We start from the raw sequence: 53,866 nt of genomic DNA, 5'->3' as shown, positions 1-53,866 counted from the left end.
AAACAGATGGCGGCGGCGACGGCCGGCAGCCGCCGGGGGTCGACGAGCGGCTCGATCGGGAACTGGCCGAGACCTTTCCCGCCAGCGATCCGCCGTCCGTGATCAACCCGGCGGCGGGAGAGGAGCCGAAGACGCATGGCGGCGAGCCCGGGCGGGACGAGGATCAAGCGCAAGAAACCGAAGAGACGGACGACACGCCGGCCTGACCGCCCTGAGCTTACGGCCGGGCAAAGGCAAAAAAATTCCGCCGGAGACGCGGCTGCGCCTCCGGCGGAATGTCGTTCCGCAGGCAGGGGCGGTCAGCGATACCACCCGCCGGGATCGAACACCCACTGATTGCCGCGGCGCGTCCACTGTGGATTGCGGTGACGCCAGCCGGCGCGCTGGCGCGTCCACTGGCCGGGCGTCCAGACGTAGTTGCGGCGGCGCTGATCCCAGGCCCAGAAGCCGGGAACCCAGACATAGCCCGCGCGCGGCGGGGGCCGGCGTTCCTGGCGCGGCGGCGGCGGCGCACGGCCGGGACGCCCGCCGGGACCGCCCGGAGGCCGCGGCCCAGGGCCCTGCTGCGCCTGCGCCTCACCGATCGCCGCAACACCGGCAAGCGGTGCCGCCACGCCGGCCAGCAAAAGACCGTGGAGAAAATGCCGTCTTGAAACCATGCTGCTCTCCTTTTCGGAACAGGATACTCTGACGATTGGCTCAACCGTTAGCGGAAATCAAGAAGTAACCCTGCAAAGTTGGATGCTAAATATTGCATAACGATGGCACGATTGGGACAAACAAAAGGATGACGATAAATTAATATTATTAACGAATTCACTTCATTTCTTTACATTTTGCCGACAACTCGCCTCCACGCTACGCCCCCCGGGCTCCTGCGGACAGGGGAGACCCGAGACCGGAAACGCGCACCGGGAGGATTGCGGCGATATCGCACGCACCACATAGTTGTCGACATTTCATGTAGATCTGGTTTTCATTGATACCATTGGCGGCGTCCATCGGGCCATGCCAGGGGAAATATTTGCACTTTATTGTCCGTTCATATTATTCGGTGTCGCCAGAATGTCCGTCCCCGGGACTGCCTCCCCACCTTCCGCGATACCGCGCGTGAATGCGGGCGAACCCGGCTCCGTCCCTGCTCATCCCGCCCGGCTGCATGCCGTTTCCGCCGATCGCGCGGCCGCGGTCCGGGTGTGGGCCGGCGCGGCGAGCCTCGCCAATGTCTTCAACCGATTCGAGGCCAGCGCCAGACGGGTTGCCGGGTCGACCAAGGCCTTCGCCTTCGTTCTCGATCCCGCATCCGGCTGGCCTCTCGATATACGCGACGTTGCGCGGGTGACGAGAGAATTCCGCAGCGAGGCAATCGAGGTTCGGCTTCATACGGTGATCGATCGCCTCGATAGCGCCCTCGCCGGCTGCCAGAGAGAGGAGGAGAGGATCGGCGAACACGTCGTCGATGCGCTGCCCGACACGGATGCCCTGCGACTTGCCTGGGAGGCCGACAAGCGCAAAATCCACGCCGCCCTCGGCGCGGCGGCGGGCATCATCCGCACGAACAGGCTTCTGACGGAAAAACTGCCGCAATCGGCATACACCGAGGCGCTGGCGCTGCGGCAAGTCGGGCGAGCGGCGGCCTTCATCGCACACGCCGGCAGCACGGCCGAAGCCTTCGGCGTCCGGCTGAGGCAGGGAGGCGTCCTTTCCGGCGACAGCTCCCCGCCGGAGCGGATCAGTTGCGCCGCAACGTGTCCGGCGTCGGAATGAGATAGGGCGCGACGATACGCACGTTCCGGCGGCTGCCGTCCGGCGCGGCGGCTGTGACCATCGTGCCCTCGCGGCGGGAAAGGGTGGTATCGTCCCTGGCGATGCCCGGCCCGATGCCGGCCGATTCTCCGCCGGCGGTCGGCACAGCCGCGGCGTCGGCGATATCCTCGGCATCCGCGGGCGGCGGGGTCCGCGCGGTCCGCGAGCGGGACCGGGATGCGGACTGCACCGCTGCCGGCCGCGACAGCTCCTCGGCCTTCTCGGCGGTGACGATGATGTCGTCCTCGTGGCTGCCGATCAGCGTCTGCGCGCTCTGCAGCGCCTGCTCCCAGTTCTGCCCCGCGGGCACGCAGGAGGCCTCCGGCACCAGCCGCTTCTGATAGACACGCGCGTTCGGCAGCATGCTGTAGGGCACGCCCGTGGCGCTCTGCGCCCGCTCGATCACGCCGCCCTGGGACATGAAGAACAGCTCGGTGCGCGTCGCCGGGCACTGGGCCTGGCAGACCTGCTGCGCGTGCGACGCGCCCTGGAACCGCGCGCCGAGCGGGAAGAAGTAGCCGTCCGCCAGGCGCACGCACACCGGCTGGGATCCGCCGAGCCCACGCTCCTCGCGGGTGGCGGCAACCTCGGGGATCTGCTCTTCCGGCACCGGCGGCGGCTCGTTGGTCGCCTGCGACCCGCCGAACAGGCGCTCGAAGAACCCGCGCGGACGTTCGGGCTGGTTGGCGCAATAGCGATCGAGCGCGGCCTGCAGCTGCCGCCGCCGCTCCTGGCTGCGGCGGCCGCCTCCCAATCTGTCGGCATAGGCCAGCATCTCGTTGAGGTTGGCCTGCATCTGCTGCATGTGGGCGCGCAGGGGGGCGCATTCGCCGACCGGGCGGAAATTGTCGCTGCGGGTGCAGCCGATCTGGTTGTAGTAGTTGCGCGTGCGCTCGAGCTCGGCGCGCTGGCGCTGGGCGGCGACGGTGTACTCCCGCGCGCGCGGGTCGGCGCCACGCGATATGGCGGCGAGTTCGGCGCGATAGGCGGAGCAGTCGGCCGTCTGGGCGAAACCATCCGTGGCGCTGCCGGCGGCGGCCATGGCGAGAAGGGTCAGGATGCCGAAACGAAGCGGCGCCCGCGATGTCTGCTTGATCGGTTTTATGGCCACGTGTCTGCTCGGCATCCGGTTCTTGCGGCAAGGCGGACTGCGTCGTCCGCATTCCTATGCCTCCATTAGCATCCCGATTGTATCCTCGGCCAGCTTTTCCGTGGCCTGCTCACATGCAAACCGGGGGAACGCGCCGTCGGCGGCGGCCGAAAATCCCGCTCGGGCGGGAGCGCGCGCACCCTCCCGGCACCGGCTGGCGGCGCGTTCACAAGTTGTTGCGCGGCCGGCGCGCGTCACTGGTCGGCCGACAGGGGATCGAGCTCATGGAGGTGGTCGGCGTCGTCGAGGCCGGCCCTTTCCATGAGATGGGCGATGATTCGCTCGAATGCCGCAAGGTCCGCCTCGGGCAGGCCGGCCGTCAGTTGCTGCGAATATTCCAGCGCGGTGGGCACGATCAGCGCATAGGTGCTGGCGCCTTTCTCAGTCAGCGACAGGAACGCCTCGCGCCGGTCGCGCTCGTTGGGGCGGCGGACGAGCAACCCCCTGTCCTCCAGCGTGGCCACGGCGCGGGACACCTTCGTCTTGTGCATCCGGCTGTGCGCGCCGATGTCGCGTGCGGTCATGGGGCCGAACTCGCCGAGGGTGGCGATGAGCCGCCATTCCGGGATGCCGAAGCCGAAGCGCTCCGTATAGATGCGATCGAGCCCGCCGGCCACGACATGCGCCAGGACGTTCAGGCGGAAAGGCAGAAAGCGGCTCAATGCCAGCGGTTCTGCGGGAATGTCCGTCATGCTGCCTGACCTCACTGGGCGAGTGTTGGAGCGGGCCCCGCCCGCGACGTGCAAAGGAGGGCGTTCATTGCAAATGCAATGATTGAAATACCGCGATCGCCGTCTTGCGGCAATCCCGCCCCGGACACATCTGCCTGTGGCGAAATGTTGCTTGCCGAAACCGGCGCACGCCCCATGGCGCCGCATGCTATAAGAGCGCCCGGCGGACGCCCGGCCGCCTGTGGAGAACCCGATGTCCCGATTCCATATCAGCCCCCCTGCCCGTCCAACGGCCCGTCCCTCCGGCTTTCACGTTGCCCTGCGCGTTGCCTCGCGCCTCGCCGGGGCGCTGTCGCTGGCGCTGCTGCTGCACGTCGCCGGGATGGGCGCCACCGCCGCGCGGGCCGACGGTCCGGACCTCATCTTCAAGAAATCGACGGTGTGGAAGATGCTTACCCCGGACCACAAGCTCGCCGTCTACGGCATCGACGACCCGGTGGTGTCCGGCGTCTCCTGCCACTACACCACGCCCGAGAAGGGCGGTCTGCAGGGCATGTTCGGCGTGGCGGAGGAGGTGTCCGACATCTCGCTGTCATGCCACCAGACCGGCCCGGTCTCCTTCACCGAGAAATTCGCCCAGGGCGATGTCGTGTTCAGCGAACGCCGCTCGCTGATCTTCAAACGCATGCAGATCGTCCGCGGCTGTGACGAGAAGCGCAACACGCTGATATACCTTGTCTATTCTGACAAACTGATCGAGGGATCGCCGAAGAACGCCACCTCCGCCGTTCCCGTCACGCCCTGGGGCGGAGCCGATGCGCCGCGCTGCGCCGACTGGCTGAAACGATGAAAAGTCCGGTCCGCCGGGGCATCTGTCTCTTGCCAGCGATGTTTGCAGTTGTTACAAATCGGCGTCGCCGGACAGACGGTCCGGCTGTGAGGAGGATGTGAGCGTGGTCCATTCCCGCTCCAATAGTGCGTTCGGCGGTTGGGCTTCCGGTGTCGCGATCGACGCCGGATCGCTGCCGCGCCCGCCGCACTCCTCGCTGCTTCTCCCCCTTCTTCTCCTTAGCCGCCCCTGAGGGCCGGCCGGGCTTTGCCCTGGCCTTCAGGGGGTCGACTTTCCGATGCGACGCATCGATCCGGCAACATCCGGGCGCGCCGGCGTCCGCCATTCCGCCGACAGGCGACATCCGATCAGATACGGGAGACCCGCTCATGAGCACGGCAGCGAGCAACACCGACACCCACGACCAGACGGGCCACAAGGACCATATCGTCATCTTCGACACAACCCTGCGCGACGGCGAGCAATGCCCCGGCGCCTCGATGACCTTCGAGGAGAAGCTGCAGGTCGCGACCGTCCTCGACGAGATGGGCGTTGACGTCATCGAGGCGGGCTTTCCGATCGCCTCCGACGGCGATTTCGAATCGGTGCGCGAGATCGCCCGCACCGTGAAGCGCTCCGTCGTCTGCGGGCTGGCGCGCGCCAACCCCAACGACATCGACCGCGCCGGCGAGGCGATCAAGCCGGCCGCGCGCGGGCGCATCCACACCTTCATCGGCACCTCGCCGCTGCACCGCCAGTTCCAGTTGCAGCTCGACAAGGAGCAGGTGTTCGAGCGCGCCATCGCCTCGGTGAAGCGCGCCCGCAACTTCACCGACGACGTCGAGTGGTCGCCCATGGACGCCACCCGCACCGAGCACGACTATCTGGTGCGTATCGTCGAGGCCGCCATCGACGCGGGCGCAACCACGATCAACATTCCCGACACCGTCGGCTACGCCACGCCGGAGGAATATTACGAACTCATCCGCCTGCTGATCGAGCGCGTGCCCAATGCCGACAAGGCGGTCTTCTCGACCCATTGCCACGATGACCTGGGGCTCGCGGTGGCGAACTCGCTGGCCGGCGTGCGCGCCGGCGCGCGCCAGATCGAGTGCACCATCAACGGATTGGGCGAGCGCGCCGGCAACGCGGCGCTGGAAGAGGTGGTGATGGCCATCCGCACGCGCGCCGACATCCTGCCCTACGAGACCGGCATCGACGCCACGCACCTGACGCGCGCCTCTAAGCTCATCTCCACGGTGACCTCGTTCCCGGTGCAGTACAACAAGGCCATCGTCGGCCGCAACGCCTTCGCCCATGAGAGCGGCATCCACCAGGACGGTGTGCTGAAGAACGCCCAGACCTACGAGATCATGACGCCGGAATCGGTCGGCGTGAGCAAGAACGCGCTCGTCATGGGCAAGCACTCCGGCCGCCACGCCTTCCGCGAGAAGCTGAAGGAGCTCGGCTTCAGCCTGGGCGAGAACGCGCTGGAGGACGCCTTCAAGCGCTTCAAGGATCTCGCCGACCGCAAGAAGGACGTCTACGACGAGGACATCGAGGCGCTGGTCGGCGACGAGATCCTGACGGCGCAGGACCGCATCAGGCTGGTGTCGCTGTCCATCGTCGCCGGCACGAAGGGCCCGCAGAGCGCGGCGATCACGCTCGACATCGACGGCGTCGAGCGCGAGGCGGAGGGCCAGGGCAACGGGCCGGTGGACGCGGTGTTCAACGTCATCAAGGCGCTGGCGCCGCACGAGGCGACGCTGGAGCTCTATCAGGTGCACGCGGTCACGGGCGGCACGGACGCGCAGGCCGAGGTTTCGGTGCGCCTCAAATCGGCCAGCGGCGAGGTGACGGGCCGCGGCGCCGATCCCGACACGCTGGTGGCCTCCGCCCGCGCCTATCTCTCGGCGCTGAACAGGCTGCAGGCGCGGGTCGCGCGCACGCATGCGTTTGCCACGACGCCGTAAGAGCGGCTGATACAGCATCCCGGTCGCAACCGCGCTACAGGCTGTCGGGGGACGCGAAAAGGTCACGCAGAACGGCCCGCCGCGCCGAGGGTCCGGGAGGCGCGGACGGGCGTGTCGTGTCCTTCGTCAGGCGGGCGAACACCACGGTCCGATCTTCCTTCGTGGCCCATCCCACGAACCAGCCCCACGGGCGCCCCCTGGCGATCGTCCCGTCTGCGTTTCTGGACGGTCCCGAGCCCGTCTTGCCGTATACGTGCCACCCGCCCGGCTGCGGGCCGACATCCACGAGAGCCTGCGTCATCTCATAGGCGCGGGTGCTGACCGGCAATTCCCGCCGGACGACCTTCCGCAGAAACGCCACCTGTTCGAGCGGCGAGATTTCCAGCGACGAACTGAGCCATGCGCGCGTCAGACCGTTGTCCTTGCCGGGATCGCCGGAGACATCCTGATTGCCGTACCGGAACGCGCGCACATAACTGCCGAAGCGGTCGTTGCCGAGCGCTGTGGTGATCTGCTGGGAGTACCAGACCACGGATTCCTTCATCCATTTTGCAGGATCCGTGGTACTCCGCCATGAGGGAATCCAGTCAGGGTAGCCCTGCTTGAAAGGGAAGGCCGGCGTATGGAGGTCTTTCAGAATTCCGGCATCGAATCCCATGAGGCTGATCGGGATCTTGAAAGTCGATGCCGAGGTGGCGCGCGTATCGCAGCGACCCTCCTGTTTCACAACGTCGCCCGTGGCAGGGTCGGCGACGATGGTGCAGACGATCACAGTCTCCGCTTTGGCCGAAGACGGCGGGAGCCCGGCGAAAAGAGCGATGGCAAGAAACGATATCCTGCTGATGGACAAGGTCATTCTCTGGATCTCTCCCTGTGGTGTCTCGTGGCTGTGGAGGTGGAGCCGGATCAGTGCCGTCTATATCCTCCGCCGATCACGGCCGATTGACGGCGCATGACGCCATCCACTTCCATTCACAGGGGTCTCGAACCTCTTCCATTCCCCTCTCCGGCGCTGACACGGCGCGTGCATCATGTCCCCCGCCCCTGCTTGAGCCGCGCCCGCCTTTGGCGTAAAACCCGGAACGGGCTCCCGGGAGTAGACGGCGATGGCGGATGCGCAACTTGGCGAAGAATCGCAAACCAGTGAGGCAGCGCTGGTGACGACGGCTGCGGTGCTGGTGATCGGCGACGAGATCCTCTCGGGCCGCACGCAGGACCGCAACATCGGCTACATCGCCCAGTACCTGACCGGCATCGGCATCGACCTGCGCGAGGCGCGGGTGGTCGCGGATGTCGAGGACGAGATCATCGCCGCCGTGAATGCGCTGCGCGCGCGCTACACCTATGTGTTCACCACCGGCGGCATCGGCCCCACCCACGACGACATCACGGCCGACGCCGTCGCCAGGGCCTTCGGCGTGCCGCTCGACGAGGACCCGCGTGCCATCGCCGCGCTGCTGGAGTACCTGCGGCCGGAGGACCTCAACCCGGCGCGCCGGCGCATGGCGCGCATCCCGCGGGGCGCGAAGCTCGTGAACAACCCTGTATCGAAGGCGCCCGGCTTCTGGATCGGGAACGTGATCGTCATGGCGGGTATTCCTTCGGTGATGCACGCGATGCTCGACAACGTCGCCCCGGAGCTGCGCACGAGCGTGCCGATCGTCTCGCGCACGGTGCGGGCGCTGTGCAAGGAGGGTGACGTCGCGGAGGGGCTCGGCGCGATCGCCCGCGCCTTCCCGGGCGTGGCGATCGGCAGCTACCCCTTCTTCGAGGAAGGGGTGCCGGGCACGAACATCGTGCTTCGCTCGCGCGACGCGCAGGCGCTGGCCGCCGCCCACAACGAGGTGACGCAGCTCGTGGCGAGAACGGAATCGGGCACCGCCCGCGCGTTCTGAGCCTTCGGCTGAAAAGCGGGTATCGTTTCGCGGTTCGTTATGGTAATGGCGTCCACCATTTTTTCGGACGAAGGCATATTGCATATGACGTTGCATTCTCAGAAGGCGTTTCCGGTCTCTTGGGACCAGTTCCACCGCGACGCGCGCGCCCTGGCCTGGCGGCTTCATGAAGCGGGCCCTTTTGACGCGCTGGTATGCATCACGCGCGGCGGGCTCGTGCCGGCGGCGATCATCGCGCGCGAGCTGGAGATCCGCCTGATCGAGAGTGTCTGCATCGCGAGCTATCACGACTATTCGAACCAGGGCGAGCTCAAGCTCATCAAGGACATCGCGCCCTCGCTCCGCGCCAACGGCGGCAAGGGCGTGCTGGTGGTCGACGACCTCGTCGACACGGGCAAGACGCTGGCGCTCGTCCACACGCTGCTGCCGGATGCGCATTACGCCGCTATCTACGCCAAGCCCCAAGGGCGGCCGCTCGTCAACACCTTCATCACGGAGGTGTCGCAGGACACGTGGATCTACTTCCCCTGGGACATGGGCCTGACATTCCAACCGCCGATCCGCGACGGCGCAGCCGGCTGACTGTAGCGCGCCGCCAGCTTTGGCAGTGATTGACGCGATCTTTGGCACGGAATCTTTTGCGCTGGCCGTCAGACCGGCGGCATTTTGATCACGCATCTAACGCTCGTCCCCCGCCCGAGATGATCACCTCGCGCCCCTCTGTCGGCCGCCCGGCGGTGGTGTAGGTCAGGCGTACCGGCTCGATGGCGGCCCAGCCGAATATGCGGCGCACCTCTGGCACGTCGTTGAGCGTCATGATGAAGCGCCCCTGATCTGCGAGGCGATTGGCTCCGAGGAGTGCTCGCATGACGCGGCGGATATTTGTTCGCCTTCACGTCAGGTGCGCACGCGTTGTCGGAAGTCGGCGTCTCCGTTGACGGATCCAAGGTCATGCTGCCGCCCTCGTGTCAGAGGAAACCGTGTCTTTTTGACTTTCTAACGCCCCCCATTTTTTGGTATCGAAGATGCGGGTGGTCTTTTTGGGGTAGCGGTTCGGCCACAGCACTTCGGGCGTCATGCCGATGAAATCGGCGATGATCTGCTCATTGGCGCTGTTGGGGCGGGTCCAGACGTTGCGGAAGCTCGAGGGATTGCGGCCATTGCGGATGGCGAGTTGCTCGAGCGTCATGCCACGCTCGTGGATTTCGCAAAGGATCCTTTTGGGGGTCCAAGCTGCTGCTTTACTCAAGAGATCGCTCCTGACGACAGGCGGATGGTGGTGCATCCGCCTTTTGTTGGTGGATCGGGGACATTTGCCGCCCGCGACAGTGGGCTGCTAGGAAGGAGAATGCGCACGTTTGAGGTCGGTTTGCAAGAAAAATCGTCTCGTTTGTGCGTGATTTGACGATGGTAGATAATCGTCTCGCGACTGTAGGCGACAGGATCGCAGCCTTGCATAAAGGCATGTCTCGCGCTAAGTTCGCGAAATTATTGGGTATTCCAGACACATCTCTCGGAAACTATGAGCGCAACGAGCGCAAGCCGGATATCGAGTTTCTCGCAATTTTGAGGCGAAAAACTAACGTCAATATAAACTGGGTCGTGACCGGAGAGGGGGCGATGTTCGAGGACCCCTCCTCACAAGTGAAGCATCCACTTTCGCTGAGTGAAGATATAATGGAGGACATGGCGAGGATAGTAACTGCTGCATACAGCAACGCAGGACAAAGAATAAGTGCAGAAAAAGTGTCCGCAGAAGCGGCGGGATTGTATAATGAATTGCTCAGTAGAGTTCGCGATATCAATGATATTGCCGAGGTAGAAGTTACGCTGCCTCAGCTACGATATTTTATGAGAAGGCGCCTTGAGGAAGCTGCGGCCGAACCCGGCACCGGTAAACGCGAGGCTTCATGATCGTCAAGACGCGACAATTTTGACATAATTTTACCTTAATCATCGGTGTAACGCCATTTATGTCAAGGGTTGCGCCATGAAACCTCTCATTGCCCTGTGGGCTGTTACGGCAATCTCTTCAGCGGCTTATGCGCGGGCAGATATCCATCTTGCCCGTGTGATCGATATGGGCCTTGGGACCAGCGACGGCACCGTCATCACGGACAAGGATGAGGAGAAGGCGTATCTCGAATCATATCGGCCGCCGCCCGAGCCGCCTCAGTTTCTGCCTCAGATAATCGGCAAGCCGAAAGCCACCGTGGATAGGGTACTCGGCAAGCCTGATGAGCCGTGCGTCGAGAATCTGTATCGTCTCGGCGCAGAAAAGTTCCAAGGTCTGGAATGCCGTTACCACGCTGGGAAGGTAGAGATCGTCTACTTCAACAAAAGGGCCGACTGGATAGCCCTGAACGAGCCCGAAAATTCTGATTTCAATGCACTAACACTTTGGAAAATGAAGGCTCTGTGTGCACTTGATAAGCGGCCTGACCTTCTCTCGGACGACGGCTTCAGATGGTGGCGGCCTTGCGACGGAGTGATTTCGGTGTCGATGTGGCCGGGAGAGCCGGGGCCTGGGGATTACAAGGTGGTCAAGCGCATCGAAATCAAAACCGCCACGCCATGACCGAACGCGATTCCGCGATTTCGCCACTTCCGAGTTCGTTCGGTCTAGGATTTCATCATCCCTCAATAATTATCGTTCTTTTGCAATGGGATATACAAACTCGGAAGTGGCGTTCTGAACTCGGAAGCCATTTCCGAGTTCACGGCCGGAGCGGCGCCCGCGAATTGCAATCCAGAACCGTCCGCATCGCGTCCGATTTCCCTGTCGCCTCGACGAGAAACCATGACGTCTCAAGGATCGTAGCCCATCTGGCGACAACTGGCGCGCCATGGGCGGAAGCGATCGGAAAATGATCGTTCCTGCCATAGACACGGTCGAAAACGGCAGGCCACCGCGCCGCTACTGCCAAAGGCCGAATCCACCGGAAAAGCCAACTACCGACGCCATATCAACCGGTTAGGCCGGATTCTCCCTCATTGTCGGTACTGCCAAATAACAGGGTCCCCTACACTGACGCCCCCTAGGGCGGGACCTGGCCGCGGCGGACAGGCGCGGCCGGTCCGGCTGTCCTGTGCGTAAGGCCGCCGTTTGGCTGCGGCGCATCGGTTTGATATTGACCTGAAGGTGGCAACTCCGTATTTGGTAACGGCTTCCGCCGTATCGGCACGACCACGATCACGGACGGCTCCGGCGCCCCGCCCTTCGGGCGACACGGGATTTTGGTGAACGAGCGCGTAGCTCAGCTGGTAGAGCAACTGACTTTTAATCAGTAGGTCCTGGGTTCGAGCCCCAGCGCGCTCACCAAAAATAATATATAAATCAAATTGCTATGCCCTGCACGAGGTGGCCTGCAAGTCCATTCCGACAAACCGTCAGTGGCTCATTCCGACAAATGGCCTGAATTCGCTCTTCCGGCGTGGCGTTTTTTCGCGCCGGCCGCAACCTTTGTCATCGCACGAATTTCTTCCTCGGTAAGGTTCGATTCGCTCGCTTCGAAGTTGGCCGCGATGATGATGTCCTTCACTGTGTGCCACATATTATTCGACTGCCCGCCTTCCGTGAACCACGGCAGCGGGATTTTCTTATGCGACCCGGCCAATCCCGAACGATCATCGACCCGCCGATACGTTGAGCCTTCAGGGGCATCAAGCCTCGCCATGCGATCGGGGAAATGCGGCAGCTCAGCATCGTTATAGAGTGGTATGGTATCCAGGCTTTCTCGTCTCGCCTGTCTTCCGGTGGACGATCCGGACAGCGTTCGGGCGTTCCTTCGGGCGATATGCGCGACCTTGAACGCGTCGAAAATGTGCTCGCCTCCCCGACCATGAGGACGAGCGACCCCGTCATGCGCCGCATCCGTGTGATCGTCAACGGTATGGGCGACCAGTGATCACGACCCGAAACCCCGCCTCAAGGGCGGGGTCTCACAGATATGACCTGCGCTCGCATGGCTTACTGCTGTGCTGGCTGGGCACTCTGAAGCTTTTCATTGACCTTCTGAAGAAGGACGGGATCCTTCTCTGCGGCCGTCAAGATTGTATTGTACTCATTAACTGATATATTCGGAGAATTCTCAACAGCCTGAACTGCCTTCTGGCCTGCCTCAGCCTGCAGTTGCTGCTGGGCATTCGCATCCGGTGTTGCTTCGATCCTGGCCGAGTAATCCTGCCGGACTTTCTGCACTTCTAGATACGCGACGGCAAAAGCCTCGATTTTCTGATCACTGATGGCTGCGGCCGGGCTACTGCCCTCTGTCTGCGCTTGGATCATCTGCTCCCCTTGAGTTGCTTCCTGCGCGGATGCAGGATTGGTGAAAAATGCCGCGGTCAGAACAACAGCGGTCAGCGATGCAGGGAGGAAATTGCGAGCGATCATCTTCAGCTCCTTCTTAATGCTACAGCGTAAGCGGAAAGCATGTTCGATTCAGCCCGCGACCAACATTTAGGAATGATTCGGCCACAATATGACAATGAGATGTTGTTCCTACGGCAATAACGGGGCGGTCCAGGTGGTCCCTGTGCGCGACGCCCCCCAGCGCGCTCACCAAAACAACATGCCGGTCGCGCTCCCTGGGCGACCGTGGACAAGCGTCGAAGGTTGACCCCGCCGGGTTTCACGCTTCGCGTCCCGGCCCGTCAGTGCCCGCCGAGGACGAGGTGCGAAGGGGGAATATCAGTGCCTGGATGCGCAGGAGCATGGCATGCACGAGGCCGACGGCGTCCGCCCCGTGAAGAGCCCGTTTCTTCAAGCGATCAGGTCATCGTTGCTGGAATAGGCGTTGGCGATGCAGCTGCGACCCCGCTTCACACCGTCAATGCCTCCTTCGGAGAACGGTTCGGGATAGGCCGGGACCGTGCCCGGCGACGGGCAAATCGTCGACGTTCTCACCTGCCAGGGCCTGCGCGCCCTCGCCATGTCTCATACCGGCGATCTCTCGAGCACCGATCACGGCCTCGCCGACGATGGCCGACCGTCGCTTCTCTCGCGGAGAATTGGAAGCAAATTTTATTCTTGAATAGTATTCTGTTTTGTGCAACTTTTTTCAGTGAGCGGGGGGAATACCCGCAGGACAGGAGGAAAGCCGGATGCAGGAAGAAGACGGCGATCACGTTTCGCCCCGCCCCTTCCATCCGGATGACCTCTCCGAACGCAAAGGGTTGGCATCGCCCTGACGGAAGCGACGTGAGAGGCACCTGACGCGCAACAGTCCAATGTCTCGCTCCTATCGTCCATTTCCCGGCGGCGGGGCGCATGTATTATTGGCGTTGAATTAAGAGGCGATGGGGAACGCCGGCCTGCGTGCAGCCCCATCCATGGGAGGATACAAGTGACGAAACCGCTGAAGATTGATGGCGAGACGCGGATCTTCCCCATCCTCGGCCATCCGATCGGACAGGTGAAATCCCCCGCTTCGCTGAGCGCGATCATGGCCGGGCGCGGCTTCAACGGCATGGTCGTGCCGCTCGACATCCTTCCGGAGGATCTCACGGCGTGGCTCGCCCAGGCCTGGGCGATGCGGAACGTGGACGGACTGGTCGTCACGGTGCCGCACAAGGTGGCCTGCCTCGGCTTCTGCGCCCGCGTCTCCGACCGGGCGCGGGCGTCGGGCGCGGTGAACATCATGATCCGTGACGCCGATGGCTGGATCGGCGACGCCACCGACGGGCACGGATGTCTGGACGGGATCGAGGCCGAGGGCTTCGGCGTGGCAGGAAAACCGGCTCTCCTCGTCGGGGCGGGCGGTGCGGGATCGGCCATCGCCTACGAGATTCTGGCGCGCGGGGCTTCGGAACTGGCGCTGCACGACATCGATGCCGGGCGGCGCGACACGCTGATCGCCCGGCTGAACGACGCTTTTCCCGGCAAGGCGCGCGCGGGCAGCGCCGATCCGCGCGGTTTCGCGCTCGTCGTGAACGCCACGCCGCTCGGCATGCGTGAGGGCGACCCCCTGCCCGTTGAGACCGACCTGCTGACCGCCGACCAGTTCGTCGCCGATGTCGTCACGCGCCCCGCCGTGCCGCCGCTGATCGCGGCAGCCCGCGCCAGGGGCTGCGCCACGATGCCGGGATCGGGCATGTTCGACGCTCAGGCCGTGCTGCTCGCGGAGCTGCTCATGGGTGTCAGGCGGATCGCGGCCTGAATCGACACGATGGTACGAATGGGGCGGAAACAATTCTCATCAGCAGAGCAGAACTTGTGCAATCATGAGCCAATCCCCCCGGCCGAGAGGGGGATGGGACCGTGAAGGCATGGGAGCGCAGCGGGCGCCGCACCAGATGGCCTGTCCCCCCATCGCCGGATGCTGCCACGCTTTACGCATAATCATCCAAGGGAGGAAAACCATGATCAGCAAACTCATCGGAACAGCCGCGGTAGCGGTTGCTCTGACGTTCGGCGCGCTGCCGGCCCACGCCGAACTCAAGATCGGCTCCATCGTCGAGCTGTCCGGGCCGGGCGCGGCGGCGGGCACCAACTTCCGCGACGGCGTGAGGATGGGCTTCGAAGAGATCAACGCCCAGGGCGGCATCCTCGACCAGCAGGTCAGGGTCCTGGAATACGACAGCCAGACCGATCCTCAGGTCTCCCGCGCCCTGGTCCAGAAGGCGATCGATGAAGGCGTCTATGCCCTCACCGGCACGGTGTTCTCGTCCTCGACGGTCGTGAACATGCTGATTGCGCAGCAGGAGGGCATCCCGCAGTTCACCGGCTCGGAAGCCCCCTCGATCACCTCGATGGGCAACCCCTACATCTTCCGCACCGCCTTCGGCTCGCAGAAGGGCCTGCCGAAGCTGACCAAATACATGATCGAGAACCTCGGCGTGAAGAAGGTCGGCGTCGCCTGGGCCAATACCGAGTTCGGCAAGGGCGGCTATCAGGCCTTCAAGGACGCCATGAACGCGGCGGACATTCCCATCGTCGTCGACGTTCCCTCCGAGCAGGCGCAGACCGATTTCTCCGCCGACGTGCTGAAGCTCAAGAACTCGGACGCGGACGCGATCTTCGTCTACTACACCGAGGAGGAAAGCGCCCGCTTCCTGCGCGAGGCGCGCAAGCAGGGGCTGGACAAGCCGCTCCTCGGCGAGACGACGCTCATCGGCCACAAGGTGATCGAGCTCGCCGGCGAGGCGGCGGAGGGCGCAAGGGGCCATGTCGGCCTGACGCCCGATGCCGACATCCCGGCCATCAAGGAAATGGTGGATCGCTTCAAGGCGAAATACAAGTACACGCCCGATCACAACGCGATCAAGGGCTACATCGCCGCGTGGACGATCAAGTACGTGACCGAGCTCGTCGGTTCGCCCGACAGCGAGGCCATCGCCGAGAAGCTGCACGGCCTCACGCTGAAGGCGGCCGACTATCCGGGCGTCCTCATGGACGTGAGCTGGGACGACACCGGCGAGATGTCGCGCGAGAGCTTCTTCGTGAAGGTCGAGAACGGCAAACAGACCATCGAAGCGGTCCTGCCGCCGAACTGAACCCCCGACCCGGCCGACAGGGACCGCAGGGCCGGCGCCGCTTGCGTGCCGGTCCGCAGCCCGTCCCCGCCGTACCGATTTCCCCAGCCGCCCGGGACTTCTCCATGGCCGAGCTCATCCAGATTCTCGTATCCGGCCTTGCGGCCGGCTCCATCTACGCCCTCGCCGCTGTCGGCTTCACGCTGCTGTGGCAGGCCTCGCAGACGATCAATTTCGCGCAGGGCGAGTTCGTCATGCTGCCGGCCTTCTTCGTGCTGATCGGCATGACGATGTTCGGCCTGCCGATGTGGACCGCGGTCGTTCTCGCGCTGGCGCTTTCCCTGCTGATCCTCGGCGTTCTCTTCAAGAAGCTGATCGTCGAGCCCATGCTGCCGCACGGCACCCTGCCGCTGGTGATCGCCACCATCGCGCTCGGGCTGCTGATGAAGGAAAGCGTGAAGGAATTCTACGCCGCGACGGCGCAGCCGTTCCCGCCCGTCTTTCCGCAGACCGTCTATCAGATCGCCGGGGCGAGCGTGTCGCTGCAGGACATCTGCAACCTCGCCGTCTCGATGCTGGCGATCGGCGGCCTGCAACTCTTCCTGAACCGCACGCGCACCGGGCGCTGCATGCAGGCCGCCGCCCAGAACCCGGCGGTGGCGGAAATCCTCGGCGTCGACGTGAAGCGCATGGTCTTGTACACGTTCCTGATCAACGCCGCACTCGCGACCATCGCCTCCGTGCTGATCTCGCCCATCTATCTCGCCAAGTTCTCGAACGGCGAGGTGCTGGGCCTCGTCGCCTTCATCGCGGCCATCGTCGGCGGGTTCAACCAGATACGCGGCGCGCTGGTCGGCGGCCTCCTGATCGGTGTGATCGACAACCTGTCGGCCGTCTACATCTCGGCCGAATACCGTGCGGCCATGCCGCTGATCCTGCTGATCGCCATCATCCTGTTGCGTCCCCAGGGCCTGCTGGGCACCTCCGAAGGGAGAGCGGTATGACCCGGATTCAAGCCATCCTCGTCGCGGCCGGCATCGCGCTGCTCGTCGCCGCGCCCATCGGCCAGGGCAACTACATCATCTATACGCTCACCTCCTGGCTGCTGTTCTCCATCGCCGCCATGGGGCTGAACCTGACGCTCGGCTACGCCGGACAGGTGAGCCTCGCCCAGGCAGGCTTCATGGGCATCGGGGCCTACATCACCGCGCTCATGACGCTCGCCGGCATCCACTGGAGCATCGCCGCCCTTCTCGCCATCGCCGCGAGCTTCATCGTCGGCATCGGCATCGGCTATCCGGCGCTGCGCGTGCAGCATCATTTCCTCGCCTTCGTGACGCTGGCGTTCAACACGCTTCTCTTCCTCGTGCTGCGGAACGAGGAGGAGATAACCGGCGGCTCCTTCGGCCTGATCGGCATTCCGCGGCCGTGGTTCTTCGGCATCAGCACCGGCAGGAACCTGCAGTTCTACTATTTCACCCTCGTCTGCTTCCTGGTCGCGGCGGGGATCATGTGGTGGATCCTGCGTTCGCCGTGGGGCCGCGCCTTCAAGGCCCTGCGCGAGAACCCGATCCGCGCCGAAAGCCTCGGCCTGAAGATCCGCCGCCAGACGCTTCTGGCCTTCGCCATCGGCTCCGCCTTCGGCGGGCTGGCCGGCGCATTGCAGGCGCCGCTGGTGCAGTTCATCGAGCCGAGCAGTTTCGCGCTGATCCACTCGCTGAAGCTGCTGCTCATGGTCGTCGTCGGCGGCGCGGGCTTCTTCTTCGGGCCGATGCTCGGGGCGGCGGTGGTGATCCTGCTGCCGGAGGTCCTGCGCTTCACCGAGGGTTACTACCTCATCATCTACGCCCTTCTGGTCATCGTGCTGATGGTCTATTCGCCCAACGGTCTGATCGGCGCCGGCGTGAAGCTCGTCGACAGGTTCCGGCCCCGGCAGGAGGCCCGGCGCGATCTGCAACAGGGGGTCCAGCTATGACGACGCCCGTGCTGTCCGTCCGCAATCTCTCCAAGAACTTCAGCGGCATCCGCGCGGTCAACGGCGTGAGCTTCGAGGTCCGCAAGGGGGAGATCCTCGGCCTGATCGGGCCGAACGGCTCGGGGAAATCGACGCTGTTCAACTGCATCCTCGGCCAGCTTCGGCCGAGCGCCGGCCATGTCGCGATCAACGGCCGGCCGGTCGACGGCGTGCGCCCGGCGGATCTGTCGCTGATGGGCGTCGGCCGCACCTTCCAGCAACTGTCCGTCTTTCCGAAGATGTCGGTGCTCGACAACGTGATCCTCGCCGGGCAGGAACACGTGGGCACGATGCTCTCGCGCCTCTTCGGCCCGTCGGATGCCGGGCTCACCGCCAAGGCGGAGCAGCTCGTGTCGTTCTTTCGCCTCACGCCCTATCGCGACACGCCGGCGGGGTCCCTGTCCTACGGGCAGCAGAAGCTCGTCGACGCGGCGATGGCCTTCATGGCCGGGCCGGACATCGTGCTGCTGGATGAACCGGCGGGCGGCGTGAACCTGACGATGCTCGCGCATCTGAAAGAACGGCTCATCACCTACAACCGCGAGCACGGCACCACCTTCGTGGTGATCGAGCACAACATGGAATTCGTCATGTCGCTGTGCACGCGGATCATCGTGCTGGCGCAGGGCGAGATCATCGCCGAAGGACGGCCGGAGGAAATCCGGTCGAACCAGACGGTGATCGACGCCTATCTGGGAGGCTGACATGCTCGAACTCAAGAACGTCACTGGCGGCTATGGCCGGATCACGATCCTGAACGGCACCTCCTTCGCTATTCCCCGCGCGTCGATCACCACGGTGATCGGCCCGAACGGCGCCGGAAAGTCCACGGTCTTCAAGGCGGTCTTCGGCCTGCTGAACATCCATTCCGGCCAGATCCTGCTCGAGGGCGAGGACGTGACGCGCCGGCGTCCGGCCGAGATGATCGCGCGCGGCGTCACCTACGTGCCGCAGGGGCGCAACGTGGTGCCGCAGCTGTCCGTGCTGCACAACCTCGAACTCGGCGGCATCACGGCAAAGGACCAGTCTCAGGTGAGGGTGCGGATGGAACAGGTCATGGACCAGTTCCCGATGCTGCGGGAGAGAAAGGACCAGAAGGCCATCGAGCTCTCCGGCGGTCAGCAGAAGCAGCTCGAAATCGCCCGCGCCCTGCTCCTCGATCCAAAGCTGATCCTGATCGACGAGCCGTCCATCGGCCTCTCGCCCAACCTCGTGCAGGAGGTGTTCCAGACCCTGATCCGCCTGCGCGACCGGGGCGTGACGGTGCTGATGGTGGAACAGAACGCCAAGGCGGCGCTCGCCATGTCGGACTACGGGCTGGTGCTGGAGCTCGGCCAGACGCGCATGTTCGACAAGGCCGACAAGCTGCTGGAAGACCCGCGCGTCGGCCAGCTCTTCCTCGGCGGCCACATCGAGGACGATGCCGCCTGACCCTCTTGCGCCGGTCGCGCTCAGCGCGAGGCGTCGCCGAAGTCCCCGAAGGCCGTCCAGCCGCCGTCGACGGGCAATACCACGCCGGTGATGGCCGACGCCGCCGGAGAGGCGAGGAACGCGACCGAGGCGGCCACTTCGTCGGCCGCGATCAGGCGGCCGATCGGCGTGCGGCGGCGGATCGTCGGCAGGTCCACCTTGCCCGCCTGCGCGAGCTGCCGCACCAGCGCGGTCTCGACGAAGGCCGGCGCAACGGCATTGACCCGCACGCCGTACGCCGCCCATTCGCAGGCCATGGCCTTGGTCATGGCGACGATGCCGGCCTTCGCCGCGCCATAGGCATTGCGCTTCGGCAGTCCGACGAGCCCCGCGATGGACGACAGGTTGACGATGGCTCCCCGGTGCCGGGCGACCATCGCGCGCCCGACCTCGCGCGACATGATGAAGGTGCCCGCAAGATGCACATCCAGCACCCGGCGAAAGGCCGCGAGGTCCTGTTCCAGCGTCGGCAGGTGGCTGTCGCCGATGCCGGCGTTGTTGACCAGCACCTCGTAGGGCGCGCTCGATGCGACGGCGGCCCCTTGCGCCTCGTCGGTGACGTCGCAGGCGACGCCGCGATGCGCCTCGCCGAGTTCAACCGCCCGCGCCGCCGCCTTGTCTCCGTCGAGATCGGCAATGGTCACCCGGCAGCCCGCCTGCGCGAGCGCCCGGGCGATGGCGAAGCCGATGCCGTCGGCTCCGCCGGTCACGAGCGCCTCACGCATAGCCAGGCCTCGGCACCAGCCCCATCAGCGTCTGCGACAGGCCGCCGTCGACCACGATATCCTGTCCCGTGACATAGGCGGCACGCGGCGAGGCGAGAAACAGCGCCACGTTCGCCATGTCCGCGGGCGTGGCGATCCGGCGCAGCGGCACCATCTGCTCACGCCGGCTGCGCACCTCGGGATCGGCGTAGAACGCCTCCGACATCGGCGTGCGCACGAGACCGGGGCTGACGCAGTTCGAGCGCACACCCCGCGGCCCCCACTCGCCGGCCAGTTGCCGCGACAGCATGACGACCGCCGCCTTCGAGACGGAATAGGCGCCGCTCACCGGCTGCGGCTGGCTGCCGGCGATGCTGGCGATGTGGACGATCGCCCCCCGTCCCCGCGCCAGCATCCCGCGCCCGAATGCCTGCGAGGCGGTCAGATAGCCGGTCAGGTTCACGGCAAGCATGGCGGACCAGTCCGCCTCGGGAACGGCGTCGAGCGCGCCGGGGCGCAGGATCGCGGCATTGTTCACGAGGATGTCGGCGCCCCCTTCCGCCTCGACCCGCTCCGCGGCTGCCGCGACATCGGCGGGCACCGACAGGTCGCAGCGCACCGCGAAAGCCCCGCCCCCGAGTTCCGCCACGAGATCCGCTACACGCGTCTCGTCGCGGTCCACCAGCACCACGCGCGCGCCCGCTTCCGCGAAGGCCCGGCAGAGCACGCGCCCGATGCCGCCGCCCGCGCCGGTAACGACCGCCGTGCTGCCCTCAAGCTGCAACCAGTTCATGCATTTTCTCCCTTCTGGACGTCGGGGGCGATCCCGGCGAGATAGCGGCCGGTGACCCAGCCGAAGGTCATCGCGGGGCCAAGGGTGATGCCGGCGCCGGGGTAGTTGCCGCCCATGACCGAGGCCCGGTCGTTGCCGACCGCGAAAAGACCGGGTATGGCCCGCCCCTCGCGGTCGACCACCTCACCCGGCACGGTGGTCCTGAGCCCGTCGAAGGTGCCGAGGTCGCCCATTTCCAGGCGCACGGCGTAGAAAGGCGCCTGCTCGACCGGCGCGACGGCGGGGTTGGGCTTGTGGTCCGGATCGGCGAGGTAGCGGTTGAACGACGTCTCGCCGCGATGGAACTGCTCGTCCCGGCCCTCCCTGGCCCCCTTGTTGAACGCGCCAACCGTCTCCTGCAGCCCGACAGGGTCGATTGCGCATGCGCGGGCCAGATCGGCGAGCGTCCTGCCCTTCTTCAGATAGCCGGTCCGTAGCCAGGGCCACAACGGCATGGGTGCCGGCTTGGCATGTCCGAGACCGTATCTGCGGATCGTGCGATGATCGCAGATCAGCCACGCCCCCGCCTCGCCCGCCGCGATCATCGCCGCGCCCACGTCGTGATAGCTTTCGCTCTCGTTCGTGAAACGGCGCCCGTCGGAAAGGACAGCGATCATCCCGGGCTTGTAGCGGTCGAGCAGATGCGGGAACACGCCCTTGCCCGGCACGAGGCTGACGGGCATCCACGCGGCCGGCTGGGGATATGCGGCCGTGAAGACGCCGCCCGCTTCCTCGCCCAGACGGATTCCGTCGCCCGTATTGCCCTCGGGCACCGGCGAGTGATGCGCCGCCCCCGCCTTCAGATGGGCGTAGACGTTCGCGCGGCGCGCGAGGTCGTGCGCATAGCCGCCGCAAGCCAGCACCACGCCCCTGCGCGCGCGGATCACCCCTGGTTGACGCCCCCCGGCCTGCGCCCCTGCGACCCTGCCATCCTCGACGAGAAGACGCACGGCGGGCGTGTCGGTGAGGATCGGAATGCCGAGATCGAAACAGGTCTTCGCCAGCCGTGCGACCAGCGCGTTGCCGCTCGTCACCTGCACGCCGCGGCCATAGCGCGCCACCTCGGCCATATGGGCCGCGAGCCGCTTCATCACGTAGACGAAGGAGGCCGGCGATGTCGTGGCGTTGAAGAAATGCCGGATGTCGGCATTCGAGGAATTGAACATCATTCCCATGAAGGTGATGGTCTGGAGCGGCGGCCGCAGGCGCTTCAGTTCCGGCCCGAGCACGCTGGAGTCGAAGGGCGCCGCGAGCACCGAGCGGCCGACGTCCACCCCGCCCGCCACCGTCGGATGATAGTCGGGATAGAGCGTGGGCACGAACCGCACCGCCGTCTCTTGCTCGAACCAGTCGAGCATCCGCGGCCCCGCATCGAGGAAGACATCCACCGCTTCCGGCTGGAACCAGTTGCCGGTCTCCGCCTGCAGATAGCGGCGCGCCGCCTCCCGCGTGTCGTCCGGATTATTGCCTTTCCCGTGCCGGTTGCCGGGAATCCACAGCACACCGCCCGAAAAGGCGGTCGTGCCGCCGAACACCGGTTCCTTCTCGATGACGATCGCCTCGAGGCCGTGCTTCTTCGCCGTGACCGCCGTGGACAACCCGCCCGCGCCCGATCCGATCACCAGCACGTCGCAGGTACGCTCCCGTGCCTTCTCCCCTGCCATACGATCCTCCCGGCCGCATTCTCCCATGATGAGGTGCTAACCCCGAGGTGCCGCCGGACCAATGGACGCAGACGCGCAATTCTTGCACAATTCGGCGGTGATAATTCCGGAGAAGGCCATGAACGGCGCGGCGACGGGCGGCATTCCGCACTACTATCTCTATGGCGATCAGGAGGCGGACGTCGAGCTCGACTTTCTGCACATCGAGCCGATCCGCGACCGGAGCGGCCCGAACGATTGGAGAATCCGTCCCCACGCCCATCCCGATCACATGCAGGTCCTGCTGGTGCGCGACGGCGGCGGAACGATCCGGCTGGAGGAGCGGGCGCTGCCGATCCCCGCGCCCGGCGTTCTCGTCGTCCCGGTGGGGATCGTGCATCAGATCGACTTCACGCCGGGCACCGACGGTTTCGTGGTGACGGCGGCGCTCGGCTGCCTGAAGGCCGCCACGGCGGGCGATCCGCGACTCGCCACAGCAGCCGGCCGGCCCGCGGTTTATTCGCTGGAAGGCACCGGCGTCAGCATTCCGGCCGTCTTCGACACGTTCCATTGGCTGCACCGCGAGTTCATCTGGTCGGCGCCCGGCCGCCGCACGGCCATCATAGCCCAGTTCATGCGCATTCTCGTCGTCGTGCTGCGGCTTTACGTGACCCATGACGACCCGGGCATCGCGGCGCCGGACAGGGACTACGACCTGCTGGTGCGCTACCGGGCCCTGCTCGAAACCCATTTCCGCAGCGAGCGATCGCTCTCCTTCTATGCGAATGCCCTCGCCGTCACGCCGGCACGGCTGAATACCGCCTGCAAGGCGCGCGCGGGCAAGACGGCCTCCGATCTGCTCTACGAGCGCGTCATCATCGAAGCGAAACGCTACCTCGTCTATACCGAAAGCAGCGTGGCTCAGGTGGCGCATCTGACGGGCTTCGACGATCCGGCCTATTTCAACCGCTTCTTCGCCCAGCGGATCGGCATTTCGCCCGGCGCGTTCCGCAAGCAGGCCACGAACCGGGATTAAACGAACCGGGACCGTCGGACAGCGGCGCGGCAGGCCGGCAGGGGCGGATCGTCCAATCTTTCCGACGCCCGGTCCATTTCCACGCCGCTCCGCTTCGTCCAGCTTCCGGAGCGAAGGAGCAAGACGATGATCCACGAGTGGAGGACCTATCGGCTGAAACCCGGCGCAGCCGCGGACTATCTGTCGCTGCTGTACGACCGGGGCCTGCCGCTCGTCACGCAGCACCTGCCGCTGATGGGCTACTGGCTGGCCGAAAGCGGGTCGCTCAACACGATCCATCACTTGTGGAGCTACGCCGACTGGGCCGAGCGCGAAGCCAGTCGCGCGGGTCTCGCACGCGAGGAGGGCTGGACGCAGGGCTTCGTGCCGGCCGCCTTCGCGCTGGTCGAGGAACAGGCCAACCGCTTCCTGCGGCTGACGTCCGGCTCACCCGCGTTCGATGCGGCGCTCGCCCGGCGCCGCAAACGCCACGAAGCGCGGACGCCGGGCGGCGCCCTCTTCGCGGCGGAATGCGCCGCGCTCGTCTCAGGCGCGGCGCCCGAGGGCGCGACGGCCCTGTGGGAACCGCTGTCGGGCTGTCCGCAGGCGCCGTTCGCCCTGCTGCCCCGCCGGGCCGATCCGATCCCCGCCGCACCGATGGCGCACGCCGCCCATACGGTGCTGCGCCCGCTCGCCTTCTCGCCGCTCTGAAGCGCGGTGCCGCTGCATTGTCCCTTTAGTTTGCACATCGTGCACATGATGTTGCGATCATCGCGAAAACTGCAATTGCCGTCGCGGCGCACCTCTGGAATCATCGCTCAGATAGCGGATTGCGGAGTGACACGATGAAGACGTCCATCGCCACCGTCTCGATTTCCGGCACCTTCCGCGACAAGCTCGCGGCCATATCCAGGGCCGGGTTCGACGGAATCGAGATTTTCGAGCAGGACTTCCTGGCATCCGACTACAGCCCCGGCGAAGTCGGGCGCATGGTGCGCGACCATGGCCTTGAAATCACGCTCTTCCAGCCTTTCCGCGATTTCGAGGGCCTGCCCGAGCCGCTGCGCAGCCGCGCCTTCGCCCGGGCCGAGCGCAAGTTCGACCTGATGGCGGAACTCGGCACCGATCTCATCCTCGTCTGCTCGTCCGTCCATCCCGAGGCGATCGGAGGGATCGACCGTGCGGCAGCGGATTTCCGCGCGCTCGGCGACATCGCGGCGGCACGCGGCATCCGCGTCGGCTACGAGGCGCTGTGCTGGGGCCGCCATGTCAACGACCACCGCGACGCGTGGGAGATCGTGCGCCGCGCCGACCACCCCCATGTGGGGCTCATCCTCGACAGCTTCCACACGCTCGGCCGCCGCGTCGACCCCGAGACGATCCGCCGGATCCCGGGCGATCGCATCTTCTTTGTCCAGCTCGCCGATGCGCCCGCCGTCGACATGGACCTGCTCTACTGGTCGCGCCATTTCCGCAACATGCCGGGCGAAGGCGACCTCGACGTGGTGGCCTTCATGCGCGCCGTCGTCGCGAGCGGCTACAGCGGGCCGGTGAGTCTGGAGATCTTCAACGACCAGTTCCGGGCGGGCCTGCCGCGCCTCGTGGCGCGCGACGGGCACCGCAGCCTGATCCAGCTGCTGGACCGCGTGCGCAGGGAGGAGCCGGCGCTGACGGTCGACCTGCCCGACTTTCCCGCCGCCGCGCCCGTCGAACGGGTGGAGTTCGTCGAGTTCGCGACGCTGCGCGAGGACGCCGCCGCGCTGGAGAGGCTGCTGACGGCGACCGGCTTCACGCGCGCGGGCGCCCATGTGTCGAAGGCGGTCGCGCTCTGGCGCCAGGGCAACGTCAACGTACTCGTCAACGGCGAAACCACGGGGTTCTCCCACAACGCCTACGTGGCCCACGGCACGAACGTTTCCGAGATCGGCCTGATGGTGCCGGATGCCGGGGCCGCCTTCGCGCGGGCAAAGGCGCTCCTGGCGGATACGCACGACCAGCCGCATGGCCCGGAAGAACTCTCCATCCCCGGCATCCGCGGCCCCGGCAACAGCGTCATCCGCTTCCTCGACCGCCAGCCGCCGCTCGGCCGGATCTGGGAGGTGGACTTCAACGTCTCTGCCGGCAGCCCGGCGGGCGCGGGACTCGTCGCGGTCGACCACGTCGGCCAGACCATGGCCTATGACGAGATGCTGAGCTGGACCCTGTTCTATACGTCGATCTTCGAGGCCCGCAAGGCGCCGATGATCGACGTGGTGGACCCCGACGGCCTCGTCCGCAGCCAGGCGATCGAATCCGGCGGCCTCAGGATCACGCTCAACGGCGCCGAGGCGCGGCGGACGCTGGCCGGACAGTTCATCGAGGACACATTCGGCTCCTCGGTCCAGCATATCGCCTTCGCGACGGACGACATCTTCGCCACGGCGGAGAAGCTCGCCGCGTCGGGATTTCCGGCGCTGAGAATCGGCGTCAACTACTACGGCGACGTCGAGGCGCGTTTCGGCCTCGATCCCTCGCTGACGGCACGACTGAAAGCCGCCAACATCCTGTACGACGAGGACGCGGGCGGCGCGTTTTTTCAGCTCTACAGCGAGACGCTGCCCGGCGGGCTTTTCTTCGAGATCGTGCAGCGCCGCGGCAATTACCGTGGCTACGGCGCGCCGAACGCGCCCTTCCGCATCGCCGCGCAGAAGCGGACGGCTCGCCCGGCGGGGCTCCCCCAGGTCGGCACCGCGCCCGCGGGGCTGCGGCAGGAGACGTGATGCGCCGGCCGCCGGTCGTCCGCCGGATGACGGTCAGTGGCTGGCCACGAGGATTTCGCCCAGGAACGTCCGCGCGCGTTCGTGCTGGGGGGCTCTGAAGAAGGTTTCGGGATCGTTTTCCTCGAGAATCTGGCCGTCCGCCATGAAGATGACGCGATCGGCCACCTGCCGTGCGAAGCCCATCTCATGCGTGACGCAGATCATGGTCATGCCGTCGCGGGCGAGAGAGACCATCGTGTCGAGAACTTCCTTGACCATTTCCGGATCGAGTGCGGACGTCGGCTCGTCGAACAGCATGGCCTTCGGTTCCATGCACAGGGCGCGGGCAATGGCGACACGCTGCTGCTGGCCACCCGAAAGCTGCGCGGGATATTTTTCCGCCTGATTGCCGATCCTCACACGCTCCAGATACTTGCGCGCCGTCGCCTCGGCCTCCGGGCGGGAGAGTTTGCGCACGCGCATCGGCGCCAGAATGCAGTTTTCCAGAACGGTTTTGTGGGGGAACAGGTTGAACTGCTGGAAAACCATGCCGACTTCGCGACGCACGGCGTCCACGGCCTTCTGGCTGTCGTTGAGGCGATGGCCCGCCACAACGATCTCGCCGCTCTCGATGGCTTCGAGGTGATTGATGCAGCGGATCAGCGTCGACTTGCCCGAACCCGAGGGGCCGCAGAGCACGATCTTCTCGCCCCTGGTGACCTTCAGGTTGATATCCTTGAGCGCGTGAAAAGTGCCGTAGTACTTCTCGACCTGGCGCATCTCGATCATCGGCCCGCCGGCGTCGTCCCGTGCGGCGCCGGCAATCGTGTCGGTCATCTGTGTCATGTCCCCTCCCTTCATTTTGTCGTGCCGGCGGCCATCTGCCGCTCGAGCCGGCGGCCCCAGAGCGACAGCGGCCAGCACATGACGAAATACATCGCCCCGACCACGCCGAAGACGAGCAGCGGTTTGTAGATCTGGTTGGAAACGATGGTGCCGGCCCGGGCGAGCTCGATGAAGCCGACGATCGCGGCCAGCGACGTGCCCTTCAGCAACTGCACCAGGAAGCCGACCGTCGCCGGCAACGACAGCTTGAAGGCCTGCGGCATGATCACGTCGATCATCCGGCTCGTGGCATGCAGGCCGAGCGCATGCGCCGCCTCGCTCTGCCCGGGCGGGACGGCCTGGATCGCGCCCCGCCAGATCTCGCCGAGGAACGCCGAGGCGTGCGCGGTCAGCGCGATGGACACAGCCCCCCAGGCGGGCAGATTGAAGCCGAGCAGGGGCAGGCCGAAATAGGCAACGAACAACTGCATGAGCAGCGGCGTTCCCTGAAACAGCCCGATCCAGCAGATCGCAGGGATCCGAAGCCAGGGAGACTGCGATATCCGCATCAGGGCGATGATCATGCCGAAGGCGATACCGCCGGCAAATCCGATGGCCGTGAGAAACAGCGTCCAGAGAAGCCCCTGCAGGAGATAGGTGAATTCCTGAATACCCATGGCGCCCTCCTCAACGTTGCGGATAGCTGAAGGCCCAGCGGCCGATGGCCGCGAGGAGCCACATCATCGCGAGCGAGATAAGCAGGTAGATGCCGGTGAGCGTGAAGTAGACCTCGAAGCTCCGGAACGTGTCCGCCTCGATCCTCTGGCCGACCGAGGTGAGCTCATAGGCCGAAATCGACGTACATATCGCCGTCGTCAGGGTCAGCAGAATGAACTGGCTGGTGAGGGAGGGATAGATCGCGCGCAGCGCCGGGGTGAGCACGATCAGCCGAAAGACCTCGTGCTTGTGCAGGCCGAGGGCGAGGCCCGCCTCGGTCTGCCCCTTCGGAACGCTTTCGACACCGCCGCGGATGATCTCGATGGCATAGGCGCCGCCGTTGATGCCGAGCGCGATGATCGCCGTCATCGTCGGATTGAGGCGGATGCCAGCCAGCGGCAACGCGAAGAAGATGAAGAAAACCTGGACCAGGAAGGGCGTGTTGCGCACGACTTCGACGAATGCGGCGACGAGAAACGCGGGTATCCGCAGCTGCGTCCTGATGATGACGACACCCAGAACGCCGATGATCATGGCGATGACCATCCCGGACAAAGCCAGGAATAACGTGCCGAGAGTGCCGAACATCAGGGCTTCCCAGGCATCGGTCACGACGCTGAAGTCAAGTGTCATTGCGTCCCCCCTCATCCTTCATTGCGCCTGTCGATGCCGCTTGGAGCGGGAGGCGGCGCGGGACAGGCGTCTTGCGCGGGCGGGTCGAGGATAGCCGCCCCGCCTGCCGGCGAAAGATCCGGGCACCGTTCAACCGCTCCGGCGGACTGTCGGCAAGGCGCATCGGGAAGGACGGGGAGAGCATCCCGGTCACGCCGCAACCCCGCTTTCGTCGAGCATCTCCGCCACGGTGACGGTCCGGTCCTCGCGTGCCGCGCGGTCCACCGCAAGGGTCGCGGCAAGCGTCAACAGGCCGTCGCGCGCCGTGACCAGCGGCTTTTCCTCGCGCCGGATGAGCGCCACGAAATGGTCGAGCTGGCTGAGATAGGTCGGCGGGCCCCCGGCGCCGCGGTACTCGCGCACGAGCGGGTGCTGCCAATGCGCATTCTCGTGCGCATGACGCCAGAGATGCATGTCGGAAACGGAGAGGGCGGCCCGGCGTCCGGCAAGGAACAGATACGAGCCGGGCTGCGCGGGATGATAGAGCGCCTCCCCGGATGTATATTCCCACGCCCAGGGGCTGACGGCGTTATCCGAGATGAGGAACGTGCCGAGGACACCGTTCACGAAGCGGACGGAAACGCTCGCGGTGTCTTCGACCTCGAATCCCCGTCGCCCATTGGAGGTGAAGGCGCGGATACTGTGTATTTCCCCCACCAGATGGCGCAGGACATCGATATCGTGGATGAGGTTGATGAGAATGACCCCTCCCCCGCGCTGCCTGCGCCATTCCACGTCGAAGTAATCGTCCGGCTTGTCGAAGAGCGTCATGCCGTTGACGGCGACGAGCTCGCCGAGTTCGCCGGCCTCGATCGCACGCCGGGCGGCGCGGATATCGGGGCTGTGGCGCCGCTGATGGCCGACGAGGACCGGCACGTCGTGCCGCTCGGCGGCGTCGACGATCAGGCCGGCAGCGGCAAGGCTTTCCGCTATCGGCTTTTCGACCAGGCAGGCAATGCCGCGCTCGATGCAGGCCAGCGCAGCCGGAGCGTGAAGCCGGTTCGGCAGGGCGATGATCGCGCCGTCCGGGCGCATCTCCTCCAGGACCGACACGTAGTCGGTGCGATGCGGCACGGAGAGCCGCTCCGCCAGGGCGGCGGCCTCGGGCGAGGGATCGCATATCGCGGCGATCGAAACGTCCCGGCGGGACGCTATGAGGCCGGCGTGCTCGCGGCCGATCAGGCCGGCGCCAAGCAGGACGATTCTGGTCACTTCGTCATCTCCACCATCGCCCGCAAGGCCAGCCGGTAGCCGAACGCGCCGAAACCGGCCATGACCGCCGTCGCCGTCCTGGAGACCAGGGACTTGTGATAGATCTCTTCCCGCTGATGGACGTTCGAGATGTGGAGCTCGATCTTCGGACCGTTGAAGGTCTTGAGCGCATCCAGAATGGCGATCGAGGTGAAGGTATGGGCCGCGGGGTTGATGATGATGCCGGCGGCCGTGTCCCGGGCGGCGTGGATGGACTCGATGATCTCGCCCTCGAAGTTCGACTGGCGGAAGTCGATGGCGACGCCGAGCTCCGCGGCATCGGCCTCGCACCAGCCACGGATCTCGTCGAGGGTGGTACGGCCATAGATATCGGGCTCGCGCTGGCCGAGCAGGTTGAGGTTCGGCCCGTTGAGTATGAAGATCGTTCGCATTTCGGTTCCCGACAGATGGTGGAAAGGGCGCGACCACGCGAACGCGGCCGCGCCTCGACATGTCTTGCCTCGGGACCAGAAGTCTCGCGACTATGAGGCCCTGCCGCGGTCACTCGACGGTGAAGGGCACGCCTTCGACGGCCTCCGGAAAGTCCGGCAGCGGCTGCGCAAGCCACTTCTGGCTGATCGCCTCAAGCCGGCCATCGGCATGGATCTTGTCGATGAACGTGTTGAGCCAGGCGTTGATTTCCGCGTCGCCGAGCTTGGTGGTGATGCCCTGCCATTGCTCGTTGAACACGAGCTTCTGCTCGAAATCGTTGCCGGGCGCGGCCTTGTCGAGATTGATCTTGTAGGTCGTGTTGCCGCCGATGGCGTCGACCTGGCCCGAGACGAGCGCCTGCATGGTGGAGCTGTCGTCGTCGAAGCGGCGAATGTTCGGAATGTCGCCGAGCAGCGTGGTGATCGCCTTGTCCTGAGCCGCGCCGCGCGGCACGCCGATGCGCAGGTTGCGGGCGTCCTCGATCGTCTCGATCTTGTTCTTCTCGCTCGAGAGCAGAATGATCTTCAGCCCGGAATAGGGCTTGGAGAACTGCACCGCCTTGGCGCGGTCGGGGTACATGCCCATGACGGCCATCTGCAGGTCGACCTTGCCCGTCAGCAGGTTCGGAATGCGGGCGGCGACCGCATTGGGCACGAACTCCACCTTCACTCCGAGTTCTTCGCCGATCAGCCTCGCCACGTCGACGTCGTAGCCGATGTTCTGGCCACTGGCGTCGATCGACCCCCATGGCGCCTGCTCACCCATGACGCCGACGCGGACGACACCCGCTTCCTTGATTCTTTCGAGTGCCTGCGCGCCCGCACCGGAAGCGGCGCCTGCAACTCCCAGACTCGCCGCAATGGCCAAGACGGCAACCCGAACCGAAAACTTACCCATTCTTGATCCTCCTCCATGAAGTGAATTTCGACTGTTTGTACAGTAGTTTTATTTGATATGGCGATATTTATTCATAATATATATTATTATATCGCCAGATAATACGGCATTACCAAGGTCAATAGTCATGCCGCATGTTGATACTTCTCGTCCGGCTCGCATGATGACCATGAACAGCCGACGGAAAGACCGACATTCAGTTCGCCTGGGCGCGGTAGTGCGCGACGGTCAGCCTGATGCCGTCGCGAAGCCCTGTCCGGGGCAAGGGGCCGAGCAGGCCCTCATAGGGCGTTTCGCCGATCTCGGCGGCCATGGGAACGGGAGGCCCGCTGAAATCGATCCTTGCACCGGGGATTTCCGCCCGGATGGCATCGATGATCTCGGGAACATCCGCGGTCCCGCCGCCGAGCGAGAAGGCATGCGCCCCTTCGAACGGCCGTATCGCGGCGGCCGCGAAGACGGCGGCGGCATCGCCCACGAAAACAAGATCCTGCGGACCGGAATAGCCGATCGTGTAGGGCCTTCCGGCGACGGCTTCCCGGCAGGCGATGGTCGGCCCGGCCGTCAGGCCGATCGCACGCCCCGGTCCATAGACGATGGTCGGGCGCAGGCCGACGCTGGCGACGCCCTCGTCGAGCCAGTAGGCCCGGGCACAACCCTCGCAGGCGAGCTTGTAAGCGCCGTAAAGCGTGACCGGATCCGGCCTCGTTCCGTCGTCCGGCCCGAACACGGCGGCACTGCTGGCATACACGACGCGGGGGATTCCGTTGGCCTTCGCAGCCTCGAACACATTGAGCGTGCCGATCAGGTTCACCTTCGCGCCGAGGATCGGATCGGCCTTGCAGGCCGGCGTCAGCAGCGCCGCCAGATGGACGATGGCATCGCAGCCGCGCGCCGCCTCCGCCACCGCGGCGGTATCCGTGACATCGCCCCGGACCCAGTCCGCGCCCTCCGCCTGCTCGCCCGCGATCTCCCGCACGACGCGCCGGTCGTCGGCAAGGTCGAAGATGCGCACCCGATGCCCGTCCTTCGACAGCGACCGCAGGATCCAGCCGCCGAGGAAGCCACCGCCGCCGGTGATCAGTATCCGTTTCATGCATGCACCCGCATATCTTCTGACGTCAGGCTGAAGGCCGTTTCATAGATGAGGCCGGCCGGCGAACCCAGCACGCCGCAGGCAATGCCGAGACGCTCGATTGCCGGCAAGGCGGCTTCAAGGCCGGCGCGGGAGGAGCCTTCGACGAGGAGAACGGCGTCGAACCCCTTTTCGGACATCGCCTGACGCAGTTCCGTCTCGCGCGTGCGAACGCCCGAAACCTCGCTGCGGGCAACGCCGAGATGCACGCAGGCCACGCCCGGCAGAGCCAGGACCTCATCGACGAGCCCCTGGGCCTTGTCGCGCAACGCCGCTTCCGCGTCCGCCGCCGTGAAATCGAAACGGATGGTCGCCATGCTGCCGCCGTCTCCGTTGCCGGCGGTCACGATCCTTTCGCAGGCGACACGCAGGAAGTTCTGAAAGCTCGGCGCCACGGCCGCCGTCCAGGGCGTCGGATTGTTCAGGCGCTCGATATAGCCCGCGGAGCGGAACACCTCCACATCGTCGGCGGCATAGATCGTGCCGAACACGTAGCGGCCGGCTTCCGGCGCATGCAGGCGCTTGCCGGTCCTGAAACCCGGAATGGACAGGCGCTCGAGCATATGCTCGCGCGTATGCCACTCGATATATTCGCCGTGCTTGCCTTCGGCGATGTCATGCCAGATGGCAAGAAATGCCGATCCCTTCAGTCCCATCTCGCTCTCCTCCCGAGCCTTCGTTTTTGTGCAGTCGCATTCCCGGCGGCTTGACAACTGAATCGTTTCCGCTCCATATGGGCTACTAGAATGTTAGTATGTTTGTTTGTCAAGCGGGTAGTTTTGCTGCCCCTTGCCAAGGCCGGGGAGACATCATGCAGGCAGCGGAAACGTCGCGGGTCGCAATCGTTACGGGGGGAGCCGGCGGACTGGGACTGCCGATCGCCGCACGTCTCGCGGCCGAAGGGCACAGGATTGCCATCTGGGACATCGACGGCGAACGCGCCGGTGCGGCCGCCGCGAAACTGCCCGGGGCCAGGGGCTATGTCGTCGACGTCACCGATGCCGCGGCTGTTGCCGGGGCGACCTCGCAGGTCGTAGAGGATCTCGGCGCGCTCGGCATCCTCGTCACCTGCGCCGGCCACAACGGCCCCCTGAAGGAATTCGCCGACTATCCACACGACGGCTGGCGATTCGTCATGTCCCTGAACCTCGACGCGGTGTTCTATTGCTGCCAGGCTGCGGTGCGGGAGATGCTCAAGACCGGATATGGCCGCATTGTCAACATGGCCTCGATCGCCGGCAAGGAAGGCAACCCGAACGCGGTCGCCTATTCTGCGGCGAAGGCCGGCGTGATCGGCCTGACGAAATCGATCGGCAAGGAACTGGCGGCGACGCAGATCCGGGTGAACTGCGTCACGCCCGCCGCGATCGACACCGACATGCTCGATCAGCTCACGCCCGAATTCAAGGCCTACGTGACCTCCAGGATTCCGGTCGGCCGCCTGGGCCGGGCGCAGGAAGTGGCCTCCCTCGTCGCCTGGCTGGCATCGCAGGAGTGCTCGTTCTCGACGGGCGCGGTCTTCGATGTCTCCGGCGGCCGCGCGACCTATTGAGGTTTCCCATGCACGACCGCCATCTGCTGTCTCTCGCCTATCTGACCGTCCAGGGCTGCCCGCCGGTCGACCACGTCAAATGCGCCGCCGCGGCCGGATACGACGCGGCGGGCCTGCGCCTGATCGCCCCTCACGGGCTAGACCTCGCTCACCCCATTGTCGGCAACGGGCCGCTGATACGGGAAATCCGGACCGCGGCAGCCGATCTCGGCATATCGTTTCTCGACGGCGAAGTCTTCACGCTGCGGCCGGAAACCGATGTCGAGGCGTGGCGGCCCGTCATCGAAACCGCAGCGGAATTTGGCATGCCGCTCATGCAGATCACCTGCGAGGACCCCGAACCGTCCCGCGCCGCCGACAATCTCGGCCGCATCGCCGATGTCGCGGCGGAGCACGATATCGGGATGGCGATCGAATTCATGCGCTGGCGCTCCACCGCGACGATCGAGGACGCCTTCCGGCTGGCCCGGGCTTCCGGACGCCGCAATGTCGGCATTCTGCTCGATGCGCTGCACCTCTCGCGCTCGGGCGGCGGCCCGGCTGCGGTCGCGGCGCTGCCGCAGGGCGCCATCCTTTATCTGCAACTTTGCGATGCGCCGGCCTTGCAGCCCGCCGACGACGATGCCCGCATCGCCGAGGCGCGCGGCGCGCGGATGATGCCCGGCGAGGGCGGGCTCTGGTTGAAGGAGCTGATGACGACGCTGCCCCGGGATATCGCCATCAGTGTCGAAACGCCTCACAAGGGGGATTCGTCGCTGAGCTTTCCGGAGAAGGCACTGAGCGGCCTAGCCGCGACCCACGCTTTCCTCGAGTCGATACCGGCATGAGGGAGACTTTGAAGACCGGAACGATTCGAATAAGTTGAGTTTCACGGCGCCCGTGTGGAATCATCCATCATCGGAACGCATCGAACGACAGGGACAAGTTGCGAAGTGGATTCGAGACCACGAGGTTCATTGACGGCGCGCGTGACCGAGCGTCTGCGCGAGGCCATCCTTGACGGAGAGTTTGAACTTGGCGACGCTCTGTCGGAAGACAAACTCGCGACGATTCTGGGCGTCAGCAGAAGTCCGGTGCGGGAAGCGTTCACGGCCCTGGCGCAGGAAGGTTTGATCGATATACGGCCCCAGCGCGGCAGTTTCGTCTTTCTGCCGACGAAGGAGGATACCGACAACCTGTGCGAATTCCGCAAGATGATCGAGTGCGAAGCGATGCGTCTCGCCATGCAGAGGAAGCGTGACGAGACGTTGGCCGGAATGAAGAGCGCGGCCACGGAAATGGACAAGGCGATGCGCGCCGACGATCACCTCGGGGCTGCCCGCGCGGACACGAAATTCCACAGCACCGCCATCGAGAACAGCGGCAATCCCTATCTCATCAATGCCTACCGCCTCGCCGCCGGCAAGGTGGCGACCCTCCGGTCGCACAGATCGACGCTGCCGACACGCCAGACGGCGAGCCGGGAGCATTTCGAGATCATCGAACACCTGGATGCGGGCGATATGCCGGGCGCGCTGGACGCGCTCGGCGCGCATATTCTGAAGATGGCCGAACGCTACGGCATCGAAGCCACCCGCGCGACCGAACCCCGGAACGGCAGGGCGACGCGCAGACCCTCCTTCGACCATCTCGGGCCGCTGCCCGACTGATGCGGCGCTGGCGCATTTCTCCTTTTCGTCGAAACGGACAAATGCTCTATCTCTTTGTTTCTACGCAATTCTGGATGCAAAATCGGTTCCCACTTTTGCTGGAATTGCTTTAGAACGGCAGCCCGACATAGTTCTCGGCCAGCGCGGTGGAAGCCGCTTGCGAGTGGACGAGATAGTCGAGATCGGCTTCCTGCATCTTCTGGTCGAACGGCCCCTCATCGGGGAAGCGATGCAGGAGCATGGTCATGGACCACGAAAAGCGCTCCGCCTTCCACACGCGCGCCAGCGCCCGCGCGGAATAGGCGTCGATGCCGGCGGACGAGTGCTCGGCGTAGACCTCTCGCAGGCCCTCATGGAGGTAGTGGACGTCGCTTGCCGCGAGATTGAGGCCCTTTGCTCCGGTCGGCGGCACGATATGCGCCGCGTCGCCCACCAGGAACAGGCGGCCGAAACGCATCGGCTCGGCGACGAAGGACCGCAGCGGCGCTATGGACTTCTCGAAGGTTTCGCCCGTCACCAGGGCTTCCGCGTGGCGCGCCGGCAGGCGGCGGCGCAGTTCGTCGAAGAAGCGATCGTCGCTCCAGTCCTCGATCTTCTCGTCGAGCGCGCATTGAATGTAATAGCGGCTGCGCGTCCGCGAGCGCATCGAGCAGAGCGCGAAGCCGCGCTCGTGCCTGGCGTAGACCAGTTCGCGATCGACCGGCGGCCGGTCGATCAGCACGCCGAGCCAGCCGAAGGGATAGACCTTCTCGAACGTGCGGATCGCGCTCGCCGGCACGGACTGGCGGCTGACGCCGTGATGACCGTCGCAACCGGCGATGTAGTCGCAGTCGATACGACGCGTGACGCCGTTCTTCTGGAAGGTCACATAGGGACTGTCGGTATCGAAGTCGTGGAGGGCGACGCCGGCTGCCTCGTAGAACCCGTCCGCGTCGCTTTTCCGGCGCTCGTCGAGCAGGTCCTGGGTCAGTTCCGTCTGGCCGTAGACCACGACGTGCTTGCCACCGGTGAGCTTCGTCAGATCGATGCGGTGGTCCTCGCCGCCGAACCCCAGCGAAATGCCTTCATGCGGCAGGCCCTCCCGGTGCAGGCGCTCCGCCGCGCCGGCCGCTTCCGCCACGCGCACGGTGCCTTCTTCCAGCACGCCGGCGCGCACGCGGCCCAGGATGTAGTCCGGGCTGACCCGATCCAGAATGACGTTGTCGATGCCGGCCCTGGTCAGGAGCTGACCGAGCAGCAGGCCCGAGGGACCCGAACCGACAATGACGACCTGCGTGCGCATCATGCCTCCCCGAAGCATTTGATATTGGCTTCATTCTGGAGAGAACAGGCCGTCTTTCAATGGATGATCCGCGCGTAAAATTGCATTCGTCACGCTTGGATGCGTGACGATTGGGCACGTGACGCATGGGCACGTGACGCATGGGCACGTGACGCATGGGCACGTGACGCATGGGCTCGTGACGCATGGGCTCGTGACACCGGGGCGGGGACGCCCTGGGCGGGCATGACTCAGGCCCGGCCGGCCGCACGCAGAATCGCGCGCGTTGCGGCGTTGGCCATCGCCGCCCGGCCGGGCGCGTCGATCTTCTGCGCCAGCGCGCGATGCGGCACCTCCACGCTGATCGTCACCCCTTCCGGAATGGCGCGGACGAGGCCGACGAGGTCGATGCCGCCCTCGCCCGGAAACAGCCTCTCGCCGCGCGCAACGCGGATCAGCGCCTCGTCGCCCGGGTCGTAAGGCACCGGCCCGTCGCAGAGCTGGACGTAGTTCACCCGCCCGCGCGGCAGCGCGGCGATCTGGTCGAGCGTCGTGGTCGAGCGGTCGACGTGCAGGGCGTCGACCAGCACACCGCCGTTCGGACGCGCCGCCGCCTCGACGATGCGAAGCGCCGCCGTCAGGTCCGCAACCGCTGTCCAGGGCATGAACTCCAGATCCGCCGTCAGACGGTGCGCTGCCGCCAGGTCGCAGAACCGGGCGAAGTTTTCCGTCAGCCGGTCCGCTTCCGGGTCATCGCCGGCCACGAGCACATGACGGGCGCCGAGAGCCTCGCAACGGTCGCAAAAGTGCCTGAACAGGTCCCAGTCATTCTGCGGTTTCAGGCGGATGATCTCCACCTCCCCGACGGCAATTCCCGTGTCGGCGAGCGCTGCGCGCACCTCGGCGAGGTCGCGCGCGCCCGTCAGCAGCGGATAGTCCGGTTCCCCGCCGGCGGGAAGGATGCGCAGGCCGACCAGCCCATAGCCGGTGGCAGCGGCGATGCGCACCGCCTCCACCGGACTGACGTCGAAGGTGGTGAGAAAGGCGAGCGAGAGCGGATGCATGGTCATTTCAGCGGCGAGAAGGGCAGCGGCAGGGCGATCTGGCTCGTCATGTCCGGGGTCAGCCAGTCAGGTCCGCCTTTCGGCGGCCAGACGCCGTCGGCAACCGATTTGGCGCGTGCCTCGGCGCGCGCGGCAAGGCTTTCATAGGGCCAGATGTGGGTCAGGCGTGGTTGGCCGTCGAGGCCGTAGAGGGCCACGATCAGCTTCGAATACGCCTCGCGCTTCGGCACGGCCTCGGCCCATCTTTCGATGATCGGAGCCAGGCCGTTGACCTTGGCCCGGTAGGTGCGGAACTCATAGACGGATCCGTAATTGCCCGGCTGGACGGGCGGCAGGAAGTCGAAGGCGCGGTAGCTTTCGAGCGACAGCGCCGTCAGATGCTCCGCAGCGCCGAAGGGGTTGTCGCTGCGCAGGGTGCGTTCTCGCTCCTCCAGCAGTTGCCCGATGTCGTCGAAGGCGCGCAGCACGAAGACGCGGTTCAGCGTGCCGATGTCCGTGCCCCAGGCGCCGACGAGGCGCCCCTGCCCGGCCCCGACCCATGCCTCGATCCCCGTGGCGGCCTTCCCCGCACCGCCGATCACCGTGTCGAGTGTTGCAAGTTCATAAAGACTCATGTCGTTTCCTCCTGCTGTCTGAGCGCGATATCGATCCCCGAGACGGGCTGGCCGGCGAGAACGCGGCCGGCGATGTATCCGAAGGTCATGCCGGGGCCGAGCGTGATGCCGCCCGACGGATAGTTGCCCCCCATGATCGACGCCATGTCGTTGCCGACGGCGAAGAGACCCGCCACCGGGCGGCCCGCGCCGTCGAGCACGCGGGCAGCCTCGTCCGTACGCAGCCCGGCGAACGTGCCGAGCGAGCCGGGCACGATCTTCACCGCATAGAAGGGTGCCTGCGTCAACGGCGCGAGTGAGGGGTTCGGCCGGTGGTCCGCGTCGCCCTGCACGCGATTATAGGCCGACTGCCCGCGATGAAAGACAGGATCCTCGCCCCGCGCCGCATGGCGGTTGAAATCGGTGACGGTGTCAGCGAGCGCAGGCGCGGGGATGCCGCAGGCGCGGGCCAGATCGGCGAGCGTGCGCCCGCACCGCAGATAGCCCGACCGCACCGCGGGGCCGGTGGGGAAGGGAAAGGGCTTCGCCCAGCCAAGCCCCCAGCGCCGCTGCGCGGCGTGGTCCGCGATGAGCCAGGCGGTGGGCTGATGGCCGGCGGGTGTTGCGGCGATCAGCGCCTGCATGAAATCGTGGTAGCTGTCCGCCTCGTTGACGAAACGCCGGCCGGCGGGCGTGACGGCGATGATGCCCGGCTTCGCACGCTCCACGAGGTGCGGGAAACGCGCCACCGTACCATCCGGCCGCGGCACCAGCGAGACGGGCGCCATGGCGACGGCGGATGTGAGATCGCCGGCGACCGCGCCGCCCGCCGTCTCGGCCAGCCGCATGCCATCGCCGGTGTTGCCCTCCGGCGCGGCGGAATAGTGGCCCTCTCCCCCGCCCGCCTGCGGCGCGAGCGCCGAAAGGCGCTCCGCATCGTGCGGAAAGCCCCCGGTCGCGAGCACGACGCCGCGCCCAGCCCGCACGACGGTTTCGCCGCCCGCTGTCCCCAGGCGCGCCCCGCTCACGCAGCTTCCCTCGCAGAGCAGTTCCCGTGCCGGGGCGCTGTCGATCAGCGTGACGCCGAGATCGAGAGCCGAGCGCATCAGGCGCGCGATGAGCGCGTTGCCGTTCACCAGCGTCATTCCCCGCCCGCAGAGGGCCACATCGCGCAGGTGGCGGGCGATGCGGCCCGCCGCGTACAGTGCGGAACGGGGCTTGCGCGTCGCATTGAAGAAATGCGCCATGTCGGCACCGCTCGCGATCCCCATGCCCCACAGGCTCGCAACGTCGAGCGGCGGGCGCAGCTTCGCCGCCCACTCGCCGAGGCCGCGCGCGTCATAGGGCGCGGCCGAGACGGAGCGTCCGCCGTCCTTCGCGCCGGGCGTTTCATGGAAATCCGGGATGCGATTGCCGTCGATCCAGTGCACGGCGGTGTGGTTCTGGAAGAAGGATACCATGTCCGGCCCGTTGGCCAGAAAGACCGGCAGGCGCGGATCGCCGGCCCGATTGCCGAGTTCGCTGCACAGATACGCGAGCGGGGCTTCGGGCGGCTCCACGATCCCTGCCGCCAGCGCCAGCGGATTATGCGGAATCCATAGCCACCCGCCCGACCATGCCGAGGTGCCGCCGAAGACCGGCTCCTTCTCGGCTACCACGACCTTCAGCCCGAAATGGGCCGCCGTCACCGCGGCCGCAAGGCCGGCGGCGCCGGAGCCGATCACGAGGACGTCGCAGGCGATGGTGCGATTCATGCGCGCCGCCGCTCCCCGGCGGGGGCGCCTTCCACCACCCGCATGATCGCCTGGAAATAGTGCGAACCTGCCGCCGCCTCGCCCAGTTCGACGGCGGTCGCCTGCAGGCTCGGCGCGAGTTCCGCCATCCGCGCGGCCGTCATGCGCACGGCGGGCCCTGCGATCGACAGGCAGCCGAGCACCGCCCCCTTGCCCTGATAGCGCACCGGCACCGCCATGGCCGCCATGCCGGCGATATAGCTGTCTACCGCCGTTGCGTAGCCGCGCGCACGCGCCTCGGCGAGTTGCTCGAGCAACTCGGTCAGCGTGCGGGGCGCGTTCGGCCCGGCCCCTTCCGCCTCGCGGATCAGGCCCTGCGCCGAGACGCGGGCGAGCGCCTCCTCGTCCGTCATCGTCGACAGCCACGCCTTGCCACCGGAGGAGCTGGCGAGATGGACGACGACGCCCTGCTCCTGCCCCGGATCGTAGCGCAGGCCGCGCGTCGCCCCCTGCGCGACGGCGACCCAGATCAACTGGTCGCCGTCGATGACGGAGAGCCGGATGAGTTCTCCCGATTCCGCCGCCAGCCGGTCCAGCACGGGCTGGGTGATGTCGGTGATCCCCGCGCGACCGAGAAAACCGAGGCCCATGGCAGGCAGCTTGATCGTCAACGCGTAATCGCCCTGTGTCTGAACCTGCCTGACGTAACCGAGACGGGCAAGTTCCTGCAAGGTACGATGAACCCCGCTGATCGGCTGATCGGTCGCAGATGCGATGGCCGACACCGGCAGGCCGGTCGGGTGATCGACGAGAAGTTCTACGATCGAGAATGCCTTTTCGAGGACGCTGCTCATGGATTGTTTCCGCTGTTGAATACGTTTCCATTTGCATCATGCAACGGCGAAAGGTCAACCGCCCTTGTCGCGCCGTTCGCGCGCCGCCCGAACCCGGGGCTGCACCGCAGGCGCGGTCATGATGCAACCGAAGGCGTCAGGCGGGAACCTGCCGACGCAGTTCATCCAATGTTTTCGCTATGCCCGCGTTGACCGGCGTCACCGGATGGTCTCCGAGCCATGCCGGCACCGGATCGGAGGCGAGGTCACCGGGAATCTTGAGCGGGCTTCCTGCAACCGTGATGCCCGTCCAGCCGGTTTGACGAACCAGCTCATCGACGAATTCGTCGACGCCGCACGTCTGTCCGGCGACGGTCAGCACCGGAGACCCGGCCAAGCCGCCGGAAAGAGCGGCGACCAGCAAACGAGCCACGTCATCGACGTGCACGAAGCCGGCACGGCCGGAGAAACGGATCGTCGCCGGCTCGCGGCGCAACGAGGCGGCGATCGCGATCGACGGGCCGGCCGCGATGCCGCTGCTCTCTCCCGGTCCGTAGACGATATAGGGACGAAGCCCCAGGCTGGGCACGCCATGATCGGCCGCATAAACCCGCGCAACGCCTTCCACGGCCAGCTTGGTGACGCCATAAATGGTCATCGGAAACGGCGTATCGGCGCTGTCCGGACCGAAGACGCCCGCCGAGCTGAGATAGGCCACCGGCAGCTTCGCCTGCTTCGCCGCCTCGAACACATTGATACTGCCGGTCAGATTGACCGCGCTCGCCCGGGCCGGGTCGCGCGCGCAATCGACCGTCAGCATGCCCGCCAGATGGACTATGCCGTCACAGCCTTCGGAAGCGGCGGCGACGGCGTCCGCGCTGGTGACGTCTCCCGTCACGAACTCGCACGCCGCCGCGTCGCCCGGTCTGAGCCTCGCCGCGTTCGGTGCGAAATCGACAATCCGCGGCCGCATTCCGGCCGCGAGCAAACGCGCAATGACGCGCGCGCCGATGAAACCTGTGCCGCCGATAACGAGAATCCTGGTCACGCGGGCCCCCTCAACCGGTTGTTCTGCGCGTCTGGAGACATGATCGCTCCGACCGGGTGAGGCGGCGCGACCGCCGACGATTGCAAGCCTCGTCCGATCTGTCGGGTCGATCTCATATTGCAATAAATGGAATGTAATTCAATAAAAAAAACGTCTTCCATTTTCTTGATGCGCATGCCAGTTTGCCACGTACGGAGAACGGGATCAGCAGCCGCGGACAAGCAGGCAAGGCGGCTCGGGAAAGAAGCCACATGAGCAACGCAACCGGGGAAACATCCACGCCGCAGCAGGCACAAGCTTTTCATGAGGAGACCGACCTTCTCGTCATCGGCGCCGGCGCGGGCGGCATGACGGCGGCCCTGACCGCCGCCATCGAAGGATTGTCGGTGATTGTCTGCGAAAAAACCGGAATGGTGGGCGGCACCACGGCGACGTCGGGCGGCACCACCTGGGTGCCCGGCACAGCCCTGAGCGAGAAGGTGGGGGCGCCGGACAATGTCGAGGATGCCCGCACCTTTCTACAGCATGTCGTGGGAAACCGTGGTGGAGACGATCTGCGCGCGGCGTTTCTGGAATCCGGCGCGCCTGCCATCGAAGCGCTGGAGAAGGCGTCCGAGGTCCGCTTCGCAGCCGCGGCCGCGCATCCCGACTATCTCGATGGTCCGGGGTCCGCCTATGGCGGACGCGCTCTGGCACCGCTCGAATTCGACGGCCGCCTGCTGGGCGCCGACTTCTTCCGCGTCCGCCCGCCCCGGGCCGTCTTCATGGGTCTTGGAGGCATGATGGTCGGACGCGCGGAACTCGGCGCCCTGCTCAATCCGCTGGGCTCGCTGGATAATCTGCGGACTACGCTGCGTCTGGTCTTGCGCCAGGCTCTGGACCGCCTCAGGTATCGCCGCGGGACGAGGCTGATCATGGGCAATGCCCTTGTTGCCCGCCTCTTCTACAGCCTCAGGCAGCGCGGCGTGCCGATCCGGTTCGACAGTCGGCTGACGGACTTCGTGCGCGACGGCAGAAGCGTCATCGGCGCGACGATCGACACGCCGGAAGGCCGGCGGACCATCCGCGCCAGGCGAGGCGTGGTGCTCGCCACAGGGGGCGTGGCCTGGAACAAGGCATTGCGCGCGAGCCTGTTTCCGGCTCAGGTGGCGCCCCTCTCCCAGGCGCCGGAAAGCAACACGGGCGACGGTATTTCCCTGGCGGTCGAGAAGTTGGGAGCCAAGCTCGACGACGGGCATGACAGCCCCGGACTATGGATGCCCTGCTCATTCCTGAAGAACCGGGACGGAACGGAATCGATCTGGCCACATATCCTCCTCGATCGCGCCAAACCCGGCCTGATCGCCGTCGGTCACGACGGTCGCCGGTTCGTCAATGAGGCCGACAGCTACCACGATTTCTGCATGGGCATGATCCATGCGGGTCATTCGCAGGCGTGGCTGCTGGCCGATGCGCGCTTCGTTTCAAAGTTCGGACTGGGCCTTGTTCTGCCCGGCGGCCGGGGGCTCGGGCGCCTGCTCCGCGCCGGATATCTGGTCAAGGGAGCGACTCTGGAGGATCTCGCGCACCGGATCGGCGTAGACGCCGGCAACGTCACCGAAGCCGTGCGCCGCAACAACCGCTTCGCCGAAACGGGGGTCGACGACGATTTCGGGCGCGGCAGCAGTGTCGTGAACCGCTTCAACGGCGACCCCGAGACGAAGCCCAATCCATGCCTCGGCCCGATCGAGACGCCGCCGTTCTATGCGCTCAAGGTCCGCCCCGTCGATCTGGCCGGAAGCGCCGGCCTGTGCAGCACTGCCGACGGCGTCGTGCTCGACCGGGACGATCGGCCTATCGACGGCCTCTATGCCTGCGGCAACGACGCCCGGTCGATCTTCCGCGGCACCTATCCGGGACCGGGAACGACCATCGGACCGGCAATCGTCTTCGGCTGGCGGCTGGCGCGCCATGCCGCCGGCAGGCGCCCGTCATGATAGCCGCTCCCGTCGGGCACGCTTTCATTCCCGCGCAACAACGCTTATCATAGAATATTGTTTCAGCTTCGGGGCGACCGGGCCTCGACGCGTACAGATGCGTCCATGCGGGTAGTGATCATGGCCGAGTTCTCCTTTCATCAGGTCGACGTCTTCACCCGGCAGGCGACATCGGGCAATCCGCTTGCGGTCGTCGTCGGCGCCGACGGGTTGTCCGACCGGCAGATGGCGGCCTTCGCCAACTGGACCAATCTCAGCGAGACGACCTTCCTGCTGAAGCCCACGGAGGAGCGCGCCGATTATCGCGTGCGCATCTTCACGCCCTTTGGCGAACTGCCGTTCGCCGGCCATCCGACGCTCGGCTCCGCCCATGTGTGGCTCGCCTCGGGCGGCATTCCGAAGGAGCGGGAGATCGTGCAGGAGTGCCCCGTCGGGCTGGTGCGCGTGCGCCGGGACGGCGACAGGCTCTCCTTCGCCGCCCCGCCCCTGTGGCGCTCCGGAGAGGTGGAGGCGGACGTGCTCGCACGCGCCGCCACGTGTCTGCGGCTTGCGCCGGAGGCGATCGTCGCCAGCAACTGGGTCGACAACGGGCCGGGCTGGTTCGCGCTCCTGCTGCGATCGCGCGAGGACGTGCTGGCCGTGGAGCCCGATCATGCGCTTCTCGGCGGTCTGATTCTCGACGGTCACAAGATCGGCCTCGTCGCACCGTGGGACCCCGCCCGCGATGGCGGCGAGGCGCAGTTCGAAGTGCGCGCCTTTTTCGCACCGGGGCGGGAGGATCCGGTCACGGGCAGCCTCAACGCCGGGCTGGCGCAATGGCTGATCGGCGCCGGCATTGCGCCCGCGAGCTACGTCGCGAACCAGGGAGCGGCGCTCGGCCGGGAGGGGCGCGTGCACGTGCTGCAGGACGGTGCCGATATCTGGATCGGCGGCGACATCGCGCCGTGCATCAGGGGCACCGTGGTCCTGTAGGCCGTCCCTCCCTGAACGAGGCGATCAGCCGATGACCCCCTCGCGCCTTTTCAGCACCGCGTAGTAGGCCCATAACAGGTGCGCGGCGACGCCGCGCCACGGCCGCCATTGCTCCGCGAGCGCGTGAAGCTCGCGCGCGGCCGGGCGCGCGGACAGGCCGAAGGTCTGGCGCGCGGCTTCCTGCAGCGCGAGGTCGCCGGAGGCGAAGCCGTCGCGATGGCCAAGGCACATCAGGCTGTAGATGTCCGCCGTCCAGGGGCCGATGCCGGCAATCGCCGTCAGCCGTTCCCGCACGGTGTCGGCATCCGCGTATTCGAGCGCGGCGAGGTCGAGCCCGCCCTCCGCGACCGCCACCGCCATGGCGCGCAGCGCCCGCTGCTTCGGTCGCGACAGGCCGCATTGCCGCAGCTCCTCGTCGCTCGCGAGACGCACGCGCGCGGCGGTGACCTCGCCCAGAACCAGCCCGGTGCGGTCCCATATCGCCCGGGCGCTGGCCACCGAAACCTGCTGCCCGACGACGATCGCGGCAAGCCCCGCGAAGCCGCCCGGCCGGCGGCGCAGCGGCGGCACGCCGGTGCGCGCGATGAGCCGCTCCCAGACCGGATCGGCAGCGGCGAGCACCTGCATCCCCTCGGCGAGGTCCGCCTCGGAATCGATCACCCGGCGCGGCGCGGCAAGGGACCCCGTCAAGGCGCCGCCCCCGAAACGTGGAGACGCGCCGCCCCGCCGCCCGCCTCGCGGCGCGGCAGGCGCGCCGAGCGCCTGATGGCCGTCGGCGGCATCCGGTAGACTTCGTGAAACACCGCGTTGAACCGGCGCAGGCTGCCGAAGCCTGCCCGCAGGGCGATTTCCGTCATCGACAGGTCGGAATCGCTGATGAGCCGCTTGGCGTGCTGCACCCGTGCCGTCTTCGCCACCTGCACGGGCGTTGCGCCGAGATGCTTGCGAAACAGCCGCAGCAGATGACGCGCGCCGACGCCCAGCCGGCCGGCCAGATCCTCCACCCGGCCGACGCCGTCGAGCGCCCCTTCCTCGGTGACGAGGCGCACCGCCCGCTCGACGGTCGCGAGGCTGCCTTTCCAGGCCGGGCTGAAGGGAGCCGTCTCCGGGCGGCAGCGCAGGCACGGACGGAAGCCCGCTGCCTCGGCGGCGGCCGCGCTCGGCAGAAAGGTCACGTTGCGGCGATAGGGGTGGCGGACGGGGCAAATCGGGCGGCAATAGATCCCCGTCGTGCGCACGCCGACGAAGAACCGCCCGTCGGATGCCGGGTCGCGGCGCAGCCATGCCTGTTCGCAGAAGATCTCGTCCAGTGTCATGACGCCAGCCTACACCCGACCGCCGGCCCTTTTCCACCCGCCGGTGCCGGCTCCGCGGCAACGGAGTCCGAATCCGGCTAGCGGCGCGGGCGGTTTTCCGTCACTGTCGCCTCAAATACAATGACAAGGACGAAGACCGGAAAACGATAACCAGCCATGGTCACGACAGTTTACACGTTTCTTCAAAGCCCTATCGGCGAGCTCCTTCTGGTCGGCGACGGCGAAAGCCTGTCGCGCATCGGCTTCCCGCACGGGAAGGGCTCCTTCGGGCCGCAGCCGCACTGGCGGCGCGACGACGGAGCGTTCGCCGCCGCGCGGGAGCAGTTGCGCGCCTATTTCGGCAAGGAATTGCGCGAATTCGATCTGCAACTCGCCCCAAGCGGCACGCCTTTCCAGCACAAGGTCTGGCAGGCGCTGACGCGCATTCCGTGGGGGACGACATCGAGCTACGGCGAGGTCGCGCGGCGTATCGGCAAGCCCACGGCGAGCCGCGCCGTGGGTGCCGCCAACGGCCTCAATCCGCTGCCGATCGTCGTGCCGTGCCACCGCGTCATCGGCGCGGGCGGCGCGATGGTCGGATTCGGCGGCGGCATCGACACCAAGAAGTGGCTCCTGGCGCTGGAGACGGACGGCCCACCCCCCACGCCGCTGAAGCATCAAACCAGAGAATGGCTGCCGCTTTTCGGAGAACTTGATGCGTGAGCAAAGAGTGAGAGCAAAACAGCGATCCGGATCGGGGGCATTTTGCTCTGAATGGCCACCCCAGGTGAGGCGTAACGCGCGTCACGCCGTGTCGGCACGATAGGGCAGCACGTAGGGCACCGGCGGAGGCGGCGGCACGCCGACCCGGAACGGCGCGTCGAACACGGCCTGCAGCAGGCCGTCCGTCAGCACGTCGGCCGGCGCGCCGTCCGCGACGAGCCGGCCGACGTCGAGCACGACGATGCGGTCCGCGAAGAGCGCGGCCAGATTGAGGTCGTGCAGGATGGCGATCACCGCCACCCCTTCCCCCGCCAGACGCCGGGCAGCGACGAGCAGGCCGCTCTGATGCTTGAGGTCGAGGTTCGACACCGGCTCGTCGAGCAGCAGCACCGGCGTGGGCACCGGCGCCTGGCCCGGCATCCGCGCGAACCCGTCGGCCGCAGCCATGCCGGCGCGCAACTGCGCCAGCACGCGCGCGAACTGCACCCGCTGGCGCTCGCCGCCCGACAGGGTGTCGTAGGTCCGGCCTTCCAGATGGGCGACATCGCCCTCGGCAAGCGCCTGCGCGAGAATGTCGCCGCGCGCCGTGGCCGTCAGCCGGCGCCCGACGCTGTCGAGCCCGAGCTGCACCACCTCTCTCACCCTGAACGGGAAAGCCACCTGTGCCGCCTGCGGCAGCACCGCCCGCACCAGCGCCAGCCGCCAGGGCGGGAGCGCCGCGATGTCCTGCCCGCCGTAGAAGACCGCGCCCCCGGTGGGGCCGATCTCGCCGGCGAGCAGGCGCAGCAGCGTGGACTTTCCCGCGCCGTTGGGGCCGAGCACGACGAGCATCTCGCCTCTGGCCACGGCAAGATCGATCCCGTGTACGAGGCTCTTGCCCCCCACGGCATAGTGCACGTTGCGCGCGGCGACGGCGGCCGTCATAGGGCGAGACTCCGGTTGTGGCGCAACAGCAGCCACAGGAAGAACGGCGCGCCGAGGAGCGCCGTCAGAATGCCGATCGGCAGTTCGGCGGGCGCGACGATGGTGCGCGCCAGGATGTCCGCGCCGACGAGCAGCGTGCCGCCGAGCAGCGCGGCCGCCGGCATGAGCACGCGGTGATCGGGGCCGTGCAGGAGGCGCAGCAGGTGCGGCACGACGAGCCCGACGAAGCCGATGACACCCGACGTCGCCACCGAGGCGCCGACCGCCACCGAGACGAGCAGCAGCGTCAGCCGCTTGATGCGCTGCACGTCGATGCCGAGATGGAACGCCTCCGCCTCCCCGAGCGCCAGCGCGTTGAGGCCGCGCGCCAGAAACGGCACCGCGACGATCACCGGCAGGATCGCCGGCGCCACGGTGACGACCCGCTCCCAAGTCGCGCCGCCGACGCTGCCGAGCATCCAGAAGGTGAGGTCGCGCAACTGCCGGTCGTCGCTGATATAGGACAGCAGCCCCGTCGCCGCCCCCGTCAGCGCGCCGATGGCGACGCCCGCGAGCAGCAGCGTGGCGACGCGGGTCTCGCCGTTGCGGGTGGAGAGCGCATAGAGCAGCAGCGTCGCCAGCATGCCGCCGCCGAAGGCCGCCAGCGGCAACAGCACGAAGGAGGCGCCCGCAACGCCGGCCCCCTGGGCCACGGCGGCAGGCAGCAGCGGCGCGAGGAAGCCCATGATCGGCTGGCCGAGGACGATCGTCAGCGCCGCCGCGAGCGCCGCGCCGCTGGAGACGCCGGCAAGGCCCGGGTCCGCCAGCGGATTGCGGAACAGGCCCTGCATCAGCGCGCCCGAGACGGCGAGCGCCGCCCCCACCATGAAGCCGAGCAGGGTGCGCGGCAGGCGGATGCCGACGACCACGAGCCGATCGCCGGCGAGCGCCGGATCGGGCGTGCCCGCGAGTTCCAGCCACAGCACCCGCACGACCTGTCCGGGCGACAGCGAAACGGCGCCGGAGCCCACCGAAACGACGGCCATGGCGAGCGCCAGAACGGCGAGGAGGGCGAGCAGCCCCGGGCCGGACGCGCGCGAGAAGGCGCTATGGGCCGCAAGTGTATGCCCGGTAGCTGCCTGCCCGGTAGTTGTCTGCCCTGTGGCGCGGCCGGTCATGGCGGCGGCGACTGCCCTGTCCCGTCGGCTGCCAGCGCCGCCGGGATCTCGACCTGCGGATAAAGAGCGTGCAGCAGATCGGCCGCCGCCTGGGGCGTGCGCGGCCCGAACCCGAGCAGGAACAGGCCGTCGCGGCTGACGAGCCGCCCGTCCCGCGCGGCCGGCGTGCCGGCGAAGGCCGGGCGCGAGAACAGCTCCCGCGCGTCGAGCGCATGCCCCGTGCCGCCCATGGTGACGACGATGTCGGGGCTTGCCTGCAGGATGGCCTCGTCCGTCATCGGCTTGTAGCCGTCGAACCCCTGCGCGGCGTTCGTCGCGCCGGCGAGGTGGATGATGCCGTCCGCCGCCGTGCCCTGTCCGGCGACGAGCGGCCTGCCGTCACGAAACCCCAGCATGAAGAGCACTTTTTTGGGGTCGCCCACCTGTCCGGCCAGCCCCTCGAGCAGCGCGAAGCGCCGGGCGACCGCCGCCGCCAGCTCCTCCGCCGCCTCGGCGCGGCCCGTCGCCGCACCGACCGCGCGGATCTTGTCGACGACACCCTGCGCCGACGGCTCGTCGCCGATGCGCACGAGCGGCAGCCCGGACTGCGTCAGCAGGTCGAGCGCGTCGGGCGGGCCGGAACCGTCGAGCAGCAATATCCGCGTCGGATTGAGCGCCAGCACGCCCTCGGCCGACAGCGCCCGCATGTAGCCGACATTGGGCTTGTCCCTGAGCGCCTCGGGCGGGAACAGGCTCGTCGTGTCGACGGCGACGATGCTGTCCGCCAGTCCGAGATCGTAGAGGATTTCCGTGATCGATCCGCCCACGGCGACGATGCGCTCCCGCACCTCGCCGGCCGGCGGATTCTGCGCCAGGATGCGGGACGGCGCGGCCGAGGCCGCGATCAGGACAAGGGCGGCGAAAAGCGCCGTCACCGCCTGCCGGCAACGCGGGACGCGCAGCCACCCGCATGCAAGAAACCTTTTACTCTTCACCCACATAGTCGATGCCCGCCCATGGAGCACGATCCCCGAAAGCGAACGCCGCCTCTTGGAAAGGTTCATGCTCGGTCAAGTGGCCGGACCGGGATGGCCTGCCGATGCAAGGTCATCCCATCCGGCCGGATTCGTCACGCAACGCCCCGTGAAGCGTCCCTCGGGCGGTTCACGGCATCCCCGTCAGGGGTCGGCACTCCATGCCGGGAAGATGGCGGACGATTAATGCGTCATCAAGTCAATTCATGCAACTCATGCGCAATGATTTCCGGTTGAGAGCGGATTACATTCGAATATTATTAGAATTATTATCGTTCCATAAATAGACTGCGGGCAGACGACACCGCCCCGCCGGGGTCGGGGGCACGGCGCGCAGCCGGGACGCTCATGAGCCGGCGGGCTTGCGGCCGACGAAACGCTTGCGGAACCAGCTTTCGAGCAGGGCCTTCTCGTAAACGAAACGATCAGCCGAGGTGCGCGCGGCGGGATTGCTCTGGTAATTGACGTCGGTGATGCTCTCGCGCCCCTGCGCCACCACGCGGCCGCCTTCCTTCAGCGTGTAGCGCAGGTCGAAGCGCGGCGGGGTGGTGCCGGTGAGCACGCGCACGTCGTGCATCATGCTCCACGACGAGCCATAATCGCCCGCGAGTCGCACATCGAGAACCTCGATGGTCAGCGGCCGACCCTTGCCGAGATGGCGTTCCCCGAGGTCGACGAGGAACGTCTCGAACACCTTCATCGCCTCGGCGCGGGTCGCCGCCCGCTGGAAATCCCGATCGGCGAAACGCTCGGGCGCGACGAACCGCACGTCGACACCCGCCTGCACGAGCGAAGGCATCAGCATCGTCGCCATCGCCAATCCCGTTGCAAAGCGTCTGAACATGGCGAAACTCCCGTACATTTCCGCACGAATACCAATGTTAATCCGGATACCGGCATCTGTCATCGTTGGCGATGCCGGCGATGCCCCGGCCTTGCGCCGATCAGGTAGCGGCGAATGACGCAATCGTGATCGCGGCCCGCGTCGCGCGAGGAATGCGACCGTGCCTATTATTGCCGCGCAATCGCTCCTGCCGCTGCTGTCGGGCCTCGACGCCGCGCGGGATATTGCGCGGGCCGGACGGGGCGGCCACCGGGCTTTCCGCCGAACCAGCTTCCGTCAAGCAGTCACAGGAGAGATTTCATGACCGGAACGTCCTGCTCCCGCCGCGGCCTCATGTCCGGCGCGGCGCTGCTCACCGCCGGCCTTGCCGTTCCCCAGATCCTGACGCGCGCCGCCTTCGCGCAGTTCCCGGCCCCGCAATCCGAGCGTCCCGCCGACGCGCCGGGCTTCCGCCGCTTCAGGCTCGGCGAATTCGACGTCGTGACGCTCCTCGACGGCAAGCGTGTCAGCCCCGGCCCGCATCCCACCTTCGGCGCGGACCAGCCGCCCGAGACGGTCGCGACGCTGCTGCGCGAGAACTTCCTGCCGGAAACCTCGTTCGTCAACGGCTTCGCGCCCGTTCTGGTCGACACCGGCACGGAGCGCATCCTGTTCGACACCGGCTTCGGTGCGGACGGGCGCGCCAACGGCCTCGGCCAGCTGGAGGCGAACCTCGCGGCCGCCGGCTATGCGCCGGATCAGGTGTCCATCGTCGTCATCACCCATTTCCACGGCGATCACATCAGCGGCCTGATCAACGGCGGCACGCCCGCCTTCCCGAACGCGCGCTACGTGTTCGGACAGGCGGAATACGATTTCTGGACGAGCCCCGAGCGCATCGGCACACCGACGGAAAACGCCGCCCGGACAGTGGAGGCGAAAGTGAAGCCGCTCGCCGACAAGGCGACGTTCATCGCCGCCGGCGACACGGTCGTTTCCGGCATCACCAGCGAGGCGGCCTTCGGCCACACGCCGGGCCACCTGATCTTCCATGTCGAGTCGGCGGGCAAGCATCTCGTACTCACCGCGGACACGGCCAACCATTACGTCGCCTCGCTCCAGCGGCCGGACTGGGAGGTGGGCTTCGACTACGACAAGCGGCAGGCGGCGGAGACGCGCAGGCGCGTGTTCGATCGCATCGCCACCGACAGGCTGCCGTTCATCGGCTACCACATGCCGTTCCCGTCGATCGGCTATGTCGAGAAGCTGGATCAGGGCTTCCGCTTCGTGCCGGCGACCTACCAGTTCGACGTCTGAGCGGAGCCCGGGTGAACGGACCCGGGCGCGCCGCATTTTCGGGTTTGTCGAATCGGTCGCAACTCATTAAAAACAACTGTGGGTGTCATGTCGGCGGGAGTCCGCGTGGCAGGTTTAGCGTATTGGTCGGGTCGCCAATACAGGAGAACCTGTGCCATGACGCTGCCCCATGTCCGTAGAGCCCCTACCCGCGCCCAGATCGCCACGCAACGGGCGTTCCGCGCCATCGAACGCTTCATGCATATCGAGGCTGTCAGCGGCGTGGTGCTGCTCGCGGCGGCGGCGACCGCGCTGATCTGGGCCAACTCGCCCTGGGCGCACAGCTATCATGACCTGTGGCACACGCCGGTCAGCGTCGGCATCGGTGATTTCGTCTTTTCCAGAAGCCTGCATTTCTGGATCAACGACGCGCTGATGACCGTCTTCTTTCTCGTCGTGGGCATGGAAGTGAGGCGCGAGATCCACGATGGCGCGCTCGCGAGCCTCAAGCTCGCCGCGCTGCCGGTCATCGCGGCGCTCGGCGGGGTGCTGATGCCGGCGCTGATCTACGTGACAGTGAACAGCAGCTCGCCGCCTGTCCACGGCTGGGCGGTGCCGACGGCCACCGATATCGCGTTTGCGGTCGGCATACTGGCGATCCTCGGCAAATCCGTACCGGGCAACGTGCGCATCCTGCTGCTGGCGCTGGCGATCATCGACGACATCGCGGCGGTCGTCATCATCGCCCTGTTCTATTCCGGCGGTCTCGACCCCGCCGGCCTGCTGATCGCGGCGCTCGGTGTCCTCGCGGTCATCGGCCTGCAGAGGATCGGCATCGGCAATGCCTATGTGGTTCCCGGCGCGATCGTCTGGATCGGACTGCTGCAGACGGGCGCGCATCCCACGCTCGCGGGTGTCGTGCTCGGCCTGATGACGCCGGTTCTGCCGGTGCGGACGCAGGAGCCGCCGCTCGACATCGCCGTGCGGGCGGTGCGCGAATGCGTCGAGCGCGCCGGGATGGCCGGCGGCGACGCCGAGGCCATCGCGAAACCGGTGCGCGATCTGCGGCTCGCCCAGCGCGAGCTGCTCGCGCCCGTGACGCGGGTCGGCGCGGCGCTGCACCCGTGGGTAGCCTACGGGATCATGCCGCTGTTCGCGCTGGCGAACGCGGGCGTGACCCTCGGCGACATCGACCTGTCGGGGCCGGGCGCAGGCGCCGTCATGGCGGGCGTCATCGTCGCGCTGGTGGCGGGCAAGCCGCTCGGCATCATGCTGGCGAGCTGGGCCGCCGTGCGCCTCAGCATCTGCCACCTGCCGCCGCAGGTAACGTGGGCCGGCCTGCTGCTGATGGGATTGCTGGCGGGCATCGGCTTCACCATGTCGATCTTCATCGCCAACCTCGCCTTCACGGACGCGAGCCTCCTCGGCGCGGCCAAGCTCGGCGTGCTGCTGGCCTCGACGCTGGCGGCCCTCATCGGCCTGGCCTACGGCGCGTTCTACATCCGCCAGCTCCGCGCGCACGGCCAGAGACGGCCGGCCGGCGGCTGACATTTATGTTATACGCAGCTCGACGCGGCCGAGTGGTCCGAAATCCGCGACGGCGAGATCGCCCGCACCCGCCGGCTGCATCGCCGTCGCGCTTCCCGTGCTGAAGAACTGGCCGGCTTTCACGCCCTCCCCCCTGGCGACGCGGGCATTCACGAGCCATGTCAGCGCATTGAGCGGATGGCCGAGAACGGACTGCCCGCTTCCCGTCTGCACGCGATTCCCGTTCAGAAACAGCGTGACCGCGATGGTGGACAGGTCGAATGC

The 53,866-nt window shown here is 66.6% G+C and carries 58 protein-coding genes and 1 tRNA gene (2 of these 59 running past the window's edge); 27 read left to right on the top strand and 32 right to left on the bottom strand.

The features are described from left to right. Positions 1–206 carry the 3' portion of a hypothetical protein gene (locus tag ACUSIJ_RS20490; protein WP_449310271.1) on the top strand. 28 nt of this gene lie to the left of the window's left edge, so only the last 206 of its 234 coding nucleotides appear in the window; its start codon lies beyond the left edge, outside the window; it ends in the stop codon at positions 204–206. Between the two features lie 93 nt (positions 207–299). Here the strand turns inward: ACUSIJ_RS20490 and ACUSIJ_RS20485 are convergent, their stop codons facing one another. Further along, complete coding sequence (locus ACUSIJ_RS20485) at positions 300–659, bottom strand: hypothetical protein (RefSeq protein ID WP_449310270.1); 360 nt, start codon at positions 657–659, stop codon at positions 300–302. A 451-nt stretch (positions 660–1,110) separates the two neighbouring features. On the opposite strand from ACUSIJ_RS20485, the gene ACUSIJ_RS20480 reads away from it, so the two are divergent. Continuing rightward, entirely contained in the window at positions 1,111–1,767 is a 657-nt protein-coding gene (locus ACUSIJ_RS20480) for a hypothetical protein (protein ID WP_449310269.1), read from the top strand. Here ACUSIJ_RS20480 and ACUSIJ_RS20475 read toward each other — a convergent pair. Beyond that, the gene (locus ACUSIJ_RS20475; RefSeq protein WP_449310268.1) at positions 1,733–2,917 is read right to left on the bottom strand and encodes a DUF2865 domain-containing protein; all 1,185 of its coding nucleotides are present in this window, start codon (positions 2,915–2,917) and stop codon (positions 1,733–1,735) included. The two genes, ACUSIJ_RS20480 and ACUSIJ_RS20475, sit on opposite strands and share 35 nt — an antisense overlap. 233 nt (positions 2,918–3,150) lie before the next feature. Beyond that, positions 3,151–3,648, bottom strand: a complete 498-nt coding sequence (locus ACUSIJ_RS20470; RefSeq protein ID WP_449310267.1) for a MarR family winged helix-turn-helix transcriptional regulator — start codon at positions 3,646–3,648, stop codon at positions 3,151–3,153. Between the two features lie 361 nt (positions 3,649–4,009). Between ACUSIJ_RS20470 and ACUSIJ_RS20465 the strand changes: the two genes are divergently transcribed. Both ACUSIJ_RS20465 and ACUSIJ_RS20460 read left to right on the top strand, forming a co-directional pair. Beyond that, a complete protein-coding gene (locus ACUSIJ_RS20465) occupies positions 4,010–4,477 on the top strand; it encodes a CreA family protein (protein ID WP_449310302.1) in 468 nt (155 codons plus the stop codon). A 368-nt stretch (positions 4,478–4,845) separates the two neighbouring features. Further along, positions 4,846–6,429, top strand: a complete 1,584-nt coding sequence (locus tag ACUSIJ_RS20460) for a 2-isopropylmalate synthase (RefSeq protein WP_449310266.1) — start codon at positions 4,846–4,848, stop codon at positions 6,427–6,429. Positions 6,430–6,463: 34 nt separating this feature from the next. Here ACUSIJ_RS20460 and blaOXA read toward each other — a convergent pair whose 3' ends face one another. Further along, positions 6,464–7,273, bottom strand: coding sequence for a class D beta-lactamase (gene blaOXA, locus ACUSIJ_RS20455; RefSeq protein ID WP_449310301.1), 810 nt, complete (start codon positions 7,271–7,273; stop codon positions 6,464–6,466). A 262-nt stretch (positions 7,274–7,535) separates the two neighbouring features. On the opposite strand from blaOXA, the gene ACUSIJ_RS20450 reads away from it, so the two are divergent. Both ACUSIJ_RS20450 and gpt read left to right on the top strand, forming a co-directional pair. Continuing rightward, positions 7,536–8,324 (top strand): competence/damage-inducible protein A, encoded by a 789-nt coding sequence (locus tag ACUSIJ_RS20450; protein ID WP_449310265.1) that lies wholly within the window; start codon positions 7,536–7,538, stop codon positions 8,322–8,324. Positions 8,325–8,408: 84 nt separating this feature from the next. Further along, the gene (gene gpt / locus ACUSIJ_RS20445) at positions 8,409–8,906 is read left to right on the top strand and encodes a xanthine phosphoribosyltransferase (RefSeq protein WP_449310264.1); all 498 of its coding nucleotides are present in this window, start codon (positions 8,409–8,411) and stop codon (positions 8,904–8,906) included. Between the two features lie 88 nt (positions 8,907–8,994). Here gpt and ACUSIJ_RS20440 read toward each other — a convergent pair whose 3' ends face one another. Together ACUSIJ_RS20440 and ACUSIJ_RS20435 are read right to left on the bottom strand one after the other, a co-directional pair. Further along, complete coding sequence (locus ACUSIJ_RS20440; RefSeq protein WP_449310263.1) at positions 8,995–9,192, bottom strand: hypothetical protein; 198 nt, start codon at positions 9,190–9,192, stop codon at positions 8,995–8,997. Between the two features lie 81 nt (positions 9,193–9,273). Next, positions 9,274–9,609 carry a helix-turn-helix domain-containing protein gene (locus ACUSIJ_RS20435; RefSeq protein ID WP_449310262.1) on the bottom strand — a complete coding sequence of 112 codons (336 nt, stop codon included), beginning with the start codon at positions 9,607–9,609 and terminating at the stop codon, positions 9,274–9,276. A gap of 122 nt (positions 9,610–9,731) precedes the next feature. Between ACUSIJ_RS20435 and ACUSIJ_RS20430 the strand changes: the two genes are divergently transcribed. The 3 genes from ACUSIJ_RS20430 (at position 9,732) to ACUSIJ_RS20420 (ending at position 11,646) form a co-directional block, all read left to right on the top strand. After that, on the top strand, positions 9,732–10,238 hold the full coding sequence (locus ACUSIJ_RS20430; protein ID WP_449310261.1) for a helix-turn-helix domain-containing protein: 507 nt from the start codon (positions 9,732–9,734) through the stop codon (positions 10,236–10,238). Between the two features lie 76 nt (positions 10,239–10,314). Continuing rightward, on the top strand, positions 10,315–10,902 hold the full coding sequence (locus ACUSIJ_RS20425; RefSeq protein WP_449310260.1) for a hypothetical protein: 588 nt from the start codon (positions 10,315–10,317) through the stop codon (positions 10,900–10,902). A gap of 668 nt (positions 10,903–11,570) precedes the next feature. After that, a tRNA-Lys gene (locus ACUSIJ_RS20420) sits at positions 11,571–11,646 on the top strand. Positions 11,647–11,722: 76 nt separating this feature from the next. Here ACUSIJ_RS20420 and ACUSIJ_RS20415 read toward each other — a convergent pair. Beyond that, positions 11,723–12,001: a hypothetical protein gene (locus ACUSIJ_RS20415; protein WP_449310259.1), complete on the bottom strand. Its 279-nt coding sequence runs from the start codon at positions 11,999–12,001 to the stop codon at positions 11,723–11,725. 12 nt (positions 12,002–12,013) lie between these two features. Between ACUSIJ_RS20415 and ACUSIJ_RS20410 the strand changes: the two genes are divergently transcribed. Beyond that, positions 12,014–12,232, top strand: a complete 219-nt coding sequence (locus ACUSIJ_RS20410; protein WP_449310258.1) for a hypothetical protein — start codon at positions 12,014–12,016, stop codon at positions 12,230–12,232. Between the two features lie 62 nt (positions 12,233–12,294). Here the strand turns inward: ACUSIJ_RS20410 and ACUSIJ_RS20405 are convergent, their stop codons facing one another. Then, on the bottom strand, positions 12,295–12,717 hold the full coding sequence (locus ACUSIJ_RS20405) for a DUF4168 domain-containing protein (RefSeq protein ID WP_449310257.1): 423 nt from the start codon (positions 12,715–12,717) through the stop codon (positions 12,295–12,297). A 952-nt stretch (positions 12,718–13,669) separates the two neighbouring features. Between ACUSIJ_RS20405 and ACUSIJ_RS20400 the strand changes: the two genes are divergently transcribed. The 6 genes from ACUSIJ_RS20400 (at position 13,670) to ACUSIJ_RS20375 (ending at position 19,242) form a co-directional block, all read left to right on the top strand. Next, positions 13,670–14,482 carry a shikimate dehydrogenase family protein gene (locus ACUSIJ_RS20400; RefSeq protein ID WP_449310256.1) on the top strand — a complete coding sequence of 271 codons (813 nt, stop codon included), beginning with the start codon at positions 13,670–13,672 and terminating at the stop codon, positions 14,480–14,482. Positions 14,483–14,684: 202 nt separating this feature from the next. Next, complete coding sequence (locus ACUSIJ_RS20395) at positions 14,685–15,818, top strand: ABC transporter substrate-binding protein (protein WP_449310255.1); 1,134 nt, start codon at positions 14,685–14,687, stop codon at positions 15,816–15,818. Between the two features lie 104 nt (positions 15,819–15,922). Next, positions 15,923–16,801, top strand: a complete 879-nt coding sequence (locus ACUSIJ_RS20390) for a branched-chain amino acid ABC transporter permease (protein ID WP_449310254.1) — start codon at positions 15,923–15,925, stop codon at positions 16,799–16,801. Continuing rightward, positions 16,798–17,772, top strand: coding sequence for a branched-chain amino acid ABC transporter permease (locus ACUSIJ_RS20385; protein WP_449310253.1), 975 nt, complete (start codon positions 16,798–16,800; stop codon positions 17,770–17,772). Before ACUSIJ_RS20390 ends, ACUSIJ_RS20385 begins: the two co-directional genes overlap by 4 nt. Beyond that, complete coding sequence (locus ACUSIJ_RS20380) at positions 17,769–18,515, top strand: ABC transporter ATP-binding protein (protein ID WP_449310252.1); 747 nt, start codon at positions 17,769–17,771, stop codon at positions 18,513–18,515. The genes ACUSIJ_RS20385 and ACUSIJ_RS20380 overlap by 4 nt, the downstream gene beginning before the upstream one ends. Position 18,516: 1 nt before the next feature. Then, a complete protein-coding gene (locus tag ACUSIJ_RS20375) occupies positions 18,517–19,242 on the top strand; it encodes an ABC transporter ATP-binding protein (RefSeq protein ID WP_449310251.1) in 726 nt (241 codons plus the stop codon). 20 nt (positions 19,243–19,262) lie between these two features. On the opposite strand, the gene ACUSIJ_RS20370 is transcribed toward ACUSIJ_RS20375, so the two are convergent. Genes ACUSIJ_RS20370 through ACUSIJ_RS20360 form a run of 3 tightly spaced genes read right to left on the bottom strand, consistent with a single transcriptional unit; the run spans position 19,263 to position 22,481 of the window. Further along, positions 19,263–20,006, bottom strand: a complete 744-nt coding sequence (locus ACUSIJ_RS20370; protein WP_449310250.1) for an SDR family NAD(P)-dependent oxidoreductase — start codon at positions 20,004–20,006, stop codon at positions 19,263–19,265. After that, the gene (locus ACUSIJ_RS20365; RefSeq protein ID WP_449310249.1) at positions 19,999–20,778 is read right to left on the bottom strand and encodes an SDR family NAD(P)-dependent oxidoreductase; all 780 of its coding nucleotides are present in this window, start codon (positions 20,776–20,778) and stop codon (positions 19,999–20,001) included. The genes ACUSIJ_RS20370 and ACUSIJ_RS20365 overlap by 8 nt, the downstream gene beginning before the upstream one ends. Then, entirely contained in the window at positions 20,775–22,481 is a 1,707-nt protein-coding gene (locus ACUSIJ_RS20360) for an FAD-dependent oxidoreductase (RefSeq protein WP_449310248.1), read from the bottom strand. The genes ACUSIJ_RS20365 and ACUSIJ_RS20360 overlap by 4 nt, the downstream gene beginning before the upstream one ends. A gap of 118 nt (positions 22,482–22,599) precedes the next feature. Between ACUSIJ_RS20360 and ACUSIJ_RS20355 the strand changes: the two genes are divergently transcribed. The 3 genes from ACUSIJ_RS20355 to ACUSIJ_RS20345 all read left to right on the top strand — a co-directional run bounded on the left by ACUSIJ_RS20355 (position 22,600) and on the right by ACUSIJ_RS20345 (position 26,234). Next, positions 22,600–23,496, top strand: a complete 897-nt coding sequence (locus ACUSIJ_RS20355; protein ID WP_449310247.1) for a helix-turn-helix domain-containing protein — start codon at positions 22,600–22,602, stop codon at positions 23,494–23,496. Between the two features lie 126 nt (positions 23,497–23,622). Beyond that, the gene (locus ACUSIJ_RS20350; protein ID WP_449310246.1) at positions 23,623–24,186 is read left to right on the top strand and encodes an NIPSNAP family protein; all 564 of its coding nucleotides are present in this window, start codon (positions 23,623–23,625) and stop codon (positions 24,184–24,186) included. 134 nt (positions 24,187–24,320) lie between these two features. Then, positions 24,321–26,234, top strand: coding sequence for a bifunctional sugar phosphate isomerase/epimerase/4-hydroxyphenylpyruvate dioxygenase family protein (locus tag ACUSIJ_RS20345; RefSeq protein WP_449310245.1), 1,914 nt, complete (start codon positions 24,321–24,323; stop codon positions 26,232–26,234). Positions 26,235–26,267: 33 nt separating this feature from the next. Here the strand turns inward: ACUSIJ_RS20345 and ACUSIJ_RS20340 are convergent, their stop codons facing one another. The 8 genes from ACUSIJ_RS20340 to ACUSIJ_RS20305 form a co-directional block, all read right to left on the bottom strand. Then, a complete protein-coding gene (locus ACUSIJ_RS20340) occupies positions 26,268–26,993 on the bottom strand; it encodes an amino acid ABC transporter ATP-binding protein (RefSeq protein ID WP_449310300.1) in 726 nt (241 codons plus the stop codon). A gap of 77 nt (positions 26,994–27,070) precedes the next feature. Next, complete coding sequence (locus ACUSIJ_RS20335; protein ID WP_449310244.1) at positions 27,071–27,715, bottom strand: amino acid ABC transporter permease; 645 nt, start codon at positions 27,713–27,715, stop codon at positions 27,071–27,073. A gap of 10 nt (positions 27,716–27,725) precedes the next feature. Further along, the gene (locus ACUSIJ_RS20330; RefSeq protein ID WP_449310243.1) at positions 27,726–28,388 is read right to left on the bottom strand and encodes an amino acid ABC transporter permease; all 663 of its coding nucleotides are present in this window, start codon (positions 28,386–28,388) and stop codon (positions 27,726–27,728) included. Positions 28,389–28,577: 189 nt separating this feature from the next. Then, the gene (locus tag ACUSIJ_RS20325; protein ID WP_449310242.1) at positions 28,578–29,639 is read right to left on the bottom strand and encodes a Gfo/Idh/MocA family protein; all 1,062 of its coding nucleotides are present in this window, start codon (positions 29,637–29,639) and stop codon (positions 28,578–28,580) included. Beyond that, positions 29,636–30,070 (bottom strand): type II 3-dehydroquinate dehydratase, encoded by a 435-nt coding sequence (gene aroQ / locus ACUSIJ_RS20320; protein WP_449310241.1) that lies wholly within the window; start codon positions 30,068–30,070, stop codon positions 29,636–29,638. The genes ACUSIJ_RS20325 and aroQ overlap by 4 nt, the downstream gene beginning before the upstream one ends. A gap of 109 nt (positions 30,071–30,179) precedes the next feature. Further along, positions 30,180–31,007 (bottom strand): transporter substrate-binding domain-containing protein, encoded by an 828-nt coding sequence (locus tag ACUSIJ_RS20315; protein WP_449310240.1) that lies wholly within the window; start codon positions 31,005–31,007, stop codon positions 30,180–30,182. A 196-nt stretch (positions 31,008–31,203) separates the two neighbouring features. Beyond that, positions 31,204–32,103: an NAD-dependent epimerase/dehydratase family protein gene (locus ACUSIJ_RS20310; RefSeq protein ID WP_449310239.1), complete on the bottom strand. Its 900-nt coding sequence runs from the start codon at positions 32,101–32,103 to the stop codon at positions 31,204–31,206. After that, positions 32,100–32,798, bottom strand: a complete 699-nt coding sequence (locus ACUSIJ_RS20305) for a hypothetical protein (RefSeq protein ID WP_449310238.1) — start codon at positions 32,796–32,798, stop codon at positions 32,100–32,102. The genes ACUSIJ_RS20310 and ACUSIJ_RS20305 overlap by 4 nt, the downstream gene beginning before the upstream one ends. Before the next feature lie 155 nt (positions 32,799–32,953). Here ACUSIJ_RS20305 and ACUSIJ_RS20300 point away from each other — a divergent pair, with 155 nt between their 5' ends. The 3 genes from ACUSIJ_RS20300 to ACUSIJ_RS20290 all read left to right on the top strand — a co-directional run bounded on the left by ACUSIJ_RS20300 (position 32,954) and on the right by ACUSIJ_RS20290 (position 35,343). Then, complete coding sequence (locus ACUSIJ_RS20300) at positions 32,954–33,694, top strand: SDR family NAD(P)-dependent oxidoreductase (protein WP_449310237.1); 741 nt, start codon at positions 32,954–32,956, stop codon at positions 33,692–33,694. An 8-nt stretch (positions 33,695–33,702) separates the two neighbouring features. Further along, complete coding sequence (locus ACUSIJ_RS20295; protein WP_449310236.1) at positions 33,703–34,521, top strand: sugar phosphate isomerase/epimerase family protein; 819 nt, start codon at positions 33,703–33,705, stop codon at positions 34,519–34,521. A 141-nt stretch (positions 34,522–34,662) separates the two neighbouring features. Further along, complete coding sequence (locus ACUSIJ_RS20290; RefSeq protein WP_449310235.1) at positions 34,663–35,343, top strand: GntR family transcriptional regulator; 681 nt, start codon at positions 34,663–34,665, stop codon at positions 35,341–35,343. Positions 35,344–35,452: 109 nt separating this feature from the next. Here ACUSIJ_RS20290 and pobA read toward each other — a convergent pair whose 3' ends face one another. The 6 genes from pobA to ACUSIJ_RS20260 form a co-directional block, all read right to left on the bottom strand. Continuing rightward, positions 35,453–36,625 (bottom strand): 4-hydroxybenzoate 3-monooxygenase, encoded by a 1,173-nt coding sequence (pobA, locus tag ACUSIJ_RS20285; RefSeq protein WP_449310299.1) that lies wholly within the window; start codon positions 36,623–36,625, stop codon positions 35,453–35,455. Positions 36,626–36,855: 230 nt separating this feature from the next. Then, positions 36,856–37,668: a sugar phosphate isomerase/epimerase family protein gene (locus tag ACUSIJ_RS20280; RefSeq protein ID WP_449310234.1), complete on the bottom strand. Its 813-nt coding sequence runs from the start codon at positions 37,666–37,668 to the stop codon at positions 36,856–36,858. 2 nt (positions 37,669–37,670) lie between these two features. Continuing rightward, on the bottom strand, positions 37,671–38,282 hold the full coding sequence (locus tag ACUSIJ_RS20275) for an NIPSNAP family protein (protein WP_449310233.1): 612 nt from the start codon (positions 38,280–38,282) through the stop codon (positions 37,671–37,673). Further along, positions 38,279–40,015, bottom strand: a complete 1,737-nt coding sequence (locus ACUSIJ_RS20270; RefSeq protein WP_449310232.1) for an FAD-dependent oxidoreductase — start codon at positions 40,013–40,015, stop codon at positions 38,279–38,281. The genes ACUSIJ_RS20275 and ACUSIJ_RS20270 overlap by 4 nt, the downstream gene beginning before the upstream one ends. Continuing rightward, positions 40,012–40,848, bottom strand: a complete 837-nt coding sequence (locus tag ACUSIJ_RS20265) for an IclR family transcriptional regulator (protein ID WP_449310231.1) — start codon at positions 40,846–40,848, stop codon at positions 40,012–40,014. The genes ACUSIJ_RS20270 and ACUSIJ_RS20265 overlap by 4 nt, the downstream gene beginning before the upstream one ends. 136 nt (positions 40,849–40,984) lie before the next feature. Beyond that, on the bottom strand, positions 40,985–41,875 hold the full coding sequence (locus tag ACUSIJ_RS20260) for an NAD-dependent epimerase/dehydratase family protein (protein ID WP_449310230.1): 891 nt from the start codon (positions 41,873–41,875) through the stop codon (positions 40,985–40,987). Between the two features lie 251 nt (positions 41,876–42,126). Here ACUSIJ_RS20260 and ACUSIJ_RS20255 point away from each other — a divergent pair, with 251 nt between their 5' ends. Both ACUSIJ_RS20255 and ACUSIJ_RS20250 read left to right on the top strand, forming a co-directional pair. Next, positions 42,127–43,851 carry an FAD-dependent oxidoreductase gene (locus ACUSIJ_RS20255; protein ID WP_449310229.1) on the top strand — a complete coding sequence of 575 codons (1,725 nt, stop codon included), beginning with the start codon at positions 42,127–42,129 and terminating at the stop codon, positions 43,849–43,851. Positions 43,852–43,971: 120 nt separating this feature from the next. Continuing rightward, complete coding sequence (locus tag ACUSIJ_RS20250) at positions 43,972–44,823, top strand: PhzF family phenazine biosynthesis protein (RefSeq protein ID WP_449310228.1); 852 nt, start codon at positions 43,972–43,974, stop codon at positions 44,821–44,823. Positions 44,824–44,847: 24 nt separating this feature from the next. On the opposite strand, the gene ACUSIJ_RS20245 is transcribed toward ACUSIJ_RS20250, so the two are convergent. Together ACUSIJ_RS20245 and ACUSIJ_RS20240 are read right to left on the bottom strand one after the other, a co-directional pair. Then, positions 44,848–45,513, bottom strand: a complete 666-nt coding sequence (locus ACUSIJ_RS20245; RefSeq protein WP_449310227.1) for a DNA-3-methyladenine glycosylase family protein — start codon at positions 45,511–45,513, stop codon at positions 44,848–44,850. Next, on the bottom strand, positions 45,510–46,139 hold the full coding sequence (locus tag ACUSIJ_RS20240) for a bifunctional transcriptional activator/DNA repair enzyme AdaA (protein WP_449310226.1): 630 nt from the start codon (positions 46,137–46,139) through the stop codon (positions 45,510–45,512). The genes ACUSIJ_RS20245 and ACUSIJ_RS20240 overlap by 4 nt, the downstream gene beginning before the upstream one ends. Positions 46,140–46,295: 156 nt before the next feature. Between ACUSIJ_RS20240 and ACUSIJ_RS20235 the strand changes: the two genes are divergently transcribed. Next, on the top strand, positions 46,296–46,841 hold the full coding sequence (locus ACUSIJ_RS20235; protein ID WP_449310225.1) for a methylated-DNA--[protein]-cysteine S-methyltransferase: 546 nt from the start codon (positions 46,296–46,298) through the stop codon (positions 46,839–46,841). Positions 46,842–46,922: 81 nt separating this feature from the next. Here ACUSIJ_RS20235 and ACUSIJ_RS20230 read toward each other — a convergent pair whose 3' ends face one another. The 4 genes from ACUSIJ_RS20230 to ACUSIJ_RS20215 all read right to left on the bottom strand — a co-directional run bounded on the left by ACUSIJ_RS20230 (position 46,923) and on the right by ACUSIJ_RS20215 (position 50,779). Beyond that, entirely contained in the window at positions 46,923–47,765 is an 843-nt protein-coding gene (locus ACUSIJ_RS20230; protein WP_449310224.1) for a heme ABC transporter ATP-binding protein, read from the bottom strand. Then, positions 47,762–48,922 (bottom strand): FecCD family ABC transporter permease, encoded by a 1,161-nt coding sequence (locus tag ACUSIJ_RS20225; RefSeq protein WP_449310223.1) that lies wholly within the window; start codon positions 48,920–48,922, stop codon positions 47,762–47,764. The genes ACUSIJ_RS20230 and ACUSIJ_RS20225 overlap by 4 nt, the downstream gene beginning before the upstream one ends. Continuing rightward, complete coding sequence (locus tag ACUSIJ_RS20220; RefSeq protein WP_449310222.1) at positions 48,919–49,836, bottom strand: heme/hemin ABC transporter substrate-binding protein; 918 nt, start codon at positions 49,834–49,836, stop codon at positions 48,919–48,921. The genes ACUSIJ_RS20225 and ACUSIJ_RS20220 overlap by 4 nt, the downstream gene beginning before the upstream one ends. 445 nt (positions 49,837–50,281) lie before the next feature. After that, complete coding sequence (locus ACUSIJ_RS20215) at positions 50,282–50,779, bottom strand: DUF3016 domain-containing protein (RefSeq protein ID WP_449310221.1); 498 nt, start codon at positions 50,777–50,779, stop codon at positions 50,282–50,284. A gap of 300 nt (positions 50,780–51,079) precedes the next feature. Here ACUSIJ_RS20215 and ACUSIJ_RS20210 point away from each other — a divergent pair, with 300 nt between their 5' ends. Both ACUSIJ_RS20210 and nhaA read left to right on the top strand, forming a co-directional pair. Beyond that, a complete protein-coding gene (locus ACUSIJ_RS20210; RefSeq protein WP_449310220.1) occupies positions 51,080–52,075 on the top strand; it encodes an MBL fold metallo-hydrolase in 996 nt (331 codons plus the stop codon). A 156-nt stretch (positions 52,076–52,231) separates the two neighbouring features. Then, complete coding sequence (gene nhaA, locus ACUSIJ_RS20205) at positions 52,232–53,602, top strand: Na+/H+ antiporter NhaA (protein ID WP_449310219.1); 1,371 nt, start codon at positions 52,232–52,234, stop codon at positions 53,600–53,602. Positions 53,603–53,605: 3 nt separating this feature from the next. On the opposite strand, the gene ACUSIJ_RS20200 is transcribed toward nhaA, so the two are convergent. Next, positions 53,606–53,866 carry the 3' portion of a 2-keto-4-pentenoate hydratase gene (locus ACUSIJ_RS20200; protein ID WP_449310218.1) on the bottom strand. 531 nt of this gene lie beyond the right edge of the window, so the window shows 261 of its 792 coding nt (coding positions 532–792); its start codon lies beyond the right edge, outside the window; its stop codon occupies positions 53,606–53,608.

It is taken from the genome of Pseudochelatococcus sp. B33 (assembly GCF_053570585.1).
The sequence above is the reverse complement of the archived record's forward strand: the minus strand, read 5'-3'. Positions and strand labels throughout refer to the sequence as shown.

Bases quoted from the DNA above. Each gene is read 5' to 3' on its own strand.
- ACUSIJ_RS20485 (WP_449310270.1), bottom strand. From the start codon at position 659: ATGGTTTCAAGACGGCATTTTCTCCACGGTCTTTTGCTGGCCGGCGTG.
- ACUSIJ_RS20470 (WP_449310267.1), bottom strand. From the start codon at position 3,648: ATGACGGACATTCCCGCAGAACCGCTGGCATTGAGCCGCTTTCTGCCT.
- ACUSIJ_RS20465 (WP_449310302.1), top strand. From the start codon at position 4,010: ATGGGCGCCACCGCCGCGCGGGCCGACGGTCCGGACCTCATCTTCAAG.
- ACUSIJ_RS20460 (WP_449310266.1), top strand. From the start codon at position 4,846: ATGAGCACGGCAGCGAGCAACACCGACACCCACGACCAGACGGGCCAC.
- ACUSIJ_RS20450 (WP_449310265.1), top strand. From the start codon at position 7,536: ATGGCGGATGCGCAACTTGGCGAAGAATCGCAAACCAGTGAGGCAGCG.
- gpt (WP_449310264.1), top strand. From the start codon at position 8,409: ATGACGTTGCATTCTCAGAAGGCGTTTCCGGTCTCTTGGGACCAGTTC.
- ACUSIJ_RS20440 (WP_449310263.1), bottom strand. From the start codon at position 9,192: ATGCGAGCACTCCTCGGAGCCAATCGCCTCGCAGATCAGGGGCGCTTC.
- ACUSIJ_RS20435 (WP_449310262.1), bottom strand. From the start codon at position 9,609: ATGCACCACCATCCGCCTGTCGTCAGGAGCGATCTCTTGAGTAAAGCA.
- ACUSIJ_RS20430 (WP_449310261.1), top strand. From the start codon at position 9,732: ATGGTAGATAATCGTCTCGCGACTGTAGGCGACAGGATCGCAGCCTTG.
- ACUSIJ_RS20425 (WP_449310260.1), top strand. From the start codon at position 10,315: ATGAAACCTCTCATTGCCCTGTGGGCTGTTACGGCAATCTCTTCAGCG.
- ACUSIJ_RS20415 (WP_449310259.1), bottom strand. From the start codon at position 12,001: ATGGCGAGGCTTGATGCCCCTGAAGGCTCAACGTATCGGCGGGTCGAT.
- ACUSIJ_RS20410 (WP_449310258.1), top strand. From the start codon at position 12,014: ATGCGGCAGCTCAGCATCGTTATAGAGTGGTATGGTATCCAGGCTTTC.
- ACUSIJ_RS20405 (WP_449310257.1), bottom strand. From the start codon at position 12,717: ATGATCGCTCGCAATTTCCTCCCTGCATCGCTGACCGCTGTTGTTCTG.
- ACUSIJ_RS20395 (WP_449310255.1), top strand. From the start codon at position 14,685: ATGATCAGCAAACTCATCGGAACAGCCGCGGTAGCGGTTGCTCTGACG.
- ACUSIJ_RS20390 (WP_449310254.1), top strand. From the start codon at position 15,923: ATGGCCGAGCTCATCCAGATTCTCGTATCCGGCCTTGCGGCCGGCTCC.
- ACUSIJ_RS20385 (WP_449310253.1), top strand. From the start codon at position 16,798: ATGACCCGGATTCAAGCCATCCTCGTCGCGGCCGGCATCGCGCTGCTC.
- ACUSIJ_RS20380 (WP_449310252.1), top strand. From the start codon at position 17,769: ATGACGACGCCCGTGCTGTCCGTCCGCAATCTCTCCAAGAACTTCAGC.
- ACUSIJ_RS20375 (WP_449310251.1), top strand. From the start codon at position 18,517: ATGCTCGAACTCAAGAACGTCACTGGCGGCTATGGCCGGATCACGATC.
- ACUSIJ_RS20370 (WP_449310250.1), bottom strand. From the start codon at position 20,006: ATGCGTGAGGCGCTCGTGACCGGCGGAGCCGACGGCATCGGCTTCGCC.
- ACUSIJ_RS20365 (WP_449310249.1), bottom strand. From the start codon at position 20,778: ATGAACTGGTTGCAGCTTGAGGGCAGCACGGCGGTCGTTACCGGCGCG.
- ACUSIJ_RS20360 (WP_449310248.1), bottom strand. From the start codon at position 22,481: ATGGCAGGGGAGAAGGCACGGGAGCGTACCTGCGACGTGCTGGTGATC.
- ACUSIJ_RS20355 (WP_449310247.1), top strand. From the start codon at position 22,600: ATGAACGGCGCGGCGACGGGCGGCATTCCGCACTACTATCTCTATGGC.
- ACUSIJ_RS20350 (WP_449310246.1), top strand. From the start codon at position 23,623: ATGATCCACGAGTGGAGGACCTATCGGCTGAAACCCGGCGCAGCCGCG.
- ACUSIJ_RS20345 (WP_449310245.1), top strand. From the start codon at position 24,321: ATGAAGACGTCCATCGCCACCGTCTCGATTTCCGGCACCTTCCGCGAC.
- ACUSIJ_RS20340 (WP_449310300.1), bottom strand. From the start codon at position 26,993: ATGCGCCAGGTCGAGAAGTACTACGGCACTTTTCACGCGCTCAAGGAT.
- ACUSIJ_RS20335 (WP_449310244.1), bottom strand. From the start codon at position 27,715: ATGGGTATTCAGGAATTCACCTATCTCCTGCAGGGGCTTCTCTGGACG.
- ACUSIJ_RS20330 (WP_449310243.1), bottom strand. From the start codon at position 28,388: ATGACACTTGACTTCAGCGTCGTGACCGATGCCTGGGAAGCCCTGATG.
- aroQ (WP_449310241.1), bottom strand. From the start codon at position 30,070: ATGCGAACGATCTTCATACTCAACGGGCCGAACCTCAACCTGCTCGGC.
- ACUSIJ_RS20315 (WP_449310240.1), bottom strand. From the start codon at position 31,007: ATGGGTAAGTTTTCGGTTCGGGTTGCCGTCTTGGCCATTGCGGCGAGT.
- ACUSIJ_RS20310 (WP_449310239.1), bottom strand. From the start codon at position 32,103: ATGAAACGGATACTGATCACCGGCGGCGGTGGCTTCCTCGGCGGCTGG.
- ACUSIJ_RS20305 (WP_449310238.1), bottom strand. From the start codon at position 32,798: ATGGGACTGAAGGGATCGGCATTTCTTGCCATCTGGCATGACATCGCC.
- ACUSIJ_RS20300 (WP_449310237.1), top strand. From the start codon at position 32,954: ATGCAGGCAGCGGAAACGTCGCGGGTCGCAATCGTTACGGGGGGAGCC.
- ACUSIJ_RS20295 (WP_449310236.1), top strand. From the start codon at position 33,703: ATGCACGACCGCCATCTGCTGTCTCTCGCCTATCTGACCGTCCAGGGC.
- pobA (WP_449310299.1), bottom strand. From the start codon at position 36,625: ATGCGCACGCAGGTCGTCATTGTCGGTTCGGGTCCCTCGGGCCTGCTG.
- ACUSIJ_RS20280 (WP_449310234.1), bottom strand. From the start codon at position 37,668: ATGCATCCGCTCTCGCTCGCCTTTCTCACCACCTTCGACGTCAGTCCG.
- ACUSIJ_RS20275 (WP_449310233.1), bottom strand. From the start codon at position 38,282: ATGAGTCTTTATGAACTTGCAACACTCGACACGGTGATCGGCGGTGCG.
- ACUSIJ_RS20270 (WP_449310232.1), bottom strand. From the start codon at position 40,015: ATGAATCGCACCATCGCCTGCGACGTCCTCGTGATCGGCTCCGGCGCC.
- ACUSIJ_RS20265 (WP_449310231.1), bottom strand. From the start codon at position 40,848: ATGAGCAGCGTCCTCGAAAAGGCATTCTCGATCGTAGAACTTCTCGTC.
- ACUSIJ_RS20255 (WP_449310229.1), top strand. From the start codon at position 42,127: ATGAGCAACGCAACCGGGGAAACATCCACGCCGCAGCAGGCACAAGCT.
- ACUSIJ_RS20250 (WP_449310228.1), top strand. From the start codon at position 43,972: ATGGCCGAGTTCTCCTTTCATCAGGTCGACGTCTTCACCCGGCAGGCG.
- ACUSIJ_RS20240 (WP_449310226.1), bottom strand. From the start codon at position 46,139: ATGACACTGGACGAGATCTTCTGCGAACAGGCATGGCTGCGCCGCGAC.
- ACUSIJ_RS20235 (WP_449310225.1), top strand. From the start codon at position 46,296: ATGGTCACGACAGTTTACACGTTTCTTCAAAGCCCTATCGGCGAGCTC.
- ACUSIJ_RS20230 (WP_449310224.1), bottom strand. From the start codon at position 47,765: ATGACGGCCGCCGTCGCCGCGCGCAACGTGCACTATGCCGTGGGGGGC.
- ACUSIJ_RS20225 (WP_449310223.1), bottom strand. From the start codon at position 48,922: ATGACCGGCCGCGCCACAGGGCAGACAACTACCGGGCAGGCAGCTACC.
- ACUSIJ_RS20215 (WP_449310221.1), bottom strand. From the start codon at position 50,779: ATGTTCAGACGCTTTGCAACGGGATTGGCGATGGCGACGATGCTGATG.
- ACUSIJ_RS20210 (WP_449310220.1), top strand. From the start codon at position 51,080: ATGACCGGAACGTCCTGCTCCCGCCGCGGCCTCATGTCCGGCGCGGCG.
- nhaA (WP_449310219.1), top strand. From the start codon at position 52,232: ATGACGCTGCCCCATGTCCGTAGAGCCCCTACCCGCGCCCAGATCGCC.